Annotated in this window: 50 protein-coding genes, 6 pseudogenes and 1 riboswitch (1 of these 57 only partly in view); of the genes and pseudogenes, 31 read left to right on the top strand and 25 right to left on the bottom strand. The window is 55.0% G+C overall.

Annotation, left to right across the window (positions count from 1 at the left end; genetic code table 11):
- Window positions 1-406 precede the first annotated feature (406 nt).
- The 8 genes and pseudogenes from N7V53_RS07590 to N7V53_RS07555 all read right to left on the bottom strand — a co-directional run.
- Window positions 407-1,201 carry a hypothetical protein gene (locus tag N7V53_RS07590; RefSeq protein ID WP_279792963.1) on the bottom strand — a complete coding sequence of 265 codons (795 nt, stop codon included), beginning with the start codon at window positions 1,199-1,201 and terminating at the stop codon, window positions 407-409.
- A gap of 16 nt (window positions 1,202-1,217) precedes the next feature.
- Entirely contained in the window at window positions 1,218-2,381 is a 1,164-nt protein-coding gene (locus N7V53_RS07585; protein ID WP_279792962.1) for an MFS transporter, read from the bottom strand.
- Between the two features lie 103 nt (window positions 2,382-2,484).
- A complete protein-coding gene (locus N7V53_RS07580; protein ID WP_279792961.1) occupies window positions 2,485-3,276 on the bottom strand; it encodes a hypothetical protein in 792 nt (263 codons plus the stop codon).
- 3 nt (window positions 3,277-3,279) lie between these two features.
- Window positions 3,280-4,728, bottom strand: a complete 1,449-nt coding sequence (locus N7V53_RS07575) for a radical SAM protein (RefSeq protein WP_279792960.1) — start codon at window positions 4,726-4,728, stop codon at window positions 3,280-3,282.
- The gene (locus N7V53_RS07570; RefSeq protein WP_279792959.1) at window positions 4,728-7,394 is read right to left on the bottom strand and encodes a glycosyltransferase; all 2,667 of its coding nucleotides are present in this window, start codon (window positions 7,392-7,394) and stop codon (window positions 4,728-4,730) included. Before N7V53_RS07570 ends, N7V53_RS07575 begins: the two co-directional genes overlap by 1 nt.
- Window positions 7,395-7,419: 25 nt before the next feature.
- Window positions 7,420-7,634, bottom strand: a pseudogene (locus N7V53_RS07565) (transposase family protein); the annotation flags it as partial.
- A gap of 32 nt (window positions 7,635-7,666) precedes the next feature.
- Window positions 7,667-7,738, bottom strand: a pseudogene (locus N7V53_RS07560) (hypothetical protein); the annotation flags it as partial.
- A pseudogene (locus N7V53_RS07555) lies at window positions 7,734-7,967 on the bottom strand (type VI secretion system contractile sheath small subunit); the annotation flags it as partial. The pseudogenes N7V53_RS07560 and N7V53_RS07555, both read right to left, overlap by 5 nt.
- A 450-nt stretch (window positions 7,968-8,417) precedes the next feature.
- On the opposite strand from N7V53_RS07555, the pseudogene N7V53_RS07550 reads away from it, so the two are divergent.
- Both N7V53_RS07550 and N7V53_RS07545 read left to right on the top strand, forming a co-directional pair.
- A pseudogene (locus tag N7V53_RS07550) lies at window positions 8,418-8,554 on the top strand (JAB domain-containing protein); the annotation flags it as partial.
- A gap of 13 nt (window positions 8,555-8,567) precedes the next feature.
- Window positions 8,568-8,651: pseudogene (locus tag N7V53_RS07545) on the top strand (DUF987 family protein); the annotation flags it as partial.
- A gap of 72 nt (window positions 8,652-8,723) precedes the next feature.
- Here N7V53_RS07545 and N7V53_RS07540 read toward each other — a convergent pair.
- Window positions 8,724-10,493, bottom strand: a complete 1,770-nt coding sequence (locus N7V53_RS07540) for a sigma-54-dependent Fis family transcriptional regulator (RefSeq protein WP_279792958.1) — start codon at window positions 10,491-10,493, stop codon at window positions 8,724-8,726.
- 480 nt (window positions 10,494-10,973) lie between these two features.
- On the opposite strand from N7V53_RS07540, the gene ygeW reads away from it, so the two are divergent.
- The 5 genes from ygeW (at window position 10,974) to arcC (ending at window position 17,093) form a co-directional block, all read left to right on the top strand.
- A complete protein-coding gene (gene ygeW, locus N7V53_RS07535) occupies window positions 10,974-12,161 on the top strand; it encodes a knotted carbamoyltransferase YgeW (RefSeq protein WP_279792957.1) in 1,188 nt (395 codons plus the stop codon).
- A 58-nt stretch (window positions 12,162-12,219) separates the two neighbouring features.
- A complete protein-coding gene (gene dpaL / locus N7V53_RS07530; protein WP_279792956.1) occupies window positions 12,220-13,419 on the top strand; it encodes a diaminopropionate ammonia-lyase in 1,200 nt (399 codons plus the stop codon).
- 61 nt (window positions 13,420-13,480) lie between these two features.
- Entirely contained in the window at window positions 13,481-14,692 is a 1,212-nt protein-coding gene (locus tag N7V53_RS07525) for a YgeY family selenium metabolism-linked hydrolase (protein ID WP_279792955.1), read from the top strand.
- Window positions 14,693-14,742: 50 nt separating this feature from the next.
- Window positions 14,743-16,164: a dihydropyrimidinase gene (gene hydA / locus N7V53_RS07520; RefSeq protein ID WP_279792954.1), complete on the top strand. Its 1,422-nt coding sequence runs from the start codon at window positions 14,743-14,745 to the stop codon at window positions 16,162-16,164.
- On the top strand, window positions 16,161-17,093 hold the full coding sequence (gene arcC, locus N7V53_RS07515) for a carbamate kinase (protein WP_279792953.1): 933 nt from the start codon (window positions 16,161-16,163) through the stop codon (window positions 17,091-17,093). Before hydA ends, arcC begins: the two co-directional genes overlap by 4 nt.
- Before the next feature lie 54 nt (window positions 17,094-17,147).
- Here arcC and N7V53_RS07510 read toward each other — a convergent pair.
- A pseudogene (locus tag N7V53_RS07510) lies at window positions 17,148-17,945 on the bottom strand (XdhC family protein); the annotation flags it as partial.
- Window positions 17,946-18,357: 412 nt separating this feature from the next.
- On the opposite strand from N7V53_RS07510, the gene ygfK reads away from it, so the two are divergent.
- The 3 genes from ygfK (at window position 18,358) to N7V53_RS07495 (ending at window position 24,334) form a co-directional block, all read left to right on the top strand.
- Window positions 18,358-21,462 carry a putative selenate reductase subunit YgfK gene (ygfK, locus tag N7V53_RS07505; RefSeq protein ID WP_279792951.1) on the top strand — a complete coding sequence of 1,035 codons (3,105 nt, stop codon included), beginning with the start codon at window positions 18,358-18,360 and terminating at the stop codon, window positions 21,460-21,462.
- A complete protein-coding gene (gene ssnA, locus N7V53_RS07500) occupies window positions 21,459-22,793 on the top strand; it encodes a putative aminohydrolase SsnA (RefSeq protein WP_279792950.1) in 1,335 nt (444 codons plus the stop codon). The genes ygfK and ssnA overlap by 4 nt, the downstream gene beginning before the upstream one ends.
- 95 nt (window positions 22,794-22,888) lie before the next feature.
- Window positions 22,889-24,334 (top strand): nucleobase:cation symporter-2 family protein, encoded by a 1,446-nt coding sequence (locus N7V53_RS07495; protein ID WP_279792949.1) that lies wholly within the window; start codon window positions 22,889-22,891, stop codon window positions 24,332-24,334.
- A 23-nt stretch (window positions 24,335-24,357) separates the two neighbouring features.
- Here the strand turns inward: N7V53_RS07495 and N7V53_RS07490 are convergent, their stop codons facing one another.
- Window positions 24,358-25,809: an MFS transporter gene (locus tag N7V53_RS07490; RefSeq protein WP_279792948.1), complete on the bottom strand. Its 1,452-nt coding sequence runs from the start codon at window positions 25,807-25,809 to the stop codon at window positions 24,358-24,360.
- A gap of 103 nt (window positions 25,810-25,912) precedes the next feature.
- On the opposite strand from N7V53_RS07490, the gene N7V53_RS07485 reads away from it, so the two are divergent.
- Window positions 25,913-26,707 carry a helix-turn-helix transcriptional regulator gene (locus N7V53_RS07485; RefSeq protein WP_279792947.1) on the top strand — a complete coding sequence of 265 codons (795 nt, stop codon included), beginning with the start codon at window positions 25,913-25,915 and terminating at the stop codon, window positions 26,705-26,707.
- Between the two features lie 17 nt (window positions 26,708-26,724).
- Here N7V53_RS07485 and N7V53_RS07480 read toward each other — a convergent pair whose 3' ends face one another.
- Window positions 26,725-27,498 carry a helix-turn-helix transcriptional regulator gene (locus N7V53_RS07480; RefSeq protein WP_270221777.1) on the bottom strand — a complete coding sequence of 258 codons (774 nt, stop codon included), beginning with the start codon at window positions 27,496-27,498 and terminating at the stop codon, window positions 26,725-26,727.
- A gap of 70 nt (window positions 27,499-27,568) precedes the next feature.
- Here N7V53_RS07480 and N7V53_RS07475 point away from each other — a divergent pair, with 70 nt between their 5' ends.
- Entirely contained in the window at window positions 27,569-28,306 is a 738-nt protein-coding gene (locus tag N7V53_RS07475) for a type 1 glutamine amidotransferase (RefSeq protein ID WP_279792946.1), read from the top strand.
- On the opposite strand, the gene N7V53_RS07470 is transcribed toward N7V53_RS07475, so the two are convergent.
- On the bottom strand, window positions 28,263-29,009 hold the full coding sequence (locus N7V53_RS07470; protein ID WP_279792945.1) for a YafY family protein: 747 nt from the start codon (window positions 29,007-29,009) through the stop codon (window positions 28,263-28,265). The genes N7V53_RS07475 and N7V53_RS07470 overlap by 44 nt on opposite strands.
- A 60-nt stretch (window positions 29,010-29,069) precedes the next feature.
- Here N7V53_RS07470 and N7V53_RS07465 point away from each other — a divergent pair, with 60 nt between their 5' ends.
- The 3 genes from N7V53_RS07465 (at window position 29,070) to yajD (ending at window position 31,238) form a co-directional block, all read left to right on the top strand.
- Window positions 29,070-29,432, top strand: a complete 363-nt coding sequence (locus N7V53_RS07465; protein ID WP_279792944.1) for a VOC family protein — start codon at window positions 29,070-29,072, stop codon at window positions 29,430-29,432.
- A gap of 114 nt (window positions 29,433-29,546) precedes the next feature.
- Window positions 29,547-30,725: an alpha/beta hydrolase-fold protein gene (locus N7V53_RS07460; protein WP_279792943.1), complete on the top strand. Its 1,179-nt coding sequence runs from the start codon at window positions 29,547-29,549 to the stop codon at window positions 30,723-30,725.
- A gap of 165 nt (window positions 30,726-30,890) precedes the next feature.
- On the top strand, window positions 30,891-31,238 hold the full coding sequence (gene yajD / locus N7V53_RS07455; protein ID WP_023479696.1) for an HNH nuclease YajD: 348 nt from the start codon (window positions 30,891-30,893) through the stop codon (window positions 31,236-31,238).
- Between the two features lie 124 nt (window positions 31,239-31,362).
- Here the strand turns inward: yajD and cspA are convergent, their stop codons facing one another.
- Window positions 31,363-31,575 (bottom strand): RNA chaperone/antiterminator CspA, encoded by a 213-nt coding sequence (gene cspA, locus N7V53_RS07450; protein ID WP_042716246.1) that lies wholly within the window; start codon window positions 31,573-31,575, stop codon window positions 31,363-31,365.
- Window positions 31,576-32,001: 426 nt separating this feature from the next.
- Window positions 32,002-32,180, top strand: a riboswitch (M-box (ykoK) riboswitch).
- A gap of 55 nt (window positions 32,181-32,235) precedes the next feature.
- On the opposite strand from cspA, the gene N7V53_RS07445 reads away from it, so the two are divergent.
- From N7V53_RS07445 to N7V53_RS07435, 3 genes are all read left to right on the top strand, one after another.
- On the top strand, window positions 32,236-33,249 hold the full coding sequence (locus tag N7V53_RS07445; protein ID WP_279792942.1) for a magnesium transporter: 1,014 nt from the start codon (window positions 32,236-32,238) through the stop codon (window positions 33,247-33,249).
- 148 nt (window positions 33,250-33,397) lie between these two features.
- Window positions 33,398-33,808: an ASCH domain-containing protein gene (locus N7V53_RS07440; protein WP_279793172.1), complete on the top strand. Its 411-nt coding sequence runs from the start codon at window positions 33,398-33,400 to the stop codon at window positions 33,806-33,808.
- Between the two features lie 561 nt (window positions 33,809-34,369).
- The gene (locus N7V53_RS07435; RefSeq protein ID WP_279792941.1) at window positions 34,370-36,301 is read left to right on the top strand and encodes a methyl-accepting chemotaxis protein; all 1,932 of its coding nucleotides are present in this window, start codon (window positions 34,370-34,372) and stop codon (window positions 36,299-36,301) included.
- A gap of 87 nt (window positions 36,302-36,388) precedes the next feature.
- Here the strand turns inward: N7V53_RS07435 and N7V53_RS07430 are convergent, their stop codons facing one another.
- Complete coding sequence (locus N7V53_RS07430; RefSeq protein WP_279792940.1) at window positions 36,389-37,321, bottom strand: LysR family transcriptional regulator; 933 nt, start codon at window positions 37,319-37,321, stop codon at window positions 36,389-36,391.
- Window positions 37,322-37,413: 92 nt separating this feature from the next.
- Between N7V53_RS07430 and N7V53_RS07425 the strand changes: the two genes are divergently transcribed.
- Window positions 37,414-37,890: a GNAT family N-acetyltransferase gene (locus tag N7V53_RS07425; RefSeq protein ID WP_042716233.1), complete on the top strand. Its 477-nt coding sequence runs from the start codon at window positions 37,414-37,416 to the stop codon at window positions 37,888-37,890.
- A 162-nt stretch (window positions 37,891-38,052) separates the two neighbouring features.
- Window positions 38,053-38,496, top strand: a complete 444-nt coding sequence (locus tag N7V53_RS07420) for an SRPBCC family protein (RefSeq protein WP_279792939.1) — start codon at window positions 38,053-38,055, stop codon at window positions 38,494-38,496.
- A gap of 79 nt (window positions 38,497-38,575) precedes the next feature.
- On the opposite strand, the gene N7V53_RS07415 is transcribed toward N7V53_RS07420, so the two are convergent.
- Window positions 38,576-39,025 (bottom strand): hypothetical protein, encoded by a 450-nt coding sequence (locus N7V53_RS07415; protein WP_279792938.1) that lies wholly within the window; start codon window positions 39,023-39,025, stop codon window positions 38,576-38,578.
- Window positions 39,026-39,121: 96 nt separating this feature from the next.
- A complete protein-coding gene (locus N7V53_RS07410; RefSeq protein ID WP_279792937.1) occupies window positions 39,122-40,021 on the bottom strand; it encodes a LysR substrate-binding domain-containing protein in 900 nt (299 codons plus the stop codon).
- A gap of 153 nt (window positions 40,022-40,174) precedes the next feature.
- Here N7V53_RS07410 and N7V53_RS07405 point away from each other — a divergent pair, with 153 nt between their 5' ends.
- From N7V53_RS07405 to N7V53_RS07390, 4 genes are all read left to right on the top strand, one after another.
- A complete protein-coding gene (locus N7V53_RS07405; protein WP_279792936.1) occupies window positions 40,175-40,708 on the top strand; it encodes a sugar ABC transporter in 534 nt (177 codons plus the stop codon).
- A gap of 4 nt (window positions 40,709-40,712) precedes the next feature.
- On the top strand, window positions 40,713-41,039 hold the full coding sequence (locus tag N7V53_RS07400; RefSeq protein WP_279792935.1) for a hypothetical protein: 327 nt from the start codon (window positions 40,713-40,715) through the stop codon (window positions 41,037-41,039).
- A gap of 13 nt (window positions 41,040-41,052) precedes the next feature.
- The gene (locus N7V53_RS07395) at window positions 41,053-41,880 is read left to right on the top strand and encodes an MBL fold metallo-hydrolase (protein WP_279792934.1); all 828 of its coding nucleotides are present in this window, start codon (window positions 41,053-41,055) and stop codon (window positions 41,878-41,880) included.
- 498 nt (window positions 41,881-42,378) lie between these two features.
- Complete coding sequence (locus N7V53_RS07390) at window positions 42,379-44,619, top strand: hypothetical protein (RefSeq protein WP_279792933.1); 2,241 nt, start codon at window positions 42,379-42,381, stop codon at window positions 44,617-44,619.
- Between the two features lie 97 nt (window positions 44,620-44,716).
- Here the strand turns inward: N7V53_RS07390 and N7V53_RS07385 are convergent, their stop codons facing one another.
- Window positions 44,717-45,178, bottom strand: a complete 462-nt coding sequence (locus N7V53_RS07385; RefSeq protein WP_279792932.1) for a GNAT family N-acetyltransferase — start codon at window positions 45,176-45,178, stop codon at window positions 44,717-44,719.
- A gap of 113 nt (window positions 45,179-45,291) precedes the next feature.
- The gene (locus N7V53_RS07380) at window positions 45,292-46,308 is read right to left on the bottom strand and encodes an NADP-dependent oxidoreductase (protein ID WP_279792931.1); all 1,017 of its coding nucleotides are present in this window, start codon (window positions 46,306-46,308) and stop codon (window positions 45,292-45,294) included.
- Between the two features lie 89 nt (window positions 46,309-46,397).
- Between N7V53_RS07380 and N7V53_RS07375 the strand changes: the two genes are divergently transcribed.
- Window positions 46,398-47,300, top strand: coding sequence for a LysR family transcriptional regulator (locus N7V53_RS07375; protein ID WP_279792930.1), 903 nt, complete (start codon window positions 46,398-46,400; stop codon window positions 47,298-47,300).
- A 57-nt stretch (window positions 47,301-47,357) separates the two neighbouring features.
- Here N7V53_RS07375 and N7V53_RS07370 read toward each other — a convergent pair whose 3' ends face one another.
- Together N7V53_RS07370 and N7V53_RS07365 are read right to left on the bottom strand one after the other, a co-directional pair.
- Window positions 47,358-47,597, bottom strand: a complete 240-nt coding sequence (locus tag N7V53_RS07370; RefSeq protein ID WP_076770223.1) for a biofilm development regulator YmgB/AriR family protein — start codon at window positions 47,595-47,597, stop codon at window positions 47,358-47,360.
- Window positions 47,598-47,852: 255 nt separating this feature from the next.
- Complete coding sequence (locus tag N7V53_RS07365) at window positions 47,853-48,581, bottom strand: SDR family NAD(P)-dependent oxidoreductase (protein ID WP_279792929.1); 729 nt, start codon at window positions 48,579-48,581, stop codon at window positions 47,853-47,855.
- A gap of 99 nt (window positions 48,582-48,680) precedes the next feature.
- On the opposite strand from N7V53_RS07365, the gene N7V53_RS07360 reads away from it, so the two are divergent.
- The 3 genes from N7V53_RS07360 to N7V53_RS07350 all read left to right on the top strand — a co-directional run bounded on the left by N7V53_RS07360 (window position 48,681) and on the right by N7V53_RS07350 (window position 51,605).
- Window positions 48,681-49,064 carry a helix-turn-helix domain-containing protein gene (locus N7V53_RS07360; RefSeq protein ID WP_023479848.1) on the top strand — a complete coding sequence of 128 codons (384 nt, stop codon included), beginning with the start codon at window positions 48,681-48,683 and terminating at the stop codon, window positions 49,062-49,064.
- A gap of 506 nt (window positions 49,065-49,570) precedes the next feature.
- On the top strand, window positions 49,571-50,548 hold the full coding sequence (locus tag N7V53_RS07355) for a DUF1852 domain-containing protein (RefSeq protein WP_279792928.1): 978 nt from the start codon (window positions 49,571-49,573) through the stop codon (window positions 50,546-50,548).
- A 25-nt stretch (window positions 50,549-50,573) separates the two neighbouring features.
- Window positions 50,574-51,605: a methionine synthase gene (locus N7V53_RS07350; RefSeq protein ID WP_279792927.1), complete on the top strand. Its 1,032-nt coding sequence runs from the start codon at window positions 50,574-50,576 to the stop codon at window positions 51,603-51,605.
- Between the two features lie 141 nt (window positions 51,606-51,746).
- Here the strand turns inward: N7V53_RS07350 and N7V53_RS07345 are convergent, their stop codons facing one another.
- Window positions 51,747-52,289, bottom strand: a complete 543-nt coding sequence (locus tag N7V53_RS07345) for a heme-binding protein (protein WP_279792926.1) — start codon at window positions 52,287-52,289, stop codon at window positions 51,747-51,749.
- 6 nt (window positions 52,290-52,295) lie between these two features.
- Window positions 52,296-52,706: a hydroxyisourate hydrolase gene (gene uraH / locus N7V53_RS07340; RefSeq protein ID WP_023479884.1), complete on the bottom strand. Its 411-nt coding sequence runs from the start codon at window positions 52,704-52,706 to the stop codon at window positions 52,296-52,298.
- A gap of 135 nt (window positions 52,707-52,841) precedes the next feature.
- Between uraH and hprR the strand changes: the two genes are divergently transcribed.
- Both hprR and N7V53_RS07330 read left to right on the top strand, forming a co-directional pair.
- Entirely contained in the window at window positions 52,842-53,522 is a 681-nt protein-coding gene (hprR, locus tag N7V53_RS07335) for a response regulator transcription factor HprR (protein ID WP_279792925.1), read from the top strand.
- Window positions 53,515-54,870, top strand: coding sequence for a heavy metal sensor histidine kinase (locus tag N7V53_RS07330; protein WP_279792924.1), 1,356 nt, complete (start codon window positions 53,515-53,517; stop codon window positions 54,868-54,870). Before hprR ends, N7V53_RS07330 begins: the two co-directional genes overlap by 8 nt.
- Before the next feature lie 118 nt (window positions 54,871-54,988).
- On the opposite strand, the gene N7V53_RS07325 is transcribed toward N7V53_RS07330, so the two are convergent.
- Complete coding sequence (locus N7V53_RS07325; RefSeq protein WP_279792923.1) at window positions 54,989-55,453, bottom strand: hypothetical protein; 465 nt, start codon at window positions 55,451-55,453, stop codon at window positions 54,989-54,991.
- A 138-nt stretch (window positions 55,454-55,591) separates the two neighbouring features.
- Here N7V53_RS07325 and N7V53_RS07320 point away from each other — a divergent pair, with 138 nt between their 5' ends.
- Window positions 55,592-56,335, top strand: a complete 744-nt coding sequence (locus N7V53_RS07320) for an alpha/beta fold hydrolase (protein WP_279792922.1) — start codon at window positions 55,592-55,594, stop codon at window positions 56,333-56,335.
- Between the two features lie 57 nt (window positions 56,336-56,392).
- On the opposite strand, the gene N7V53_RS07315 is transcribed toward N7V53_RS07320, so the two are convergent.
- Window positions 56,393-56,854, bottom strand: partial view of a hypothetical protein gene (locus N7V53_RS07315; protein WP_023479756.1) — the 3' portion only. 312 nt of this gene lie beyond the right edge of the window; only the last 462 of its 774 coding nucleotides appear in the window; its start codon lies beyond the right edge, outside the window — the gene reads right to left on this strand; it ends in the stop codon at window positions 56,393-56,395.

Here is a 56,854-nt window from a genome sequence, read left to right as displayed (position 1 = left end):
TTATAACCAGTGATAAACCCTCTATTCTGGCTATGCGAAGTCAACTGATGTCTACCCATATCAAGGTGAATCAATAAACACCTGGGGGCCTTAATGGGGGCTTATCCTGTTCAATGAAAAACGAGGCCCCCAAAATTTTTTATAGTGTGCAAACTATTCATTTGCTCAGTTAGCGCTTTCACATCTCTTTCAGTGAAATAAAGCGGTAATCGAAATGCGGACCAGTCCAGTGGAAAATGGTGCAATTTCCCCGGTTCATACTGTGCATATCAATGGTTATTGCCGTTAATGCAATACTTCAGGTATTCCCGTGTTCGATCTTTGATATCGAAAATGGGGGAAACGACGGAAAAACTGCTTTCGTCGTGAAGTACCCCTTCTCTGTCAGGAGAAGGGGAATACCAGGCTAGAGGCTACCAGCAATAGTTATGTAGTCAGTATATAGCTGCGGTGCACCAGAAAAAGAGGCCAGCTCGCGCCATTCGTCGTACATCCTTTCGCTTTCCTGGTGTTCTTTAACGAACTGCAGTGATTTTTCAGTGGAAACGTCCAGCCCGGGATGGAAAGAGTTGAGCGATGCCAGGCTTTCAATCTCCAGCATTACCAGGTACTGCTCAATGCGGTTACCGCCCGTACCTTTGAGCATATGGAATTTCCACCCGGGATAATCGTCAATCCGGTGGACGTTGTTAAGGATAAAGTCATCAAAGGTCTGAGACGAAACACCTGAACGCAACGCCAGATTATGCAGACCAACGACGCGTTTGACCGGTTCCCGTCCCTCCCGACGCTGATAATTTGCTCCTTCTGCCAGGGAACTATGTTCATTTTCAGCCAGTAGCCTGTAGGTCGAGAAAATAGTGGGCAATTCACCAAATGTTGCGAAGGTCTTCCAGGTGCCGATCAGCTCCACACCTTCAGGATGGTCGCGCCAGAACGCGCGGGCCTGCTCAGTTTGCTCACCGTGTTCATCAATGTAGCGCGCGTAGCATTCGGCATTCTCCGCCTCGTACAACATCAAATATTGGTTCTGACGTTCGCCACGCAGGCCCTTAAGTAGGGTCCATCGCCAGCCGGGATAAGCTGGAATATGCACACCCTTCTCCTGTAAAAACGTTTCAAATGTCTCTTCGGTGACACCCTTTTTCAGGTTAAGGCCAACATAGTGGAGACTGAAAACTGCTGATGAAGATTGACTCATAAAAATTCCTGTTTAGTTAACGCTGACGAGAAACAAGCTGCGAACCGAATGCCACAAGAAAAAGCAGTAACAGTGCGCCGCTGAAGGTGATAGTGAGTCCGATATAGTGGGCGATAAAGCCGATAAGAGCAGGCCCGGCAAGCAGGCCGCTGTATCCGAAAAGCGTGACGGCAGGGATAGCAAAATCGGGTGAAATATCCGGCTGGTTTCCGGCTAACGTGAAGAGGATCGGGATGATGTTGGACAGTCCCGCCCCTACCAGGATAAACCCAGGCAACGCGCCCCAGCGTGTAAAGACGAGTAACACAATTCCTGCGCAGGCAATCGTACAACCGAGCAACAGCAGAGATTTGCTACCCAGAGAGCCAGCCAGCCGGTCACCGCTCAGGCGTCCAAGAGCAACAGTGATGGAATAGAGAGTGTAGCCGAAGCCCGCAAGCGAAACGCTCATCCCCCGCTCTGACGTCATGAAGACCGCCGACCAGTCCAGCATTGCGCCTTCGAGCATAAAGACAAAAAAACAGAGAACCGCGATAATCAGAACGGGAGGATGACACAATACGCGAAGCGTTTCGCATTTGCCGCCTGTTGCATCGCTCTGTTTCGGCAAAATGTAGCGGGAATAGGTCGCGAGAAGCAGAGCCAACAAAACGGAGATAGCGCAAACGGAAAGCAGAGGCGTTACATCAAGCCACAGGAAGAGACTGACACTTCCCGCCCCGACGATACTACCGATACTATAAAATCCATGGAAGCCGGACATTTTCGCCTGCCCGCTTTCCTGCTCAACAACAACGGCGTGGGCGTTCATCGCGACATCGAGCATGCCGTTAAACATGCCGAACAGCAGCAATGACATCACCATTGTACTGCGCTGGTCAAATAGCATCAGCAGCGGTAAATCAACAGCAAGTCCCAACACGCCAAGAATAATCAGGCGGCGACAGCCAAATTTTTTAATTATACTGCCGATAAATGGCATAATTAACATTGAACCAGCGGCAATGCAAAATAGCAGCAACCCCAAAGTACTATCGTTAAGATTAAGCCGTGTTTTAACAAAGGGAATCAGCGGAGCCCAGGATGACATCGCTAGCCCGGCAATAAAAAATATAGCGCGTGTAGCATTCTGCTCCCGTGACTGAATATACGCCAGGGAAGGTGTTGAATTAATATCCATAGTAAGTTAGCAACTCATCTCTGTTAATTCATTGCACGTTTTATGGCGAATGAATATGCTTCTGTATCGTGTCTGGTCCTTCAGACACGTATTCCAATAATGATTAATTAAGGTTTTCAGCTACCGAGATATAGTCGGTATAAATTTGCGGTGACCCGGAAAATGACGCCAGTTTTTTCCACTCTTCGTACATTTGTTTGGTATCCCGGTGCGCTTTGGCAAACTTAGCCGCTTCATCCGTGGCAATATCCGGTTCGGGATAAAAGACATCCAGCGCGTCCAGGCTGGCGATTTCCATCAGAACCACATATTGATCGAGCCGGTTACCGCGTTCTCCTTTTAACAGCCGGAATTTCCAGTCGGGATAATCTTCAATACGGTGATGATTATCTGCAATGAAACTTTCGAACTGCTCTGCACTGATGTTCGGGCGCAGCGCGAGATTGTGAATACCAATTACCCTCGCAACAGGGGGCTGATGCTGATAGCGGGGCCCGGGCAGAACGGTGCTTTTTTTATTCTCAGCCAGCAGGCGATAATCGGTGAACAGCGTTGGTAACTCGCTGAAGGTGCCATAGCCACGCCATTCAGCCAGCAGCGTTTCTGCCTCAGGATGTTGTAGCCAGAACTGACGGGCAAGCGCTGTCTGGTTGCCGTCGGCGGTCAGGTAGCGGTCACGCAATTCTGCACTTTCAATTTCAAACAACATCAGATATTGGCCGGCACGTTCACCGCGCAGCCCACGAAGCAGCGTCCAGCTCCAGCCCGGGTAGCAGGGAATATGCACACCTTTGTTCCGGACAAACGTTTCAAACGCCTGCGGAGTAATGCCAGCTTCAGTGTCGATGGCGATATAATAGAGGCTGAAGACCGGCGAGGTTGAAGAATGGTTCATGGTTTACTCCTGCCCGGCATCGGTTGAGGTGAATTGGGTATTAATGATCGCTTCTACAAGCGTCGTGCCTACTGGCGTCAGAGTAACTACACCCTGCTCGATAACTACCAGCTTTTTCTCCTGCAGCTTTTCCAGCGTGGTTTTGATGATGTTGTTTTTTAAAAAGCTTTTACCGCCAAAGCGTTTCGAGAATACGCTGTCATCAACCGGGATCAGCGTGGAGAGCGCCATTTTGAAAGCGTTCACTTCGCGCTGCCCGGGCGAGATGCCATGGCTTTTTTCAATCGGCAGGCGGCCCTCATCGAGGTACTGCTTATATTGTTTATAGTGGGTGATATTAATGGCTTCAGCGCGGGTGCATTTTGAACTGCCGCCCAGACCTATAGCCACCTCAGGATATTGCTTATCGAGGTCGGTAATCAGCCCCTTCCATTTTTCAGCTTCGAGGTGATTCTGGTGGAAATACATCGTCGGGTGTTCGCGATAGTTCTCTTTTAAGTATTTCTCTATCAGCTCACGCATTTGGTATTGCTTGCCCAGTCCCGGAAAGGTCATACCATTCGTCCTGATAAGCCCTTTCTTTTGCCAGAGGCTTTCGCGTTCTCCGGAAACGCCGGTGCGCGTTTTCATGAACTCTTCCATGTGTAGCTTGGTACATACCACATGCGAGAGATCAAGCGCCAGGGCGCGTTCCATATCGTATTTCACATCATCCACGGTCTGGCCCAGCATACCGTAGATAAGATCAACGCTTACCCAGTCGATGCCCTGTTCCCGAGCACAGCGAATGGTCTCTTCACACTCATCGGCGGTGTGCTGGCGGCCACTGGCGGCAATGATGGCATCGTTAAAAGACTGAGCTCCAAAGCTGATTTTGCTGAAGCCCAGCTCTTTCAGAATGCCGAGATATTCACGGTTCAGCGTTCCAGGCTCACCTTCAAAGCGAAGCGTCGCTGCGGAGAAATTGAAATGCGTGTAATAGAAGTCCATAAGTCGGCGCAACTCAGGCTCCGGGAGCAGGGAAGGCGTGCCGCCGAAAATATTGAACTCGCCAATTTCCGCCTTTGCCAGACTCGGCACTTTTTCCAGCCACATCCTGGCTTCTTTAATATTGTAATCAACCACATCCCGGAATATCCCCTCAGCCGACGCTGACTCAGGATTCAGAATAACCGTCGGGAACTGGCAGAAATGGCAGCGATACCGGCAGGTAGGAATATAAGCCCAAAGATGGATCTGTTTTGCTTCACGAATGTCCTGTTCCATATCGGAAAAAAAGGACTCGAGCGGGTAGTTTTCGATATCACCAGGAAAGACGTGGCAGCCAAATGGATCTTTGTGGACATAATCCAAAAATTCCTGGTTTTCAGGCTGTAAAAGAAAATGGTACACCGCCGGAACCGGGTAGGCAGGATCGAGATCTTTTAATGATGCAATAGCGTCACTATCCATCAAAATACCCCCCCATTGGCAAAGTAGTTATGGGCTTCACCGGACTCGCGATCTTCACAGAAATACCAGACAAAACGTTCGAAATCTTTTTCAGCTACATCTTCAAAACAGGCCGGCAGGGGCGGTGCAAAGCCAATGTCTTCCCCGACCGCGTTGCGTAAGGCAGCAAATATCTCGTGGCGGAATTCGAAGTAAAGCCGATAGGCCGGCGTTTTATAGCTATGAATAGGTTTGAAGTCGATGATGCTCATTTCGCGTTTAATGGCATGAATGCGCTGATAAAGCCGATCTGCAACTGAAGGTGAGAAAAAATCTCGTACGCACTCATTTTCTAATAAAATATGCGGATTGAGCAGTACCGGCAGAATGATATTCTTCGGAATGTAATCCTTTATTGAGTATTCCCATCCCTGTCTGGCCTGCTCTTCATTAAGATCAACAAGGGTATTTTTTTGCAGGGAAGCGTCCGGACGAACGTCTTTCATAATAATAATGCCGTCGCTGCCGTAAGCAATGCCGTTAATCACGTCATCAATGATGGTATCCACGCGGCGGCTGTTAATTTCAACAAAAGATTCTTTGGCATAAACCGGTTTGCCGCCAAAGGCAATAACTTTAATACCAAAATCCCAGTCGTCGGAAAGATGTTCGACAAAGCGACCTTTTTCCAGCTGATAAAATATTTCGATTCCGCCAATTTTTTCATAGAGTCCGCGCTCTACGGCAAAGCCCTTTCCATCCGGAAAGCCACCAAACAGCGAGAATGAAACGTCGCGGCAGCTCAGGGTTTTCTGGATTTCTCGAAACAGATTTGGCCGCTGCAGGAAAACATCGCGATTGTAGTAATAATTACAGGTGCCCAGATCGCCATCATCAGCAATCATTTTTTCTATCAGCGCATGCAACCAGTAGGGATCAACGGTGCAATCCGCATCGGCTGAGACAATATAATGCTTATTGCTTTTGCCCAACCGGGCATCGCGAGCACGTGAGCGCAGGGATGCATAATCCATACCGCATTTACGAGCCGAAGAGACACCCTGGATTTTCTCCTGAATAATATGAACATCCATAGCTGGATATTTTTCTTTGAACTGATTTATCTTCTCAACTGAATCATCACGAGAATTGTTATCTACAATAATTATTTCATACGAATCATGCGTAATTAATCTGCCATGAGTTTTTTGGTTAAACAATGATGCTAATACCTCATCAATCCTGTCACTTTCATTGTAAACAGGCAGTACTACTGAGACAAAAATGTTATCGCGCATATTTACTCCTGGTGCGGTTATATTAAGAATATCCATAACGTTGTTAGAAAGTATTCTTTTGCCAATGGCAAAATTCTTCGCGGCAATTCGATCCATTTCCGGTTTATTTGTCAGCAGTAAAAAGACTTCATTGATAAAATCCTCGTCAGGAAGACCGTCTTCACCATCTGATATTTTCATTACCGGGGCTTCGAAACCGTGCTGGCCGTAAACTTCTGTGTAGTATTCGTAGTGGGTGGAGATGTAACAGCGGTGGCTACTGATGGCTTCGCCTATCGGATTCCCATAGCTGTCGTAGTCCCATGAGGTAAGGAATGAGACCACATCGCAGGAATGATAGAGATCCTCAATTGTGATTTTGCCCTGGCTCATCGGCATAAAATTATGGTGTAGCGGGCCAAGAAACTTCACGCAGGCACCGACATCCAGCCTATGAATTAATTGTTCAAGATCTGCGGTATGCCCGGGATGTTCTTGAGTATCACCAGCAATCAGCAACCACACCGTTTTATCAATGTTATGCTCTCTGAACAGGTGGTTAAGACGCTGAATCAGCACTACGTCACGGTCCAGACGTTTCTGCGGAATGATGCGTGTTGTTCTGGCGATGACAATATCCTGTGCAGGAATACCCAGCGAAGCGCGAATATTTTTCAGGGACTGCTGAGGGGTAAAACTGTAGGTATTTTTGACGACGTGAATATTCACTTCCCGCTTGCACCAGTGTTCCAGTTTTTCTTTAAGATCGTTGTTCAGCGTGACGTAACTAATGAAGGGGGATTTCACTGGCTTAATTGCATGGTGGTACGGCGGCAAGCCGTATTTCATAATATTTTTCTCGCTGTTCCACATCAGATCGTGATCTCGCCAGATAACGAAATTCTTAAGCTGATGACGACGACCATACTGCTCTATGGCGAGATAAAGTGCTCTGGTGTAGATAATATTTTCAGGAAGCGTACCGTTTTCAACAATAACGATACAGATTTGCAATTGTTCCCACTGAAGAACGATTCTCTCCGCTAAAGCCCGTGATGATTCGTCTGCGGCTGCGATAATATTTGATTTTTCCTCAGGAGATACAGCGAGCTTTTCTCCGATCAGCACGGCATGGATTTTATCAATGAATTCGGGGGAGTAATGTGGAACAGAAGTAATATCATTGATACGTGTCAGCGTAAAAACATCTTGATAAATTTCGTGTTCATGACCGTAGGGCTTATTAAAATTGCCTTTGTCGACTTTGATATCGTAACCGAGATCAAGATAGGACTTAATACCTTTCTGCTTAAGACTTTGTGAAATTTTCAACGCTTCCACCGTAATACCCGATACGGCTACGGCATCGAAAGAAATGAACATGGCATATCTTTGCCCGTAGACATCCATAATGACTTTCTCCTCCTTCATTTATTGAATGGCTTTCTTTAATACAGTTAATAAAACTTTCGTGAAATTTTTTAGTATTTACACAACTTACTACTTTGACGATCGTGTCATGTAAAGGCATCCCGTTTTCGAAATCACCGTACAACTTCAAAAAAAGTCCAGATGAATGTGACCAAAACCTTCGATATCTTTTCAGTCTTCATTCCCCGCGATAACTGCGAAGATAATCAGAATAAAAATAATACGTTCAATCTGACTTAGTTCGGATTTATTCATGAGCGCAGCACCGCAAAGAGTTCAAGACTCACATCCCCCAGCGAACGCGGGGTATAGAAGGTGCAGCTGAGGGATTTGCCGGGAGAGCTGCTCCGGGGTGAAATCTTTCATGCTCTGGCAGGTCAGGCTGATGGTGTCTTCGCTGCCGTCATCGGCCAACGTGTTTTTAACTGTCAGGTCGCCCGCTACCAGTAATTTCAGTGGGAGCCCGGTTTTCTTGCTGGCTCCCCCTGTATGCAGGCCAGGCTTCAGATTAACAGGTGCCTTTGGCACTTCATTCTGGAAACTATCAGCCATCTCATCATCCCTCGGTTTATCGCTGCCTGCACTTTCAGACCAAAGTAATTTACGCGCTATAATAGAATAATAATCGGATTAGGATCAAATATTCAGATCTTTAATCGTTATATAGAAAACTCTTAAGAACTTTCTACTAAATGTTAATGAATAGTTGCGATGTAATGGCAGTGTAATGAACTACCCCCAGCACACAAAAAACATTTATGTCGCAGTAGTAAAAACAAACGGACAATTGTTAATAGGATGATCTTGTATTGATTTGCATCAATATCAGGAAGATTAAAATACCCATGCTTTTTTAAAGATATGGTTTTAGATCAGAAAGAGATAAGAGGGGCAGAAAGTCATAGCCTTGCTTCATGTGGGAAACACAGCAATAGCCATAAGGAACACATCAGAAACATAAGCGGTTTTATGTCCCGGCGGAGAACGTTTCATTTACTGTCAGCTGAACCCAGTAAGGCCGACAGGTTAATGACAGAACGCCTGAAACAGGCGCTGGAGGTGGTTGCTATTCGCTGCTGGACCACCTGGTGGTTGGCGGGATGGATATTGTGTCTTTTGCCGAACGTGGCTGGCTGTAAGGAATATATAACGATGAAAATCATCAGCAAACGTCAGGCGATGGCGATATACCGTCAGCATCCGCAATCCCGGTTATTTCGCTTCTGTACCGGAAAATAGAGATTGATTAAAGGTTCGATTCCTGAAGGGACATACTGATATTCTGTCCCCGACTATTTCCCTCGTTATTCACGCCCCCTCCAGCGCATACTTTTTAATTTTGCGATAGAGCGTAGCGATACCAATCCCCAGCACATCCGCCGCCTGCTTTTTATTGCCGTAACGCGAGAGCGCATCAAAGATCATCTGCCGCTCCATCTCCTCCAGCGCCGTAACGCTCTCTGCCCGCCCTTCGGCTGCTGTAACATGCGCGCCGGTTCCGTTCACGTTGTCGCTGCTCAACAGATTGGGCGGTAAAAGTGAGATATCGATGATCTCGCCGGAGGGGACGACGTTGACCAGGTACTCCATCAGGTTGCTCAGCTCGCGGATATTGCCCGGCCAGCGGTAGCGTTGCAGGAAGGACACAACCTCTGGCGCAACGCCCGGGTAGACCAGATCCAGCCGGTGCGTATGCAGATGAAGAAAGTAGTGGATCAGCAGTTCGATATCTTCCTGACGCTCGCGCAGCGGCGGTAAGCGCAGCGGGATCACATTCAGGCGATAGTAGAGATCCTCGCGGAATTTCCCCTCGGCGATAACCTGCGCGAGGTTTTGATTGGTGGCGGAGATAATACGAATATCCACCGGCACCGGGTGACAGGCACCCACCGGCTGCACTTCCCGCGACTCGATAGCGCGCAGCAGCTTCACCTGCAGGGTTAATGGCATATCGCCAATCTCATCGAGAAACAGGGTGCCATGATTTGCCGCCTGAATCAGTCCCGTTTTGCCATTGGCCGATGCGCCGGTAAACGCGCCTTTAACGTAGCCGAACAGCTCGCTCTCCAGCAGATGCTCAGGGATCGCCGCGCAGTTGATGGCGACAAAAGGTTTGACGCTGCGGTCGCTCAGTTTATGGATCGCTCTGGCGACCACCTCTTTGCCGGTGCCGCTCTCGCCAACAATCATCACGCTTGAGGGGACGGGCGCGACGCGGTGAATCAGCTTTTTCAACTGCCGCATCGGGCGGCACTCCCCGATCAGGCTCTCAATTAAAGGCTCCTCGTGGGCGGCGCTTAATTCTGCTGATGAGTGGGACTGGTGAAAGGCCATTAAAAATAACCACTGATCCTGAACCGCATGTAGCTGACCGATAATAAGCTCTTTCTTATCATCGAATGAAACGACGTGCAGCATATGGCCGTGGCGGAAATGGTCTTCAAAGGTCAGCGGGCGAAAGTGAATACTCTTGCCAATCATATTTCCTGCGGAGGCACCCATAATTTTCAGCGCCGAAGGGTTAGCGAATTTAATTTTATGATCGTGGCCGACCACCAGCACGCCCTGATCCATAAATTCAATCATGGTCAAAAAGACTTTTTGAATATTATCGTTGCTGGAGAGATCCTGAAGAAAACGCGAGACAAATATTGACGAGACGTGGCGAACATAATCTGAGAAGGCCTGGATATTGTCATTAATACGGACTTGCTGCTCATGGGTTAACGCCACCAGGCTAATCACCCCAACACACTGCCCATGATAGATAACCGGGGTGCCGATAAAGGCTTTCTCTTTGCAGTTCGCTTTGCTGTGGCAGCCGTTGCAGAAGGGATCGAAGCGCGAGTGGGTAACCACTTTTTCCTTTTTTGTCTCAACAATGTGGCGCAATAGTTGTGAACTTGTATTTAATTTACGCCCAATTTGCGTATCAAAAATTCCCGTTCCGGCGACCCTGCATAATGAATTATCAACAATTTCCACTTCCAGTTGCAGAACGCTCGCCAGCATTCCGGCGAATTTTTGTATCTTAGGTTGAATCTGCATCAAAATGGAGGGCGTGGTGGATGGAATCATAATCGTCCTTATTTATTGCTCACAAACTTTTAACAGCATCTTTCCGCTCTGCTTTCCTTAGTTGCAGGATAACACTCCCCTTCGCGTATTACGGAATAACCACACCCGACCGCTTTGTGACGAATGGTAAATATGTAATAGCTATCACACTTCGCTATCAATATGATAATTCCGCCGCGCGGTTTATCAATTTAGCGGTTATTTTCCGGTTATTTTTCCCGCATTTCCCGTTTCGCCTTTTTATCGCCACCGCATCGTCTCTTCACATGCCGCAGCGTATTGCTTCTTTTCTGCGCAACATCGCAAAAATCCGTGATATTCCTCACATATACCCCGCCCTTTACCCGCCCGCCAGCGCAGCCGGCGGGAAGTGGCACGCTTATTGTTAGGGTGCCACTACACGTTGGCCGTCGCGCGTCACACTCCCCCTGCAACCGCACCGCCACGCGTAAGCCCGTCATTCTTAATCAGGATTGCAAAATGAAAACTGTTAATGAATTAATCAAGGAGATCCGCACCCTTCACTCGCATCTGCATGAGAAAGATTTTTTGCTGACGTGGGAGCAGTCGCCGGATGAGCTGAAGCAGGTGCTTGATGTCGCCGCGGCCCTGAAGGCGCTGCGTGCAGAGAATATTGCCACCCGCGTGTTCAACAGCGGGCTGGGCATTTCGGTGTTCCGCGATAACTCCACCCGCACCCGCTTCTCCTACGCCTCGGCGCTCAATCTGCTCGGCCTCGCACAACAGGATCTTGATGAGGGCAAATCGCAAATTGCCCACGGCGAAACGGTACGCGAAACCGCCAATATGATCGCCTTCTGTGCGGATGCCATCGGAATTCGTGACGACATGTATCTCGGAGCCGGTAACGCCTGGATGCGGGAAGTGGGTGAAGCGCTGGATGACGGCCATAAACAGGGCGTGCTGCCGCAGCGTCCGGCGCTGATTAACTTACAGTGCGACATTGACCACCCGACCCAGTCGATGGCGGATCTCGCCTGGCTGCGCGAACACTTCGGCTCGCTGGAGGCGCTGAAGGGCAAAAAAATCGCCATGACCTGGGCCTACTCGCCAAGCTATGGCAAACCCCTCTCGGTGCCGCAGGGGATCATCGGCCTGATGACGCGTTTTGGAATGGATGTCACCCTCGCGCACCCCGAAGGGTACGACCTGATCCCGGATGTGATTGAAGTGGCAAAAAGCAATGCCGCAGCTTCGGGCGGCAGCTTCCGCCAGGTCAATGATATGGCAGAAGCGTTTAAGGATGCCGATATCGTCTACCCGAAATCCTGGGCGCCCTACACCGTAATGGAGCAGCGCACGGACCTGCTGCGCGCCAGCGATCATCAGGGGCTGAAAGCGCTGGAGCAGCACTGCCTGGCGCAGAACGCCCGCCATAAAGAGTGGGAGTGTACCGAGGCGCTGATGGCGACCACCCGCAACGGCGAGGCGCTCTATATGCACTGCCTGCCGGCAGATATCAGCGGCGTCTCCTGCGACGAAGGCGAAGTCGCGGCTGAGGTGTTCGAAAAATACCGCATTGCCACCTACAAAGAGGCGAGCTGGAAGCCCTACATCATCGCCTCAATGATCCTCTGTCGCAAATATGCCGAGCCGGGCCAGCTGCTGGAACAGCTGTTTACCGACGCGCAAAAACGCATTTTGTAACCGACCGGCTAGCCAGTCGGCCACTTACTGTTTCTGACATTATGGAGAAGGTTAGAACATGTCCGCTCTTCCATTGCGTATCAATATTGCCGAAAACCACTTCTTTACCGGCGAAGCCTCGCCGCGCTTCACCCGCCAGCAGGCGCAGCAGGCGCGCCAGTTCCATCAAAAACTGGTGGGCTATCAGCCCACCCCGCTCTATGCGCTGAATGCGCTGGCGACGTGCGTCGGTGTGGATACGATTCTGGTGAAAGATGAGTCGCAGCGCTTCGGCCTTAACGCCTTCAAAATGCTCGGCGGCGTTTACGCCATCGCGCAGCTGTTGTGTGAAAAATATCATCTTGATATCAACGCCTTCTCGTTTGAGCAGGTCAAAGCGATCGCCAAAGAGAAGCTCACCTTTGCCACCTGCACCGATGGCAACCACGGGCGCGGCGTCGCCTGGGCGGCGCAGCAGCTTGGGCAGAACGCCGTGATCTATATGCCAAAAGGCTCCGCGCAGGCGCGGGTCGATGCCATTTTGCGCCTCGGCGCTGAGTGTATCGTCACCGATATGAATTACGACGATACCGTGCGATTTACCCTGCAACGGGCGCAAAAAAATGGCTGGGAGGTGGTGCAGGATACCGCCTGGCCCGGCTACACAAAAATCCCCACCTGGATAATGCAGGGCTACGCCACGCTGATTGATGAAGCGATCGAACAGATGGCCGCGATGGGCACGCCCCGCCCCACTCATGTTTTCCTGCAAGCGGGCGTCGGCGCAATGGCGGCCAGCGTCCTGAACTACCTGGCAGAAACCTTTGACGCCCGGCATCTGCACAGCGTGATTATTGAGCCGGAGCGGGCCGACTGCCTCTACCGCTCTGCCGTAAAGGGGGAGATCGTCAAGGTCGGCGGCGAGATGGGGACCATTATGGCGGGTCTTGCCTGCGGCGAACCCAACCCGCTCGGCTGGACAATCCTGCGCAACTGCGCCAGCCAGTTTATCGCCTGTGAAGATGCCGTCGCCGCGCTGGGCATGCGTGTGCTCGGCCATCCGCTGGGTGACGATCCGCGCATCATCTCCGGCGAATCCGGCGCCGTTGGCGCGGGCCTGCTCGCCGCTATCCCGCTGCACCCACAGGGCGAGTCGCTGAGAAAAAGCTTACAGCTTAATCGCGACTCGGTGGTGCTGCTGATCAGCACCGAAGGCGATACCGATGCGCAGCACTACCGCGAGGTGGTGTGGGCAGGCAAGCATCCGGCGGCTGAATAATTTCCCCGGCGTCAGCGCCGCTCCCGCCAAGCGGCAAGCGTCATAACAGGAGAAGAGAGCGATGGCTAAAGCTATCCCGTTTAAACAGATTGTTGAAAAAGCACACCTCTACGAAGCGGAGATGACACGCTTCCTGCGCGATATGATCGCCATCCCCAGCGAAAGCTGTGATGAGAAGCGCGTCGTTCACCGCATCAAAGAGGAGATGGAGCGCGTCGGCTTCGACAAAGTGGAGATCGACCCGATGGGCAACGTGCTCGGCTATATCGGCCACGGCCCGCGGCTGCTCGCCATGGATGCGCATATTGATACGGTCGGCGTCGGCAATATCAAAAACTGGGGCTTTGACCCCTATCACGGGATTGAAACCGATGAGCTGATCGGCGGGCGCGGCGCCTCCGATCAGGAGGGCGGCATGGCCTCGATGGTCTATGCCGGGAAGATTATCAAAGATCTCGGCCTTGAGGATGAGTACACCCTGCTGGTGACCGGCACCGTGCAGGAGGAGGATTGCGACGGGCTTTGCTGGCAGTACATCATTGAGCAGTCCGGCATTCGCCCGGAGTTTGTCGTCAGCACTGAACCGACCGATTGCCAGATCTACCGCGGCCATCGCGGGCGCATGGAGATCCGCGTCGATGTGCATGGCGTCAGCTGTCATGGCTCCGCGCCGGAACGCGGCGATAACGCCATCTTCAAAATGGCTCCGATTCTCGGCGAGCTGGAGAAGCTGTCGCAACGTCTGGGAAATGACGATTTTCTCGGCAAAGGCACGCTCACCGTCTCGGAGATCTTCTTTACCTCACCAAGCCGCTGCGCGGTGGCGGACAGCTGCGCTATCTCTATCGATCGCAGGCTCACCTGGGGCGAAAGCTGGGAAGGCGCGCTGGAGGAGATCCGCGCGCTGCCCGCGGTGAAAAAGGCCGAAGCGGTGGTATCGATGTACAGCTACGACCGCCCGTCGTGGACCGGGCTTATCTACCCTACCGAGTGCTACTTCCCGACGTGGAAAGTGGAAGAGGATCATTTCACCGTGCGCGCGCTCTACAACGCCTATGAGGGATTGTTCGACAGCGCGCCGGTGGTTGATAAATGGACCTTCTCCACTAACGGCGTCTCGATTATGGGGCGGCACGGCATTCCGGTGATCGGTTTTGGCCCCGGTAAAGAGCCGGAAGCCCATGCGCCGAATGAGAAGACCTGGAAGTCGCACCTGGTCACCTGTGCGGCGATGTATGCCGCGATCCCGCTGAGCTGGCTGGCGAACGAGTAGTTTGTCGATGTCACGCCCGCTTGATTTGCGGCGGGCGTTCTGGAGTCTCTATGCGCGTACTGATTAAAAATGGCCTTATCGTCAACGCTGACAAGAGAGCCTGCGCGGATCTGCTTATCGATGCCGGGCGGATTAAGCAGATAGCCAGCACGATTGAGGCTGATGCCTCCTGCAAGGTGATTGATGCCGCAGGCTGTTATGTGATGCCCGGCGGCGTCGACGTTCACACCCATTTCAATATTGATACCGGGCTCGCCCGCAGCTGCGACGACTTCTTTACCGGCACCCGCGCGGCGGCCTGCGGCGGTACCACCACGGTGGTTGATCATATGGGCTTTGGCCCGCCCGGCTGCCATCTGCGCCACCAGTTGGGTGTTTACCATAACTACGCCGCCTATAAAGCGGTGATTGACTACAGCTTTCACGGCGTGATCCAGCATGTGAACCACGGCATTCTGGATGAGATCCCGATGATGGTGGAGAGCGGCATCAGCAGTTTCAAGCTCTATCTCACCTACCAGTACAAGCTGAACGATGATGAGATTTTGCAGGCGATGCGCCATCTGCATCTGGCGGGCGCGCTGACCACCGTCCACCCGGAGAACGATGCCGCCATCGCCCAGCGCCGCGCGGCGTTTCTCAATGCCGGGAAAACTGCGCCGCGCTACCACGCCCTGAGCCGTCCGCCGGAGTGCGAAGCGGAAGCGATCGCCAGAGTGATCAACCTCGCGCGGCTGGCCGGGGATGCACCGCTCTATATCGTGCACCTCTCCAATCAACTGGGGCTGGAGTACCTGCGTCTCGCCCGCGCGCAGCAGCAGCCGGTGTGGGTAGAGACCTGCCCGCAGTATCTGCTGCTCGACGAGCGCTGCTACGAACGCCAGGACGCGCTGAAGTATCTGCTCAGCCCGCCGCTGCGTAACGCCCGCCACAATGATGCGCTGTGGGGCGGCATTGCCGATGGCACGATTGATACCGTCGCCACCGATCACTGCGCCTTTTCGCTGACGCAGCGCCAGACCCTCTCCGGCGGCGATTTTAGCCGCTGCCCGAACGGGCTGCCGGGGGTGGAAAACCGCCTGCTGCTGCTCTTCTCCTACGGGGTGATGACCGGGCGCATCTCGCCCGAGCGCTTTGTGGCGCTCACCAGCGCCAACCCGGCCAAACTGTTCGGCATGTGGCCGCAAAAAGGGCTATTGGCCCCCGGCGCGGATGGCGATGTAGTGATTATCGATCCGCAGCGCACCACCACCATTCGCCACGACCGGCTGCATGACAATGCGGACTACTCGCCGTGGGAGGGGTTTATCTGCCAGGGGGCGATCCGCCAGACCCTGTCGCGCGGGCGGGTGATCTTCGATAACGGCGTATTCACCGGCGTTGCTGGCCAGGGGCGCTTTTTACGCCGCCAACCCTTTCAGCCGCTTACGCTGCCGTCAGCGGAACCGTTGCTACAAGAGAGTGTGCTATGAAGAAAAAGATTGTTCTCGCCCTCGGCGGAAATGCCCTCGGGTGCGATCTCGCCGGGCAGATGCAGGCGCTACAGCAGACTGCACAAACAATAGCGGAACTGGTCGCCCAGGGGCACCAGGTGGTGATCACCCACGGTAACGGCCCGCAGGTGGGCATGATCACCCTCGCCTTCGAGGCCGCCGCCAGAACCGAGGCGCACACGCCGATGCTGCCGATGTCGGTCTGCGTCGCCCTGAGCCAGGGCTATATTGGCTACGATCTGCAAAATACCCTGCGCGAAGCCCTGCTCGCCCGTAACCTCGATATTCCCGTCGCCACGGTGATAACCCAGGTGGAAGTGGCGGCGGGCGATCCCGCCTTCAGCCAGCCGGATAAACCGATTGGATCCTTCTTTTCCGAAGCTGAAGCGCAGGCGCTTATCCGCCAGGGTTACACCATGAAGGAGGATGCCGGGCGCGGCTACCGGCGGGTTGTCGCCTCGCCAAAACCGGTCGATATCATTGAAAAAGAGACGGTAAAAGCGCTGATGGCCGCCGATCAGGTGGTGATCACCTGCGGCGGTGGCGGTATTCCGGTGGTGCATGAGGGGCAGCATCTGCGCGGCGTCAGCGCGGTGATCGATAAAGACTGGGCCAGCGCCACCCTCGCCGCCATGATCGATGCCGATATGTTGATCATTCTTACCGCCGTGGAGAAAGTGGCGCTGCACTTCGGCAAGCCCAACCAGCAGTTGCTCGATACGCTCTCCGTCAGGGATGCGGAGCGTTTTATCGCCGAAGGCCACTTCGCCGCAGGCTCAATGCTGCCGAAGGTGGAGGCCGCCGTCGCCTTTGCCCGCTCGCGACCTGGCCGCCAGGCGCTGATCACCGAGCTACGCCAGGCGAAAGCGGGCATTGAGGGGAAAACCGGTACGCTGATTAGCCAGTAACCAGCGGCCGGGCTTGCCCGATCAACTGACCGCGATCGGCGTTTCACTCCGTTGGTGTGCGGGCGCGTTGAGGCCGAGCAGCCCGCCCGCCGCACGGTTTTTTACCTGCAGGATCTCCGCCAGCACGCTGATGGCGATCTCCTGCGGCGTCTCGGCACCAATGTCATACCCCACCGGCGCGCGCAGGCGGGCAAGCGCGCTGTCACTGACGCCCGCATCGCGCAGCTGGCGCAAAAAGGATTGCACCTTACGCCGACTCGACAGCAGCCCGAGCCAGGCAACCGGCTGGTCAATCAGCAACTCCAGCGCCTCACGATCCTGGTTATGGGTGGCGATCAGCACGTAGTCCTGCGGCTGAATCGCAAGGTTATCGATCACCTCGACAAAGTTTTGCCCATACACCAGCCGAATGGAGGGGAGGAAGGCATCAGAGGTGAGGCTCTGTAAATAGGTGTCGCCAACGGCGATATCAAACCCGAGCGGCACCGCGGCGTGCGCCATCGCGCGGTTAACATGCCCTGCGCCAACCAGCACCAGCCGGGGACGCAGGCCATGCACGCTGATATGCACGGTCATCGCGCCGCCGCAGTCCGAGCCGACCGCATTCTGCCCGCTGCGCGCCATACGGCCATGAAAGACGCGGGCGGTTTTCTCCCGCAGTGCCTCCAGCGCCTCGTTGATAACGTGACGCTCAATCACGCCGCCGCCGATGGTGCCGATGATCGTGCCGTCATCGCGAATCAACATCTGCGCAGTGTGCCGGGGGGCTGACCCACGGCTGTCAATAATCTGCGCCAGGGCAAAAGGCCGGTTCTGCTCTTCAAGCTTTGCTGCTTCTGCAAAAATCGTCATAACATCCTCAAGGTTATTTAGTCCGCGCGTGGCACGCTTTTTCACCTTTGAGTAATGCAATATTTATACTCGTCTGCCGTTTTATTTTTTAAAGCGTGAGCCGCGTCGTAAACGAGCCTGTTATTTACCTGAGGAGTCATCAGCGATAACCGCGTTAATACGCAGCGGCGGCCGGGAAATTATCACTCTGATAGTTTCTCTGCGCTTTTTGAGAAAATGAAAATCACGCCTGTCTGATAACGGCTTAATAGAGCACCCTCAACCAGCACAACTTTAGATACACCTCACACTTTCGCGCTCTTTCAATCACTTAAACCAGGAGTGGTGTGATTGTTGCTTCCTCTCTCTCCGCCGCTGCGATGAAAAATAGTGCGGCAATGTCGTTTATCTGAATAAGCCAGAGGAGAGGGTTATGGGAGATATTATGCGCCCCGTGCCGTTTGAGGCGCTACTGACGCGTATTTTTGAGGAGTATCAGAGCCAGCGGTCAATATTTGGTATTCCCGAACAGCAATTCTGTTCAACCATCCGTTCGCGGCCCATCACGGTATTTGGCGAAACCTGCGTCACCCCGCTTGGCCCGGCCGCCGGACCGCATACGCAGCTGGCGCAAAATATTATTACCGCCTGGCTGACGGGCGGGCGTTTTATCGAATTAAAAACCGTGCAGATCCTCGATCGCCTTGAGATTGAAAAACCCTGTATTGATGCCGAAGATGCCGGTTTTAATACCGAATGGTCGACGGAGTTCACCCTGGCCAAGGCCTGGGATGAGTACCTGAAAGCCTGGTTTGTGCTGCATCTGCTCGATGCGGTGTTCCCGCAGACGCCGAGAACAGAAGAGAAATCCTTTATTTTCAATATGAGCGTCGGTTACAACCTCGACGGCATCAAGCAAGCGCCGATGCAGACCTTTATCGCCCGCATGATGGACTCCTCAGCGGAGCCAAAATTTCACCTCTATCGCACCACCCTGCATCACTGCCTGAATAACGCCGATTTTCTTGCCCGCCTGCCGCATCACGCCCGCTCGGCCAGGCTGCAATCGCTCTCTGAGCGCATTCCCGCCACGCTGGTACAGGGGGTGACGCTCTCCACCATGCATGGCTGCCCGCCGGATGAGATTGAAGCCATCTGCCGCTATATGCTGGTGGAGAAGCGCCTCAACACCTTCGTCAAACTCAACCCAACCCTGCTGGGCTACGGACGCGTACGCGAGATCCTCGACCGCTGCGGCTTTGAGGAGATCGTGCTCAATGAGGAGTCCTTCGCCCACGACTTACAGTTTGCCCCGGCGGTGGCGATGCTGACGCGACTAATGGCGCTGGCGGCCGGGCAACAGCGCGGCTTCGGCGTCAAGCTGACCAACACCCTCGGTACGGTCAATACCCGCGGCGTGTTGCCGGGCGGCGAGATGTATATGTCCGGGCGCGCCCTCTTCCCGCTCGCCATCAATGTTGCCGCCCGGCTGTCGCGCGCCTTCGACGGCAAGCTGCCCATCTCCTACTCCGGCGGGGCCAGCCAGCTCACCATCCGCGATATCTTCGAGACCGGCATTCGCCCCATCACGCTGGCAACGGATCTGCTGAAACCGGGCGGCTATCTGCGCCTCACCGCCTGCCTGCGCGAGCTGGAGCAGGCGCAGGGTTGGGAGATGACCTCCATTGACGTTGCGCGCCTCGACGCACTGGCTGAACGCGCCATCACCATGGAGTACACGCAGAAAGCGTGGAAGCCGGACGACCGCATCGACGTCGCCCGCCCGCTGCCCGCCACCGACTGTTATGTTGCGCCGTGCGTCAGCGCCTGTGCCATCAAGCAGGATATCCCCGAGTATATTCGCCTGCTCGGCGAGGGGCGCTACGCCGATGCGCTGGCGCTGATTTACCAGCGTAACGCGCTCCCGGCGATGACGGGGCATATCTGCGATCACCAGTGTCAGTACAACTGCACCCGTCTCGATTATGAGAGTGCGGTGAATATTCGTGAACTGAAGAAGGTGGCGCTGGAAAAGGGGTGGGAAGAGTACCGACGCCGCTGGCATAAACCGGCGGGCTCCGGCTCGCGTCATCCGGTAGCGGTGATCGGTGCCGGGCCTGCCGGGCTGGCCGTCGGCTACTTTCTCGCCCGCGCCGGACATCCGGTCACGCTGTTTGAGCGCGAAGCGAGCGCCGGCGGCGTGGTGAAAAACATCATTCCGCCGTTTCGTATCCCGGCAGAGCTGATTGAGCACGATATTGATTTCGTGGTGCAGCACGGCGTGAAGATCGTTTACGGCTGCGACCCAAACCTGACCGTTGCGCAGTTGCAAAAGCAGGGTTTTCACTACGTGCTGGTAGCGACCGGCGCGGATAAGAGCCGCGCAGTGGCGCTGGGCGGTGATAACCCGAATATTCACGCCTCGCTGGCGTTTCTGCGCGCCTTTCATCGCGGCGAGCCTTTGCAGCCCGGTAAACATGTGGCGATTATCGGCGCGGGCAACACGGCGATGGATTGCGCCCGCGCGGCGCTACGCATACCGGGCGTTGAGCGGGCAACCGTGGTTTACCGCCGCTCGCGCAAAGAGATGCCCGCCTGGCGCGAAGAGTATCAGGAGGCGCGTCGTGCAGGTGTGGAGTTTGCGTGGCTGAGCAACCCGGAGCAGTTTGCGCCAGACGGCACGCTGACCCTGCGCGTGATGCAACTGGGCGAGGCCGATGCCGCAGGGCGTCGCCAGCCGCAGGCCACAGAGAAAACGCGCACTATGCAGGTCGATAGCGTCATTACCGCCATCGGCGAGCAGCAGAATAACGCGGCGCTGGCGGCATTCGGCCTGCCAGTTGATGAACAGGGGCGCGTGGCGGTCAATATTGAGGGTGAAACGCGCCTCGCCAACGTCTTTTTAATTGGCGATGTGCAAAATGGCCCGGCGTCGATTGTTGCCGCCATCGGCAATGCCCGGCGGGCAGCGGAGGCGATCCTCACACGCGAAAGCCTCGCCAGCCATCAGCAGAACAAATACTGGAGCAACGTCGACCCGGCGGAGATTTACCGGCGCAAAGGCGACATCGCCACGGCGCAGGTAGATAAGGCGGATCGCGAAGCGTTTGTCGCCCAGGAGGCGAGCCGCTGCCTGGCCTGCAACTACATTTGCAGCAAATGCGTCGATGTCTGCCCGAACCGGGCGAATATCTCACTGCCGATCCCCGGCTTCAACAACCGTTTCCAGACCCTGCATCTGGATGCCTGGTGCAACGAGTGCGGCAACTGCGCGCAGTTCTGCCCGTGGCAGGGGAAGCCCTATCAGGACAAAGTGACCCTCTTCAGCCTCGAAGAGGATTTCCTCAATAGCCACAACCCCGGCTTTTTCATCGACAACCAGCGCGTGCATATCCGCCAGCATGACCAGCAGTGGCAGCTCGATATCGATGCGGACGGCCATTTCGGCCAGGTGCCGCCACAACTGGAGGCGATGTGCCGCATTATCGGCCACGTTCACCAGCACCATCACTATCTGCTTAGCGAGGTAGAACAATGAGTCTCACCATCCTGAAAAATGCCACCGCCGCGCAGCTCTTCCCGGCGAAAGTGTGGCAGCAGGTCGATATCGCGATTAAAGATGATCTGATCCTCGCGGTCGACAGCGGGCTGGAGCAGCGCTATATAGGCGCGCAGGTGATTGAGATGCAGGGCCGGCTGGTGATGCCCGGCCTGGTCTGCGCCCATAACCACTTCTACTCCGGTCTGTCGCGCGGGATCCAGGCGAAAATCGCCCCCAGCCCCGATTTTATCTCGACGCTGAAAAACCTCTGGTGGCGGCTCGACCGGGCCATCGACGCCGAGTCGCTCTACTACAGCGCGCTGATTTGTGCGCTGGAAGCAGTGCGCAGCGGCTGCACGGCGGTTATCGATCATCACGCTTCGCCGGGGTATATCGCCGGTTCGCTCAGCCAGCTGCGCCGCGCTTTTCTCACCGTCGGGCTGCGCGGTATGACCTGCTTTGAGACCACCGATCGCAACGAGGGGCTGCGCGAGGTGTGTAAAGGCGTGGAGGAGAATATTCGCTTTGCCAAAGAGATCGACGCCGCGCGGCAAAAAGAGCAGGAGCCTTACCTGGTCGAGGCCTGTATTGGCGCGCATGCGCCCTTCACTGTGCCGCACGAAGGGTTGGTGATGCTCAGCGAGGCGCGGAAAGCGACCGGGCGCGGGCTGCATATTCATGTCGCCGAGGATAGGTATGATGTCGCCCATAGCCATCACCACTACGGAAAAGATCCGCTGGAGCGGCTGGCAGAGTATGACCTGCTTGATGAGAAAACCCTTGTCGCCCACGGGCTCTATCTCTCCGACATCGACATCTCGCTGCTCAATGCCCATGACGGTTTTCTGATCCATAACGCCCGCTCAAACATGAACAACCACGTCGGCTATAACCACCGGCTGGCGCAGTTCCGCCACTTTGCGCTCGGCACCGATGGCATCGGCTCCGATATGTTTGAAGAGATAAAGTTCGCCTTCTTCAAGCACCGCGATGCGGGCGGCGCGCTGTGGCCCGACAGCTTCGCCCGCGCGCTCTATAACGGCAACGAGGTGCTGAACCGCAACTTCAACGCCCGCTTTGGCCGTATCGAAGCGGGGTATAAAGCGGATTTAACCATCTGCGACTATCTGCCGCCGACGCCGCTGATTGATGCGAACATCGCCGGGCATCTGGCGTTTGGCCTCAGTTCCAACAGCGTGCACAGCGTGATGGTGAACGGCAGGATGATTTATCAGGATCGCCGTTTCACCCTCGACTGCGCGCCGCTGTTTGCCGAAGCGCAGGCGGTGGCGAAACGGCTATGGGCGAAGATGGACGCCCTGAACTGACCCCGCCTGCCGGTCCGGCAGAGCAAACCGGGCTGGCAGGCGCTACACGGTAGGGTTGGGTGAATCGCCCGGCCAGCACAGGAGAGAAAAAGCTCATGAAAGAGAGTGCTATGTCGGCTTCGGCCGCGTCCGTTGATGAGGTTCTGCCGGTAACGCAGATGTTTTTTTATGGCCTGCAACATGTGCTGGTGATGTATGCCGGTGCGGTGGCGGTGCCGCTAGTGGTGGGCAACGCGGTCGGGCTGCCTGCGGAACAGATTATTTTGCTTATCAGCGCCGATCTGTTTATTTGCGGCGGCGCGACGCTGATGCAGTCGCTGGGGGTGACGCAGTGGCTCGGCTGTCGGCTGCCGCTGATTCAGGGCTGCACCTTCGCAGCACTCATCCCGATGGTGCTGATTGGTAAGGAGTATGGCCTCGGCGGCATCTCCGGGGCGGTGATTATCTCGGGGATCTTTATCCTCTGCTGCGCACCGTGGATCAGTAAGCTGATCCGCTTTTTCCCCAAAGTGGTGATGGGCAGTATCGTCACGCTTATTGGCTTATCGATTCTGCCTGTCGCCGGTGGCTGGGTCGGCGGCGGCGCAAGCGATATGCACGGCTTTGGCGACCTGATTTCACTCCTGATGGCCGCCGTGACGCTGGTGGTGATCCTCAATATCTACACCTTTGCTTCCGGGGTGATTAAAAACACCTCGGTGCTGATTGGGCTGGTGGTCGGCACGCTGCTGTGGAGCGTATTTAAACCGCTCGATTTTCAGCTGGTGCAGGCGACGCCCTGGCTGCATCTGCCGCAGGCGCTGCCATTTGCGAAACCGGAGTTTCACCTGCTGCCCGTCGCCCTGCTGTCGATGGTAATGGTGGTGGTGATGGTAGAGACCATGTCGTCGATGATGGCGACCGGCGATATTGTCGGTAAAAATGTCGATGCGCGGATGCTGCGTAACGGCCTTAACACCTGCGGGCTGGCGACAACGATCTGCGGTTTATTCAACCTCTTTCCCTACGCCGCCTTTGCGCAAAACGTCGGGCTTATCGGCCTGACCGGTGTGCGCAGCCGTTTTGTCGTTGCCATGTCGGGGGTGATTTTGATGCTGATGGGGCTGTTTGCCAAACTGGCGGCGCTGGTGGTGTTAATCCCCAAACCGGTGCTGGGCGGCGCGGGGATTGTGATGTTCGGCATGGTCGCCGTTTCGGGCATTCGCACCCTCGGGCAGGTCGATTATCGCAACAACAATAACGGCATGGTGGTGGCGCTGACGCTCGGGCTGGGGATGATGCCGGTGCTGGTGCCGACGCTGTTTACCCAGTTTCCGCCAACGGTGCAGCTGTTTCTGCACAGCGGCATCACCATCGGCACGCTGACGGCGATTGTCGCCAACCTGACCCTCAACGGCAGCGCGCCGTTTAAATTCTCCCATCATGCTCCCTCCCCCGATCCGCTGCCGCCGAGCGCCGCCGCGCGCAATGTGGCGGTGCGCACCGTGAGAATGTGGCTGCTGCTGCGCAAAGTGCAAAAAGAGCGGCAGGAGAAAGCGTGATGTACCCGCCCCGGCGGGCTGCCCTACACCGCCCGCCGCTGTGTTGCCAGCGCCAGTAACAGCAGGCAGATGGCGACCGAGGTTGCCAGGTTGCAGAGCATGCCCGCGACAAACGCCGACGCGTACTGCCCCGCCTGCGCCACTGGCCCGGCATCGCTAAGGGCGTTGTTGAACAGCATCGCCACCACCGCAACGCCCAGCGCGGCACCGACCTGCTGGACGGTGGAGATGATGCCGGATGCCATGCCGGATTGCGCTTCGTCAACGTAGCCAAGCACCAGATTGAGTAGCGGCGTCATGATCGCCCCCTGCCCGGCCCCGACAACCACCAGCACTGGGATCAGGGTAACGGGGTTCAACTGTGGGCCCGCCATCGCCACCTGCGCAATCAGCGCGGCAATAAACAGCGCGTAGATCAGCGCCCCGCCGATAATCGCCCGGATCCCCCAGCGCGCCACCAGCCTCGGTGCGGCGAGCGACGCCAGCACAAAACCGACGCTACAGGGGGCAAAAATCAGCCCCGCCTGAAGTGGGTCCAGTCCAAACCCTTTTTGCACCAGCAGGGCAAAGCAGAGAAAGAAGGAGCTGGAGGTGGAGTAGACCAGCAGCACCAGCACCACACCGAGTGCGACATGGCGTTGCGCCAGCAGGCGCATATCTACCAGCGGCCATAAGCCTGCAATCCGACGCCGCTCCTGCTGGCGATAAAAGAGCACTAACAGCACCGCTGCCGCGCTCAGTGAGCAGAGCGTCCATGCGGGCCAGCCCTGCGTTGGCCCTTCGATCAACGGCACCAGTAACAGTGCGAGCGCGGTGCTAATTAGCAGCACGCCGCGCCCGTCGAGCAGCGGTTTTTGCGGCGCGTAAGATTCGGGAATAGCGCGCGCGGCAACGATGGCAATCACGCCAACCGGGATGTTAATCAGAAAGATGGTGCGCCAGCCCAGGCCAAAGAGATTGGCGTGAATCAACGCACCACCCAACACTTGCCCGGCAATTGCCGCCAGTCCGAGGGTCATGCCGAGCAGGCCAAACGCGCGGCGTCGGTCGTTACCGTCAAAGTTAACGCGAATCGAGGCGTAGACCTGCGGGAAGAGCAGCGCCGCCGCGAGCCCCTGCAATACGCGGGCGGCAATCAGCGTCTCGCTGCTTGTTGCCAGGCCACAAAGCGCCGAGGCGAGGGTAAAGCCAGCCATACCGAGGATAAAGAGGCGACGGCGACCAAAGCGGTCGCCGAACCGACCGCCGGTGATCAGCAGCACGCCGAAGGCCAGCTCGTAGCCTGCGACGATAAAACTGATTTGCGCGAAGCTGGCACCCAGCCCGCTCTGAATACTCGGGATAGCGACGTTAACCACAAAGAGATCGAAAATGGTGACAAAGCCTGCCAGCAGCAGTACGGCTAAGCCTGCCCACGGCGGCGCGGCGACGGTTAAGCGATCGCAGGAGATCGCAGCAGAGGGGGTAGATTTCATAGCGCATTTCCATTATCAGCGGAGTGTGCGACGATTCTCCCTGCTTCATTAAGCCGTTACAATTTAACCATTTATACTATTACTTTTAGCAACGAGAGCCGAGATGCGAACTCTGGAACGAACCCGCCCCGATCTGGCAGCCTTTTTACGCGCGCACCGCCAGCGCCTGTCGCCCGCCGATGTCGGCCTGCCGAGCGGTAACCGACGCCGCACGCCGGGGCTGCGGCGCGAAGAGGTGGCTGCGCTCGCCGGGGTCGGTTTAACCTGGTACACCTGGCTTGAACAGGGGCGCGATATTGGCGTCTCGGCGCAGCTTCTCGACAACCTCGCGCGGGTGCTGAAACTGGATGCGGCCGAGCGCCGTCATCTCTTTATGCTCACCCACGCGCGCCCACCCGCCGAACCGGGCAAAACCTGGTGCGTACTGCCGCCGCTGGTGCGCCGCCTGATGCACGATCTCCCCCACCCCGCCTTTGTGCTCAACCTGCGCTGGGATGTGCTGGGCTTTAATGCCCCGGCTGACGCGCTTTTCGGCTTCAGTCGCCACGCGCCCGAGCGGCGTAACCTGCTCTGGCTGCTGTTCACCGATCCGCTGCTGCAGGAACGTTTTGTCGCCTGGCATGAGCAGGCTCCGCTAATGCTGTCGAGCTTTCGCCGCGACTTCGCCCGCGCCAGCCAGAGCACCGATATTGTCGAACTGGTGGATGAGCTGGAGCGCGTGTCGCCAGAGTTTAGCGGCTGGTGGCGACAGCATGATGTTCACGCCCCGTGCAACGGCGTGCGTCATTTGTGGATGGATGAGCATTCCGTGCCGTTCGAGCACACCACGTTAATTATCGACGAAGATCGCCACCTGCGGCTGGTAGTCTATGCCCAACAACAGCCAGCAGCTGAGTAGAGGCTAACGGGAAGACATTAAGGTAAAAATTCGTGGGGCGTAGCGCCGAGAATCGCCCGGAAGGCTGCGGTGAAAGCGGCGGGACAGGAAAAGCCGAGCTGGTAAGCGACCTGCTTCACCGGAATGCCGTTAGAGAGCAGATCCAGCGAGGCGCAGATGCGTGCCCGCTGCTTCCAGCTTCTGAAACTGAAACCGGTGTCGCGGATAAACTGGCGCGAAAAGGTGCGTTCCGACATCGCCGCAATATGCGCCAGTTCACTTAACGACGCCTCCCAGCGCTGCCCAATCAGTAACTGGTTAGCGGCGCGGGCGAGGCGCTCATCCTGCGGCAGGGGAAGCTCAGCGGCAAGCTGCTCTGTCTCGCTGAGGATCTCCAGCAACAGCAGCGCCATTCTCCGCTGGCTTGGCGCTTTGTACTCATGGCTGAACAGCCCCGCAATCAGCTCTTTCACCAGTGGCGTCGCGCCAATCACATGTACCAGTTCGCTCTTGGTGAAGTTGCTGCATTCGGCGATCAGCGAGCGGCTGAAGTAGAGGGTGCGCAGGTCGGTTTCTGAAAGCAGCGTATAGCTATGCTCCTGCAACGGCGGCAGCCATAACGCGCGCTGCGGCGGGATCACCCAGCGGCGCTCGCCGGTCTCCACTAGCAACACGCCGCGGGTGGCAAACAGCAACTGCCCTTCCAGATGGTAATGGGGCGGATCGACCTCTCCGCGTCGATAACCTCTGGCAAGGTTTGACCAGCCAATAGCCTCATCATGTCTTGGCGCTTTATCTATGCTGTTTGGCATTTGAGATTCAAAACCTGCATTTATGATTGGCCGGGTTATATCACCCCATCGCAATCTGGAGCAAACATCAATGCGGATTCATTTTATCGTTCATGAGAGTTTTGAAGCGCCCGGCGCGTATGAAAGCTGGGCGCAGCAGCGCGGTTACCAGGTTAGCCACTCCCGCGTCTATGCGGGCGATGCGCTTCCGGCCACGGCTGACGGCTTTGACCTGCTCATTATTATGGGCGGCCCTCAGGATCCGCATACCACCCAGGCAGAGTGTCCCCATTTTGATGCCCGCGCCGAGCAGGCCCTTATCGCTTTGGCGATCGCGGGCGGAAAAGCGGTGATCGGCATCTGCCTCGGGTCGCAATTAATCGGCGAGGCGCTGGGCGCTGCTTTTGCACACAGCCCTGAGAAGGAGATCGGTAAATTCCCCATTACGCTCACGGCGGCGGGCAAAAGTCATCCGCTGTTTGCCCATTTCCCTGAAACGCTGGCGGTCGGGCACTGGCATAACGATATGCCGGGCCTGACGGCCGATGCGCAGGTGCTCGCCTTCAGTGAAGGGTGCCCGCGGCAGATTGTCGCCTACAGCGATCGCGTGTTCGGCTTCCAGTGCCATATGGAGTTAACGCCTGAGGTGGTCGAGCGGCTTATCGCCCACTCCGAGGCGGATCTGAGCCGCGCCGCACAGTTCCGTTTTGTCGAAACGGCTGAAGCGCTGCGCGCCCATGATTACCGCGAGATGAACGATATCCTGTGCCAGTTTCTCGATAAGCTTACGGCGTACTATCAAGACGCAACACAGGCGCTGCGCCACTGATCTCATCAAGCGTATCGCGGCCCGCCTCGCGCCACATGCGCAGCAGGCGCTGGCGCGAGTGGGGAGCGGCGCACTCAAGCAGTTGCACACTCTCAATCTGCGCGACGGCGAAGTGGCGAAAATCGCCGCGGGTTTCACACCATGCGGCGAGCAGCAGATCGCGGGATAAGTAGCCGAGGGCGAAAGGCCAGATCACGCGCTCGCTCGTTTTTCCCTGGCGGTCGGTATAGCGAATGCTCACTTTCAACTGTCGCCGAATGGCGGCACGCAGCCCGGCAACGTGCTCGCTTTCAATCGCCGTTTCCGCTCTTCCCACCAGCAGCGTGGCGTGTTCGAACAGCGATTGCATCGGCGGCGGAATGATCTGCATGATTTTGCCTGCCACCTCGCTTGCCGCCTTGCCAATCTCCGCATCGCCATAGGTCGCCACCCAGCGCAGGCCGAGCGCCAGCGCATCCAGCTGCTCCGGGGTAAACATAAGCGGCGGCAGAAGATAGCCCGGAGCGAGCAAATAACCGGTGCCCGCTTCGCCCTGGATATCCGCTCCCTGCGCACGCAGCGAGGCGATATCGCGGTAGAGCGTGCGCAGGCTGATGGAAAGCTCCTCCGCCAGGCTTGCACCGCTTACCGGATAGCGGTGGCGGGCAAGGATTTGCAAAAGCGCGAGCAATCTTGCGGCACGTGTCGGTCCTGATGCTGACATGTTTTGTCACTCCTCCCTGCGATAGTCATCTCCCCATTACCTTGAGGAGAGAAGTGCCCAATGATACCGAATTTATTCATCCTGTATGTTTCCGACCCACAGCGCAGCAGCGATTTTTACCAGACGCTGTTTCAGCAAGCACCCGATGTGGTGCTGCCCACCTGGGCAGCGTTCTCCTTCACCAACGGACTTAACCTCGGATTATGGTCCACCCGCGCCGCGGATTTTCTCTCCGGCGGCGAAGGCAACCGCATGGAGATAAGTTTTATGGTGCAGGATAGCGCGGCGGTTGATGCGCTTTACCAGCAGTGGCTGGCGCTGGGCGTTGAGATCGAGCAGCCGCCTGCGCAGGCGGTTTTCGGCCGGACCTTTGTCGCCCGCGATCCGGACGGCCATCGCATCCGGGTTTGTATTCCGGATTAAGCGGGCTGTTCGCAGCCCCGGGAGATGGTATTGTTTTTATCCCTTAGCGGATGTTTGCCGGGCTTATCGCCTGATGCCCGGTTAACCCTCCTATAACGATAAAAAGGAACAACAATGCAACGAAACCTCGCCTGCCTGACACTCGCTATTTCCGCCCTGCTCGGTGCGTCGACGCTACCCGCGTTGGCTGCGCCGCTTCCGGCCCCGCCGGATCAATCGGTGCCGGTCAGTAACTACATTACGCAGGTTAACGCCGATAAGAGCGTCACCTTCCGCCTTTTCGCGCCGGGCGCAAAGCGGGTCTCGGTAGTCACCGGCTCCAGCCCGGACAGCTATGTCTCGCATGATATGCAAAAAGATGAGCGCGGCGTCTGGTCGTGGAAAAGCGAGGTGCTGGCCCCTAATCTGTATGAGTACTACTTCGATGTGGACGGTTTCCGCTCGGTCGATACCGGCAGCCGTTTTCAGAAACCGCAGCGCCAGGTAAACACCAGCTTGATTCTGGTGCCGGGCTCGCTGCTTGACGATCACGCAGTGGCGCATGGCGATCTGCGGACGGTTACCTACCACGCGAAAGCGCTGGGTGCCGAGCGCCGGATGTATGTCTGGACGCCGCCGGGTTATGACGGCAAAGGCGAGCCGCTGCCGGTGCTCTACTTCTATCATGGCTTTGGCGATACCGGCCTGTCGGCGATTGACCAGGGCCGCCTGCCGCAGATCATGGATAATCTGCTGGCGGAGGGAAAAATCAAACCGATGCTGGTGGTGGTGCCGGATACGGAGACGGATATTACTGAGGCGATCCCGGAGAACTTCCCGCCGAAAGAGCGGCGTAAGGAGTTCTATCCGCTGAATGCGCAGGCCGCTGACCGTGAACTGATGCAGGACATTATTCCGCTGATTGATAGCCGCTTTAACGTGCGCAAAGATGCCGACGGGCGCGCGCTGGCGGGCTTATCGCAGGGCGGATTCCAGGCGCTCTACTCCGGTATGCACCATCTTGAGCACTTTGGCTGGCTGGCGACCTTCAGCGGCGTGACCACCGCAACGGTGCCGGATAGCGGAATTACCCGCCAGCTCGATAATGCCCAGGCGGTGAATAAGCAGTTGCATAACTTCACCGTGGTGGTTGGCGAAAAAGACTCCGTTACCGGCAAGGATATCGCCGGTCTGAAAACGGAGCTGGAGAGCAAGGGCGTCCATTTCGACTACAAAATGTACCCGGGCCTCAATCATGAGATGGATGTCTGGCGCCCGGCCTACGCCGAGTTTGTGCAGAAAGTGTTTAAGTAACGGCAAGCGCCTTCTCATCCCCCGGGAAGGCGCTAATCTGCCCCTGCTGCTTGCCTGAGATTTTTGCTATCGCGCGCCGGGGAAGAGAATAGGTTGAACTCGCAGGCCAGGCAGGCTAGCCTGCGTCAACAAATACCCTCTTCTAAAAAACAGGTAATGTCGGTAATGGCTTTAATCCCTAAAAACTACGCGCGGCTGGAAAGCGGCTATCGTGAAAAAGCACTTAAAATCTATCCGTGGGTATGCGGGCGTTGCTCGCGGGAGTTTGTTTACTCAAACCTGCGTGAATTGACGGTTCATCATATCGATCACGATCACACCAATAACCCGGAAGATGGCAGCAACTGGGAGCTGTTGTGTCTGTTTTGCCACGATCATGAGCACTCGAAATACACCGAAGCGGATCAGTATGGCACGAATGTGATTGCGGGAGAGGATGCGCAAAAAGATGTCGGCGCGGCGACCTACAACCCGTTTGCGGATTTAAAGTCGATGCTGGGCAAGAAGAAGTAAGGTTGCGTGAAATTCAGGCAATAAAAAACCCGCTCGTGGCGGGTTTTTTTCATTATCAGTTGCGCTTACTGCTCAGGCTATCGCCGTCATCGCGGTTGTAAGGCTTGCTGATAATCAGCGCGGCTTACAGGGCAGTAACGTTGCCAGCTGCAGGGCCTTTAGCGCCGTTTTCGATGGTGAAGGAAACTTTCTGACCTTCATCCAGGGTTTTGTAGTTGTCGCTCTGGATTGCAGAGAAGTGTACGAATACATCTTTGCTGCCGTCGTCCGGAGTGATAAAGCCAAAACCTTTATCAGAGTTGAACCATTTTACTAAACCAGTCATTTTATTAGACATAGATAATTCCTTAATAGATGAGCCACTTAGCGCGGCGATAATGGCCTGTAATTAGAGAGTATCTTATTTGGCACTTAGGAGGAGGCTCACGAAGAAGGGTATCTTTGGATAACTCTTGAACTGAGGACTGCTTTACTAAAACTGCTTTCATAAGGTCTGTCTTCCAAACCGATGGCGCTATTAAGACACAGCAAATTTCTTTTGGCAACGTTTAAGTTTAATTATTTTAACCGCTTACACACCTGGACGGCTGCCTGCAGAAGCCGGAAGGCTTGAGTGGCGCGGCTTCAGCCGCTTAAGCCAAACGGCAAACTTTTTGTATTTATCGTCTCATTCAGGAACGTTTTTGCGAACTTAAACGCTCCCTCAATCATCTGCACGTTCACATTATCCCCCCTTAAATATAGGGGTATACTCCCGCCCGCAGTTCGATCTTGTTATGGCGAGGCTCCTGAGCAAAAACAAGTTACCGCCCTGATGGTGTCGAGAGAGACCACACAGGGAAATACAGGCATCCATCGAATCAAGGTGTTGCCAAGGTAACTTCCGGCGTGTTTATCGCGGATACGTTGCTCAGTGCTAAAACCGGGACGTAGGGATCTTCTTCTATATCTTCCTGTTTTGTTCGCCCTGTAAGCAGTTTTCTATAGGGAACGTTGTATGTCACATATTTATACTCACGGCGCACACTATTCAGAGGCGCATCAGGCTGGCGATAAGCTTGCCCACTATATGTCTGCCGACTTTATTGCACTCTCTGACGATTTGACCGTTGAAGAGGGTCGCTCGACATTTCTGCAACAGATTAGCGATGACTATTTTCCGACATACGTCTTTATCGTATGCGGTGCGATGCTGCGCGGCGCTCTGCCCATCAGAGCGCTGTTGCAGGAGGAGAATGTCGCGAAGCCCATCACCTCTTTAATGACCAGCGATCTGGTTCACGCCGCGCCTGATGATACGCGCCATGAAACCGCCCGGCTGATCGAAAGCCGGGGGATGACGCTGATCCCGGTAACCGAGCACGGCAGGCTGGTCGGTTGTCTGGCAGAAAAAGAGATTGCGCACCTGCTCGCCGATGAAGCGACAGAGGATGCCCAGCGCCAGGGTGCAACCTTGCCGCTGGAAAAGTCGTATCTGGAGATAAGCCCGGTCGGATTATGGAAAAAACGCGCGCTCTGGCTGTTACTGCTGTTTGTCGCAGAAGCCTATACCAGCAGCGTGATCCAGCACTTTGAAGAGGCGCTGGAATCGGCGATTGCGCTGGCGTTCTTCATTCCGCTGCTGATCGGTACGGGGGGCAATAGCGGAACGCAAATCACCTCTACGCTGGTGCGTGCGATGGCGCTGGGCGAAGTGAGGATGGCCGACATGGGCCGGGTGATCCGTAAAGAGATGACTACCGCGCTGATGATTGCCGTCACCCTTGCCGCTGCCGGATGCCTGCGCGCATGGATGATGGGCATCGGCCCGGAGATCACCTTAATTGTCAGCCTGACGCTGCTCTGCATTACGCTCTGGAGCGCGGTAGTCTCCTCCGTGATCCCGATGGTGATTAAACGCGTCGGTATCGATCCGGCGGTGGTCTCCGCGCCGTTTATTGCCACGCTGATAGACGGCACCGGCCTGATTATCTACTTCAAAATTGCGCAATATTTTCTTGGGCTGAACTGAAATAACTTCATTCTTCTCTCTTTCCGGAACGCGCTGGCTTAATCCGTCGGCGCGTTCCCTGCCCCCTCCCCTCAATTTTCGGCGCATTCATTGCGCATCAAGACGTGCTATCGTCAACCGTTAACAGACTGTTAAAAAAGGTTTTATGATGAGCACCCTCGAACAATTAAAAGCAAAGTACCCCGGCGCGCAGGCGTGGCAGATCGGCGACAGCCCGGCGCTGGCTGATGAGCTGGCAACATTAGTCGCCAGCGGCATCAAAACCGCCTCCTGCGGTTCATTCGCTTGCTGGCAGGCAGAAGATCCCGCGCCCAAACTGGGCAGTTACAATATTATTCTTAACGGCCAGGATGAGCCGGTGTGCGTGATCCGCATCATCTCGCTGCGCCTGACGCGCTTTTGTGATGTCACCGAAGCGTTTGCCCGTAAAGAGGGTGAAGGCGACTTAAGCCTCGACTACTGGCGCAAAGAGCATCAGCGCTTTTTCAGCGCAGCCGGGATCTTCTCTGAAGAGATGGAGCTGGTGGCGGAAGAGTTTGAAGTTATTGAGCGTGTTTAAAAGACGCCGCATCGCGCGGCGTTTACTTCAATTACTGCTATAAAACCTGGCCCACATCCTATAACCACATTAATAACGGGTTAATAATCAATTGTGGCTAATATAGAAATTAATTTAGTAACTATTATTAAATAGCATTACTTTGCGTAAGCTTATTTTCTAATTGCGACTCATTATCATAAATATAATCACCAGCCGACTTATTATTCAATTATTAAAACCCGGAAAATAAAATTAAAGGGATGATTATCGGCGAGAGAAATGAAAACTTTATGCTTTTTGCCAAATAAAAATAAACCATTAAGCGAAGTGAACACTTTCGGTCAATTCTTACCAGGCAATAAATACAACTCATTGATTTAAATTCATATTAATTATAAATTTTAATTAGAAAATTTAAACAATTTACTTCATGGACAATTCACCATGCGTATCTATAATTCCTTTGTCGCCAGCTTTCTTTAAATTAAAACCTCCTGAATCCAGGGGGTTAATTTTTATCATGAGCGCATTAACCATTTTATTGATGCCATTTAAAACATTACAATCACCAGGGTAAAAATGAAAAGCCTATTAAATAAAATTAACCTCTCCACGAAGTTTATGGTGCTGGGTATCATTTCACTTCTCCTCTTTGCACTGCCGACTGCTTTATTTGTTAATGAAAGCAGCCAAAAAGTGCAGGCCAAACAGGTTGAACTGAAAGCGATTCCGGTTGAGAAAAAGCTGTTAAAGCTGCTTAACCTGATTCAGCGCCACCGCGCCGAATCCGCTATTGCTGTTACGCAAGGCAACCCGGCTTACCCGCCGCGCATTGCGCTGCGCGATCAGATCAACGTGCTGGCTGATGAGATCAGAAAAGATATCGTGGCTGAAAACCCGGATGCGCACCCTTTACAACAGCTCGACAAGGTTAATCAACAGTGGCAGGCGCTGCAAAACCAGATCGACAGCCGCAGCCTGACCGCGCCGGAAAGCCTGGTCTCCCATGCCGCGCTTATCCGCAGCCTGCTGGACTTCAATATCGACGTGCTTGATTTTTATGGCCTGTCGCTGGATCCCGATTTAGATACTTCGCAACTGATTACGGCGGCGCTCTTTCACCTGCCTGAGCTGACCGAAACTCTGGGCCAAATCCGTGCCAGCGGTACCTCACTGCTGGCGAAGAAAGATGGCATCAGCGAGACCGACAACGCCCGCATGGAGTTTCAGATTGGCAACGGCGAAAAAGCGCTGCAGTTGTTTGACGTCGGCATGAAGAAATACCTGAGCACTAATGAAGAGATCCGCAATCTGTTTGGCCGCAAAACGGAAGGTGCTATTCAGGGCGCGACGCAGGCACTCTCTACGGCCCGCGAGATCTTTATTACCCATTCGCGCCCGGCGATGGCACCGACGGAGTATGTGGCGATCTTTACCGAAGCCATCAACAACTTCACCGTGCTGGGTAACGGCATGAGCGATGAGCTCTCGCAGCAGTTAACGAAGCAGATTTCAGCGCAGCGTAGCGCACAGATCACCCTGCTGGCGGTGCTGATCTTCAGCGCGCTGTTGGGTATTGCCCTGACGGTGATGATTATTCGCTCGATTACCGGCCCGGTTAATGAAGCGGCGCGCATCGCGCAGGAAGTGGCAACCGGCGACCTCACCTCCCGTATTGCCGTCACCGGCAGTAATGAGATGAGCGCGCTGTTGCAGTCCCTGATGAAGATGAGCGAACACCTCTCATCGCTGGTAAATGATATTAAGAACAACGCCGTGACCATTGCGACCTCCTCTGAAGAGATCGCCAGCGGCAACAGCGATCTCTCCTCACGCACAGAAGAGCAGGCCGCTTCGCTGGCGCAGACTGCCGCCAGTATGGAGCAACTCGCCTCGATTATTCAGCAGAATGCGGACAACACCCGCCATGCCGCGTCGATGGCAGGCTCGGCAACCAGTGCCGCGCTGCTCGGCGGTGAAGCGATGGAGTCCGTGCTGGCCTCGATGCATAAGATCAGCAACAGCGCCGGTCAGATTGAAGAGATCATCGCGGTGATTGATGGCATCGCCTTCCAGACCAATATCCTGGCGCTGAACGCCGCGGTTGAAGCGGCCCGCGCGGGCGAGCACGGTAAAGGGTTTGCCGTTGTCGCCTCCGAGGTGAGAGCCCTGGCGCAGCGTTCCGCTGTGGCGGCGAAAGAGATTAAAGAGCTGATTGAAAACTCGGTGAGCGACGCGCAGTCGGGCATTAAGATGGCGGAAAACGCCGGTGACAAAGTGAAGCAGAGCGTCAGCGCAATCGAGCAGACCTCAATGCTGATTAACGAAGTCTCCGCCTCTTCTGCCGAGCAGAGCTCCGGGGTGTCGCAGATTAATATCGCGGTAAGCCAGATGGATCAGGTGACGCAACAGAACGCCGGGCTGGTTCAGCAGTCAGCCTCTTCGGCAGACGATCTCGCCGAGCGCGCGGCGCGCCTGCGCCAGCTGGTTGCCGTCTTCAAAACGCAGTAACCCTCTGCTGCTCAGAATGAACCCGTTCTGAGCAGTCGACCCTGATGCCGCCCGGATCGTCAGGCGGCGTCCTCTCCTGCCCCATTTTCACCGCCCGCTTTTCATCTCCTGCGCCAGGATTTGCAGCGTCGCCTGCAACCAGCTTGTCGCGCCTCGCTTGCCGCTGCGCTTATGGGAGTATATCTTCACTTCAAACGGCGCGATGTCGAAAGGTAAGGCAAAGAGCGTGATATCCACGGCGGGCATCACTTTCTCAGCGGCAAAACGCGGGATCGCCATCAGTAAGTCGCTTTGGGCGACGATAAAAGGCGCGCTCAGCATCGACGGCGTTTTGATTGCTATCTGCCGCGTATACCCCATCTGCTCAAGCTGTAGATCAATCACTCCCTGCTTCTCATTCCACGGCGTCACCACAAGATGCCGCGCTGCAAGATAATCCTCAAGCGTCAGTGCGGATCGGCTCTTGTTGCTGATAACGACATACTCATCCCTGAACCAGTCGATCTCATCCAGTTCCGGATGGCGAACCTCATCCGGCGTACTGAAGCCCAGCGCCAGGTCGACCTCTCCCGCCAGTAATTCAGTGAGCGCCGGGCTGTGCGGAAGATAGATCAGGTCAAAGCCGAGGCCGGGCGCGTCGTGTTGCAGTTTCTCCATCAGCGCGGGGAAGATGCAAAACGCGGTGAAGTCGGTGATGGCGATCTGCAAACGCTCCGTCGTGGTAGCGGGTGAGAACTCCGGCTGCGGCGTCAGCTCCTGATTGAGAAATTTCAGCGCCGAGGCGATCGCGGGTGCAAGCTGGGTGGCATAGACGCTGGGGCACATCCGGTGTCCTTCCCGGTAAAAGAGCGGATCGTTGAGCGTGGATCGCAGCCGTGAGAGCGCATGGCTCAGCGCCGAGGTGCTCATCGCCAGCTCATCCGCCGCAAGGCGCACCGAGCGGTAACGGTATACGGCATCAAAAACCGGCAGCAGATTGAGATCAAGACGCCGCAGCGCCGGATGCATAATATTCATCATGGTGTGATTTCATTGCACTTAATTCTTCAGACGATACCCCTTATGCTTAGCGCCAGCAATCTCACCTCTTGACCAAACGAACAGGAAAACCGATGAGCCTCACTATTCGCCCGGCCTGCCCGGAAGACGCATCCGCTATTTACGACATGATTTATGAACTGGCCGTGTATGAAAAAGCACCGCAAGAGGTGGTCACCACCCCGGATGAGATCCGCGAGACGCTCTTTGGCGCGGGCAGCAATACCGAAGCGTTAATCTGTGAAATTGCGGGTAAAACCGTCGGTTATGCCGTCTTCTTCACCAGCTACTCCACCTGGCTCGGCCGCAACGGTATCTATATGGAGGATCTCTATATCTCCCCGGATTATCGCGGCCAGGGTGCGGGCAGAGCGATGCTGAAACAGATCGCGCAATATGCCGTGCAGCGCCGCTGCGGCCGCCTTGAGTGGAGCGTGCTCGACTGGAACCAGCCGGCCATTGATTTTTACCTGAGCATCGGCGCGCTGCCGCAGTCTGAATGGGTACGCTACCGTCTTGATGGCGACGCGCTGCTGAAGTTTGCTGAATAAACGGCGCACACCGCAGCAGTGTGGGGGGCTAAACGCCTCACTCCGCTGCGGTGATTTTTGTGGTAACAGCAACAAACAGCGACAGGTGGTTTGACCTGGTGAGCGGCGCTGGATTATAGGTATAGCGGGTACTATTAATTTCCTGAATCTAACGAGAAAAAAATGAGCACAGATAACGTCTGGAATCACGCCTATACGCTCACCATCGACAGCAACCCTAAAGCGATCTGGCAGGCATTTACCGACACAGCGAACTGGAAGCGCTGGAATCCAGGCGTGAAAGCCATTCACGCCGAGGGGCCGTTTGTGACAGGAACATGGTTCACAATGGTGCTGCCGGACGGTGACAACATCCGCAGCCAGCTAGTAGATGTTTGCGATGAAAAATACTTTATTGATGAGACCTGGGTGGATCAAACCCGCGTCGTTGTGGAACACCGCATTGAACCCTTAAGCAGCGGTCAGAGCCGGGTTGTCTATGCCATCAGCACAGAAGGCCCGGACGCGCAGGCTTTCGGCGAAGGCATCAGCGCCGACTTCCCTGAGGTAATTGCAGGGCTGGCGAAATACCTGGCTGAAACCGAACCAAACATTGCAAAGCAATAATCTGTCGGGCCACTTAAACGGCAACCAGCAAGCCAAGCGGGCGTAATGCCCGCCAGGAACAGAGACAGCAGATATTTATTCAGAGAGAAGAAGAGGAGATTTCTTTTACTTCTGCCTGTGGATTCGCTTCTTTAACCGCGCGTAAAAAATCAGCGAAATTATGGTTGAAGAGGGTAATGTTGTGATAAAAACTGACCTGTTTTTCCGCGCCATCGCTCTGCCATGTCACCACCCAGTTTCGTCTGTTATTGACTCTCATGTAGCCCGGCTTAACCCGTACTATTTTTGCAAGCGGAACTTTGAGCTTCACCGTTTCCTTAATCTGATAAAAAAACGCATCGTCGTAGTAATAGAGCGTGCGAGATGCGAATAAACCGAACAATGACGGTGGCGTGGAAATTTTCTTTAGCCCGTTGCTCTCCGTAATGATTTTTTTCGGATGACGTAATGATTTATAGAAGGATCTCATTAGCCTCCAAAACAGAGCGACGGGAACAATTAACATAAAAAAAGCAAAAATTTGCTGCATATACTTCTCCAGGACTTCGGTGGTACAAACCTTCTCAGAACATATAAAGTGCATTTAATACCAATAAAACAACAAACGTAACGCCACAGTTCACTTTCAATCGCTGCTGCCGAGCGTATTCATTTCCGCCAGCAACCAGCCTTCAAAACGCTCCAGCGCGGCTTCATTGATTCCCGTCTCCGTCGGTTTGACTAAACAGAATCTTTTGCTCAGGCTTTCTGATGCAGGCCACGGTGAAACAAGCGTGCCGCACCGCAACTCATTCTCGATATACATACGTGGAACCAACGCGACGCCCTGCCCCGCCATAACGGCCGCGATGGCCATTTCATGCAGATCGTAGCGTGCGCCCTGCGCCGGGTTATCGAGGTCTATTCCGCTCTCCTGCGCATAGCGATGCCATGCATCGGGATTCTGTCGTCGATGAATGCGCGGAAGTGCGTTTAACTGCTGATTGACGTCATCATGAGTCAAAAGTGCAGGATGGCAAACAGGCAGCAGATTTTCCTGAAACAGAAATTGCATACGCATACCTGCCCACGCGGAGTGTTCAAAATGAATAACGGCGTCAAAACCGCTGCCCGGCAAAATAAATGGATCCGTTCGGGCGGCGATATTTAAAGTGATATCCGGAAACAATGCGTTAAAGCTGTTCAGGCGGGGGATCAGCCAGCGGCTGGAAAAGGTCGGCAGGACAGCGATATCCAGGCTTTGACTCCCTTGCGGCATTCCCATTATGTATTGCGTATCCCTTTCCAGCCGATCGAGGGTTTCACGCACGTGATGTGCGTAGCGCACGCCAAGCGGATTAAGCTTTACCCGGCTTCCCACACGGTCAAAGAGTTTACAGTTCAGCAGCGCTTCAAGGCGCGCAATCTGGCGGCTAATCGCCCCTTCCGTTAACGATAGCTCCTCTGCCGCCCGGGCAAAATTTCCGTGCCGCGCTGCGGCATCAAAAGCCTGAAGCGATGCACTGCTGGGTATTTTTCTGCGCATAGAAGAGGCTCCTTGCTCTCACCTTCAATGACTAAATGTCACTGATGCATGACATAGTATCGATTTTAAGCGGTTAAACCAGCTTGTAACATGATGAAAAATCATTGAGCAAACCTGTTTGCTTGCGTTTATGACTCATGTGGAGATGGGCTGATGTTCTATACCGTGGAGTGCTCGTATACCGATGCTGAAAGCGAGGCTGAATGGAATGCGTTTTACAGCCAGCAAAAGCTACCCGCATTAATATCTGTTACTGGCTTTACCACCTCTCAACGCTTTCGTGCTCTCCAATCTGGCTGCCCGGCTTATCTTGCCATTCACACTGTCGATGATGCGGATGTGCTCAGCAGTGAGGAGTATCGTTTAAAAGGAGGCGGTAATTTTTCCCGTTGGCAGGCCTGCATTACTGACTGGCACCGTAACCTCTATACCGGTGACGGCCTTGCGCCAGCCCTCGCTTCCAATGAAATTTTGCTATTGAGCGCAACACCAATCGGCTTTTTAGAATCAGAACTGGGATATCAAGGCCTGGAAATGGCCGCGGTGGCGCTGGATAAAAGCCCTGCCCGGCGCGTTGCCTACGTTTTGCCTGCTGAAGTTGCTTCGCCGTTTACGGATATGCCCGGTGTCTGGCTCTACGGGGCTCTTACATCGCAGTTGCAGAGCACTGAAAAAGGGACGCCATAACGTCATGCCTAATCTGACTTTTTATATTTCTGAAAATCATGCTGACAAGTTTCAAAACCTTGATGCGTTAACCAACAGATGCAGCGCCCTCTGCTGTGACATCCTCGGCGCAGAACGTAAAAATGTGCATATCATTTTTATCGATGTAAAGCCGGGCTGCGGGCAACCGGTGTATGCCGAGCTATTTTACCGTCTCACTCCATTACGAACCCATGAAGTGATGGAGAAGTTTATGCGTGAAGTGGATCTTGCCACGCAACAGGCCTCTGGTCTGACGGCCCGTATACGCTGCTTTGGATCGCCAGCAGAACACCTTTTCGCCCGCAACTGACCCCGAGGTCGTGATGAACCACGCTTTTCCGTTCCGCCAGATTGGCGATTTCCAGATAACCGCGTTGAGTGACGGCACAATGTCAGCCAGTCTGGAGCTGTTATCAGGCATAGCAACAGCTGATGCAGACGTTATTCAAAGCAGTGCCGGAATTGATAAGCCCGGCGATATCCATATCAACTGTTACCTTATTCGCGGCCGGGGGCGGGTTATTCTGGTTGACGCAGGCGCAGGCGCGCCGGGGCAACTCACTGCCAATCTTGCCGCAGCGGGCGTCAGCCCTGACGACGTCGATACCATTTTATTAACGCACTGCCATCCGGATCATATTGGCGGCCTGCTCGACGCTGATAAAGAGCCGCTTTTTAAACGTGCTGAAATTATTCTGCATCCTCTCGAAGCGCAGCACTGGCGGGATGATAAAAAACGCGAAATGGCGAATGAGCGCGGGCAGCGTAATTTTTTGCTGGCGCGGCATACCTTAGAGGCTTATGCCCCGAATATCCGTTTTTTCAACGGCGAGAAAATAGCTGAAGGCATTCTGCCTGTATGGTTACCGGGCCATACTCCCGGGCATAGCGGTTTTCGCATCGATTCCGGGAGGGAATGCTTATTAATATGGGGCGATATTGTCCATTACCCGCATATTCAGTCAGCACAACCGGCTGTTTCTATTCTGTTCGACGTCGATCCCGCGCAGGCCGAGGAAACCCGGAAAAAAATAATGGAACAAGCGGTCAGCGAAAAACTGCTCATTGCAGGCATGCATTTAAATCAGGCAGGGTTTGCCCGCATTCTCCGGGATGGGAGTGGATACCGTATTGATTACGCTGAAAAATAAGTAGATTGCCTGGCTGGCGGACAGGGACGTTATGCCGCTGCGCCAGGCATTTATCTTCTCCTTCCTCACCCTCTGAATCTAACGAGGGATAAAAATTCGCTACCCATTCTCTTTTTTATCACTCCCTTTCTCGACCTTTTCGCAAAAAGCTATCACGAGACAGCCTTATGAATGCCCGCCCTTTCAGTGACAAATTCAACGTCACTTCGGTGAGCTAACGTTGCCATTTTTTGTATCGCGCGCACGGTTCCGTTGGCGCGTTTCTGCCTCTCTCAAGCGTTAACACCCGCTTCGTTTACCTTTCTCCATTAACAAAAAATATATTAATTTTTCTTATGCTTTAAAGAACGGAGCGCGATTTCCTTAGTACGAACCACTACAAAAATGCAACTGATTTAAAAGTAAAAATCGCTATTGAAAAGCCTGAATTGTCGGCGTACAGTAAAAACACTGTATATAAATACAGTATCAAACATCACTTAAAGGACATCACATATCATGGCTACTAATGAAAACAGCACCGCCATTACGGAAGTCGCCTCCTTTGCAGCGCTGCGTGCACGTAAGCCTGCAACCGAGGGTGAACGTGTTTTTCTGACCTCATGGAATGCGCGGTCAGCCTCCGATCGCTCCATCAATTATGGCGACGGATGGTTTATCGGGAACCTTGTGGCGGGCAGTGACGATGGCGGTTTTATCGCCAGCAACGGTGGGGCATACCACTGGCGACGCGATGCGGATATTGACGCACTCACCGTTCACGATTTCGGTGCTGTACCGGGCGGCACCGTTGACTGTGCTCCTGCCGTCAAAGCGATGTACGAATTTATGAACGGTACCTTTGCGCGTGGCGCAACCAACAATCTCTCCAGCAAAGTTGGCGTCCGTTTCGGTGCAGGCACCTATCTGATTAAGCCGCTCGACATGCGCCGTTACGGCAACAAGATCGCTGCCGACGACGCTGAACTGCGTTATAACCCAAGCGGTTACTTTGCCGCAGGTGACTTTGTCCTGCGCGGTGTGACCACCAGTTTCGGCAAACAGATTGCGACCCGCATTGTCTCCGATAAATCGAATTCAGCCGTGCTGGCGCTGAACCACCGCTATTTCTCCATTTACGGCATTGAGTGGGAGGGGCAGCAAACCGTCGAGCAGGATAAAAAGAGTAACCTGCTGATTGGCGCCACGCTTGGAGTGTTCAACGATACCGCCTCCAACAAGCAGCCGTTTCTGACCAACGAATGCGTGGGCGGCACCTTTGCTAACGTCTCCTACTTCAAGGCCAGCAATACCGGCGAGGCGACGATTTACTATCTCGACAGCCTCGACAGTAAATTTAACCAGATCTACTGCAGCAAGGTGGCGGGGCCGGTGATCAAAGTGGGCTGGAGTAACCGCCCAGCAGGCTCCTGGGATCACTCCACGGCGATTGAGCTTTCTGAATTCAACTTCCAGTACTGCTATGCCCCGGCAATCTGGATCCCGCGTCACGGCCAGGGGCTGATCCGCAACGGCTGGATCGAGCACAGCGCGGTGCCGATGGATATCAACAACGGCCAGTGGCTGATTGAGGCGCTGAGCATTGAATCATCCACGTATGACGCCGTGTTCTTCAACTCACGCGTGGTGATGTCGCAATGGTCAAACCCAACCGGCGTCAATTATGACCGCACCACCGCGCCTGGCAGCGATAAGTGGTTCAGCTACCCGAAAAACCCGGACGGCAGTGCGATCACTGCGATGGTTTCCGGCTATGAAATGGGCATGTCGCTGTTTCAAAATAACATTACCTATCTGGACAATCCGCTACGCGCTAAGTGGTTGAGCGGCATACTGCGCGGCACCATCGACAGCAAAAAACTGTGGCTGAATATCGGTTCGTTCCAGATGCCACAAACGGGCACCCACTGGAAGATTGAGGTCGATTGCCGCAGCACTTACGGCAGCCTGGGAGGAAGCGGCCCAATGCCGGTAAATAACGATCGCTCGGCGGGAACGTTGCATATTCACGTTGCGCGCGGTGCCGCGGATGTTCCGGCCGTGACCTACTGGATGGAGGGTGCGCCGGGCATTACCGAGGTGAAGTATATTGCTCAGGAGTTCAACAAGCTGCTACCGGGCTTGTGGATCAAACTTCCGGCGACCATTGGCGAGTATGCGGTGCACGTTCGCGGCACCGGCGAAACCAGCCAGGAGAGAGGGGAATGGGCCCTCTTTACGCCGGATGGTCAGGTGCAGGCTGAAGCACCGAACGGCGTGGACGCCGAACCCCGCGCCTCGATGCACAACGGTAAGGCGGGCTTCGGTGCGCAAAGTGATGTCGCGGCAATCAGCACCCGTTCGCAGGCCTCATCCAGCGTACCGGTTGAGCAATCCAAACCGCGCCAGTGGATGCGGGTAAATATCAACGGCATTGAGTATGCGATGCCTTACTACGCCTTTACGCCACAGATTAAGACCCAGCCGGCGGCAACCGTTTCTGTTGCCACAGGCGCTACGCTGAGCCTGACCGTGGACGCCAATGATGCCGCCAGCTATCAGTGGCAGAAATCCACCAACGGCACCAGCTGGAGCAATATCTCCGGTGCGAACAAGGCGACATACAGTAAGGATGCTGTCGCCGCAGGCGATGCAGGACAGTATCGCTGCGTGATCAAAGGGCAAGTTGCCGAGGCGGACTCCTCCGTGACGACCAACCAGGTGACAACTAAAACTTCAGTAGTGACCGTAACGGCCTGATACGGCTGATTAAACCGAAGGAAAGGCAGTAGGTAAAAATCCACGCGCTTGCGTGGATTTTCTTTGCCTTCGGCTAACTCACCGGCTCCTGCTCGCCTTATAAATTCTTACTCATATTGATGCCGGTCACGCCAAAGCCGATGGCCTCATAAACATGGCGCGCCCGGGCGTTATCACCCGCCACGCGAAGGCGGATCTGCTCAACGCCCTTCGCCCGCATCTCATCCTCAAAAGCTCGCAGTGCGCCTTTGCCAAGGCCCTGCCCCTGGCAAGCGTCGAAGATATGAAAATCATAAATAAAAACGGTTTGCATCGAAGCATCGGGTTTATACCAGAGATAGCCGACATGCTTCTCGCCCTCCGCCAGCAGGCAGAGCAGAACGTGGCCCGGCGTATTAACGCCTTCCGGGAGATCGTCTGCGATCTCCTGCGTGGCTCTGGCCTGCGCCTCTGCCTCAGAAAGGCGATAGTTTGCGGCAATCTCTCGCGCATAGTCCGCAATGAAATAGTCCAGATAAGCCGGGTATTCATCCTCACGCATGGGGCGCAATGTAATCATCGGTATTCCTTTTATTAAAGCGGGATGCGCATCGCCGCCCTGAGTTATCGGCGTTCACAATAAAGCGCCCGGTGAACGCTGTCAGCATAAAAGCGCTGGCAATATGAATCGCCTCACTTGACGCGCAGCACAATTTTGCCCTGAATACCGCCCTGCGAAGCGCGCTGATGCGCGGCGGCAGCGTCACGAAGAGGATAAATGCTGTCCGTCACGACGCGCACTTCACCGCTTGCCAGCAGTTGGCCTGCTTGCTGAAGCTGCTGACCGCTGGAGCGAACCTGGGTCGAAGAGACCGTGATCCCCCGACGCGCAGCCTCTTGTTGCCCGGCAAAGCCGAGCGGATTGACCAGATAGAGCGCTCCGCCGGTTTTGATGAGCGGGAGAAAGCGTTCCATATTCACGCCACCCACGGCATCCACCACCAGATCGACCGGCTGCGCGACCGTTTCTGCGGCATGCCGGGTGTAATCTATAAACTCGCTCGTCCCCAGTTCTCGCAGCAGCGCTTCATGTTTACCGGAAGCGACGGCAATCACCTGCGCGCCCCGCCAGCGGGCAAGTTGTACAGCAAAGTGCCCCACACCGCCGCCAGCGCCGTTAACCAGCACCGTTTTGCCCTTCAGCGAAACAGGAATATGTGGAAAAGGCTGGAAAGGGTTAGCTGCATGATGGCCGGGATCGATCAGGAACTGCCAGGCCGTCAGCAGTGACATCGGGGCGGCGGCGGCCTGCAAATAATCAATGCCCTGCGGCATTAACGCCAGTTCGTCGGTAGGCACCGCGATGTACTCGGCATAGGCTCCGCTGCCTTTCATCAGATCCTGCGGAAATCTCACCATGGAAAAAACATCATCACCCGCGCGAAAACCGTGTGCACCCTCACCCATAGCCTCGACAACACCGGCGATATCGGTTCCGGGAATAAGCGGAAAAACAGGGTTGGGCTGCCATTGCGGCGGTAACGTGCGGTAGCCATCGCGCAGATAGAGATCGGGCGGGTTAATGCTCGCCGCCTGCACCCGCACCAGCACCTCGCCAGCACCCGGCACTGGACGCGGCGCATCTTCATAACGCAACACTTCCGGCCCGCCAAATTCATGCAGTTGCACGGCTTTCATCATTGTACTCATCTTATTTCCTCTGCCTGGTATTCAGTAGCAGCAGAATATGACAGCGACTTCAGGTTGATAATGGGCCTGACTTTCGCTTTACTTGTGCCATGAAAGAACAAATCGGTTTTGAAAGCCTGACGGGGCTGATCGCTTTCGCACGCGCCGGATCCCTTGGCAGCTATACCGCTGCCGCGCGTGCTCTGTCGGTTTCGCCTTCGGCAGTCAGTAAAAGTATTCAGCGGCTGGAGCAGCATCTGGGGCTGGTGCTTTTTACGCGCACCACGCGCTCGCTGGCTTTAACGCCGGAAGGGCGCGATCTGCATGAGCGGGTCCTGCGGCTGTTACAGGATGCGCAAGAGATTGAGCAGGCGGCGAAGAGAGCCCGCGCTGAACCCAGCGGCACCGTGCGGGTTGCCGCCTCGCTGCCGGTCGGACTGCATATGCTCGCGCCCCTGCTGGCGCAATTTCGCCAGCGTCAGCCAGAAGTGCGCATCGATCTGCGCCTGGGCGACGAACGGGTGAATGTAATAGATGAAGGGATTGATGTCGCGCTGCGCATTGGTGATCTGCCCGATTCGCGGCTGTTGTCGCGCCGCCTTTCGCCCTACCGTCTCTGTTGTTACGCCTCGCCTGACTACCTGAGCAAACACGGCATGCCGCAGCATCCGGACGAACTGGTGGATCATGAGACGGTGAACCTGCGCTATAAAAGCAGCGGGCAGCTGTTTCGCTGGCCGTTTAACGTGGGAGAGCGAGAAGTCGAGTTAGTGCTCCCCGCTGCGATTGTCGTTGACGCCAGCGAAGGCGTGTTGACTACAGTAGCAGCGGGCGCAGGCATTGGAATGGCAGCAAGTTTTATGGCGGCGTCATGGGTTGAACGGGGCGCGCTTGTCCCTGTGCTGGCAGATTTTGCCGTTGAAAAGCACAATCTCACCGTGCTGTGGCCTGAGAGCCGCCGCGCGAATCCCGCCGTGCGTGCCTTTCTGGATCTATTATTTGCGCAGTTATAAACGCAGGTTTTTGAGAAGCATCCGCGCCTCAGGCAGAGCAGAGGCGCGGGTAAAACATTAAACGTCCAGCGTGCGAAGCACTACCAGTTCAAGGGCGTTACGCAGGACATCTTTACGGATCACATCCGTTTCAGTCTCTACGCGGGCGATCAGCGCCAGCATGATGTCTTTATTCGCCACGGTCGCTTTCACGGCCTGAAGCTCGCGTGTCACTTCATCAATGATCTCTTTTTCCGCCTCAAAGACCGAAAAAACTGACTGAAGGGTCTGCGGGAGTGTTGCGGTCGGATTATTCATTTTTATCACTCATTAAATGGGCCCGGATTACGCATGGTTGGGCCGGCAGCCTGGTAGCGAGGTAAGTTGTACAACTTACCCATGCAAACTTGTACAAGTTGCTACTATAGTGCCACTCATTCAGAACTGCAATGTCACTTCTGAAATAATTCACCACGCAATGAGTTGTTATGAGGCGTCTTTCTTTCGCTATGCGCGAAAAGCACGCACCCGGCTGCCGCTAGTGCCAGCGCCGGGTGATATCAAAAGCCCTGCTTATGCAGACATGCCGCCATCAATCACCAGTTCGGCTCCGCTGACGTAACTGCTTTCGTCCGAGGCGAGAAACAGCGCCGCAGATGCCACTTCGTCGGGATGTCCCAGCCGCTTCGCCGGAATCTGCGCGCTCAGCGTCTGCCTGACGTCATCACTCGCCTGGCTGAACATCGGCGTATCCGTGGGCCCCGGGCTAAGGGTGTTGACCCGGATGCCGCGCGGAGCCAGCTCGCTGGTCCAGGTTCGCGCATAAGATCGCACTGCGGCTTTACTGGCCGCATAAGTGCCATACCCGGAAACCGCCATGCTGCCGGCAATCGAGCCAAGCAGCACGATGGTGCCGCCCTCACCCATCTGCGTGATGGCCTGCTGCACGGTGAGCACCATTGCGCGCACGTTCAGGCCAAAGGCGCGATCGATATGCTCTTCCGTGCTCTCTTCAAGGCTCGCCGGTTCGGAAACCCCTGACGAATAGACAAGAATGTCGAGCTTTCCTGCCCTGGTATGAATGGTGTCAAACAACTGGGTACGATCCTGGGTATTAGTGATATCGCCCGCAATCGCTTCAACGTTACCGCCAATAAGCGTCACCGCTTCTGCCAGCTGCGTTTCGCGTCGACCGGTGATGAAAACATGCGCGCCCTCTTGCGCAAACCGCTGAGCAATCGCAAGGCCGATACCGCTGTTACCGCCGGTTACCAGGGCGGTCTTACCTTCAAGTTTCAACATGGCTACTCCAGAACGTGGGATGGACGCCTGATGATACATTTCGTATATTTACCGTCAATTACGCACCTGATATACACCAGATATAGAGAAGGTAACCTTATGTCGACCGATATCCCTGCCCTGCTGGCTGAAATCAACAGCACACGCCCGATCCTTGAACAGGTCGCCAACAAATGGTCGGTGTTGATTCTCACCGTGCTGTGCAGCGAACCCTCGCGCTTTAACGCCATTAAAAGGCGGCTCGATCCTATCACCCATAAAGCCCTGACCGAGGCGCTGCGCCGCCTTGAGCGCAACGGGCTGGTTAACCGCCGTGTTATCGCCTCATCACCCGTGGCGGTCGAATACTCCATCACGCCGCTGGGCCGCTCTTTACAGGATCCTTTTGTGGCGCTGGTAAGCTGGGCAAGGCAGTACGGAGTGGCAATTGAGCAGGCACAGGAGGTTTACGACGCGCGGCGCGCCACGGAAGAAGAGGTGTAAATTTTCCCGCGTAAACGGCGGGTGTAGGGTTTAAGAAGGGAAGTAAAGCAGATAACAACTCAAAGAAGATCCGCTTTGAGCGAAAAGCGGATATCGACCGCTGTCCGATTACCGTCAGACAGTCGCCATTAAGCGGCACAGGGTAGCGAAAAGTCTTAAGGTTTCTGTATCATCCGCAGCCGCATAAAACATGCCCAGAGTGCTAATCAGATTATGTTCGACATGAATAGAACTCAACGTCTGGCCTGCACTGCACCCGATCATGAAAGGGATTCATATTACCGTGAGATATGGTCACTTCCTCTTGCTCCGCGTTTCTGGCAAAACTATAGCGGAACTGTAACGGTAACACTTCAGGTTGCACATACATTGGCAGCGCTCGCTCCCCTCCGGTCACGTACTCCTGTACGCTCCGGGGATCCGCTTACTTGCCGCCTTTGCACAACTCGAATTATGTAGAGTACAGAGGCGATAAAATTTTATATCAGACGTCGGATGCGGTTTCTATGACTACACAATTTACCTTCACGATTAAGAGCGGGCGTTTTGACGAACATTATAACCCCTCCGAAAGTACGCGCATTACCACTAACTTTGCCAATCTGGCAAGAGGTGAGAACCGCCAGCAGAATCTGCGTAATACTCTGGCGATGATCAACAATCGTTTTAACAGCTTAGCCTGCTGGGATAATCCTGAAGGCGATCGTTATGCCGTTGAACTGGATATTATTTCTGTGACGATGAATATCGACGGCAGTGGTAACACCTTTCCGGCAATAGAAATATTAAACACCACGATCATCGATAAAAAAACCGATCGACGCATCGCAGGAATTACCGGTAATAATTTCTCCTCATACGTGCGCGATTATGACTTTAGCGTGCGTCTGTTGGATCACAATAAAAACCAGTCAGCATTCACTATTCCGGATGATTTTGGCGAACTGCACGGCAATATTTTTAAGCATTTTGTCCGCTCCGATGAATACAAAAATGCATTTAAAAAACCACCGGTGATCTGCCTGAGTGTGTCCAATAAAAACGCCTATTATCGCACCGGCAATCAGCACCCTGTTTTAGGATTCGAATACCAGCAGGATGGCACATCACTGACTGAAACCTATTTCAAAAAAATGGGCCTGCAGGTCAGGTACTTCATGCCCTCAGGTAGCGTTGCGCCGTTCGCCTTCTTTTTTATTGGCGATCTGCTGAGTGATTACAGCAATCTGGAACTTATTAGTACTATCAGCACCATGGAGACGTTCCAGAAGATTTATCGCCCGGAGATTTACAACGCAAATGCCGCAGCGGGCCTGCATTATCAGCCCGACCTGAATAATCAGGATCACTCATTAACCAAAATTATTTACGATCGCGAAGAGCGTAGCCAGCTGGCGATTGAGCAGGGGAAGTTTACGGAAAAACATTTTATCGAACCCTACAGGGATATTCTTGAGCAATGGTCTGCCCGCTACCCGCTTTGATTTATTAAATATAAGGTCACCTGCTATGAAAACATTGCTCCCCACTTCTACCGCCGGTAGCTTGCCTAAACCATCCTGGCTGGCCCAGCCTGAGACGCTCTGGTCGCCGTGGAAACTGCAGGACGCAGAACTTATCGCCGGGAAACAGGATGCGCTGCGCTTGTCCCTCGACGAACAGTTACGGGCCGGAATTGATATTGTCAGCGACGGCGAGCAAACCCGTCAGCACTTTGTCACCACTTTTATCGAACATCTGAGCGGCGTCGATTTCGAGAAACGCGAAACCGTCAGAATTCGTAACCGTTACGATGCCAGCGTCCCGACCGTTGTGGGTGCCGTCGAGCGTCAGAAACCGGTATTTGTTGAAGATGCCCGCTATTTACGTCAGTTGACGAAGCAGCCAATCAAATGGGCTCTACCGGGGCCAATGACCATGATCGATACGCTTTACGATAATCACTATAAAAGCCGTGAAAAGCTCGCCTGGGAGTTCGCTAAAATTCTCAATCAAGAAGCCCGTGAATTAGAGGCGGCAGGTGTGGATATTATCCAGTTTGACGAGCCGGCGTTTAATGTCTTTTTCGATGAGGTCAACGACTGGGGTATTGCCGCTCTGGAAAGAGCTATCGAAGGGCTTAAGTGCGAAACCGCCGTGCACATCTGCTATGGCTACGGGATCAAAGCCAACACCGACTGGAAAAAGACGCTGGGTTCAGAATGGCGTCAGTACGAACAGGCGTTCCCGAAACTGCAAACCTCAGGTATCGATATTATCTCGCTGGAGTGCCATAACTCCCATGTACCGATGGATCTCCTTGAACTGATCCGTGGCAAAAAAGTGATGGTCGGGGCCATTGATGTGGCGACCAGCGCGATTGAAACCCCAGAGGAGGTTGCTGAGACGCTGCGTAAGGCGCTGCAGTTCGTCGATGCCGATAAGCTCTATCCCTGCACCAACTGCGGAATGGCTCCGTTGTCGCGTCAGGTCGCCACCGGCAAGCTTAATGCTTTAAGCGCAGGCGCGGATATTATTCGCCGCGAGATTCTGAATAAATAAATCTGACGCACGACGAAAATAATAAACCTGTCTGGCGACCGGGACGTTCGCCAGACATTTAATCAGTATGTAAAAACCACAGTTAGTTTCCTGCTTGCGGCGGCTAAATCAGCCATCAGCCGATCCGGCCATCAGACTACTTCAACGGCTCTGAATTTTTCCTGTCCCCTCATCTGAGACTGTTTTATTCGTTGCCATTGCAGCACTGAGATCGGGAAGCTTATTGATCGCTTCCAGCCCACAACGTTCGTCGGATTCAGCGCCACCGGTGCCCGCCATGCCGATGGCCCCGATCCACTGACCGTGATACTTCACCGGCACGCCGCCGCCGAGCAGCAATAGCTCATTTACCGTATTGAGGTTGGCGGTCTCTGACGAGGCCTGCGCTTGCTTCGCAAACTGCCGGGTCGGCGTTTTGGTCGAGAGCGCCGTAAACGCCTTGCGCCAGGCGGCCTGCGTATTGTGCGGCCCGATGTTGTCATCGCGCATCAGCGTTACCAGGTTGCCGCCGCGATCGACCACCGCCACCACGCCCTGGCGATGCATGTCATGACAAACCGATAACGCTTCGGTCGCCAGCTGCGTAGCGAGCGCCTGCGTCATGTCATAAACGGTGGCGGGCGTTGCAGCCAGCGTCGTCGCGGGGCCTGCCGCCAGCAGCAGCGCGAGCATAAGACGTTTCATCAGCCCTTAGCTCCCGCGGTAGGTGGAGTAGCCGTACTGGCTCAGCAGCAGCGGAACGTGATAGGTGGTCTTTGTATTATCGATATGGAACTCGACCGGAATTTCCGGGAAGAAGCTCGGCTGTTTCTGGTCAGCAAAGTATTTACCGGTTTTGAAAATCACCCGATAGTCGCCCGCGGCAAACGGCTTTTCCGGCCACAGAGCACTGATGCGCCCGTCCTGATTGGTGCTGGCGGTGTTAAGCACCGTCCAGTTATCCCCCTGCTTCTGCTCAAGCGTCACCGCAACATTGGCGGCCGGCAGCCCGGTTTGCTGATTCAGCACATGGACGCTCAGCGGGTTTTTATCGGCCGCAAAGGTGAGAGCGGGCGCGGCAAGCAGTGCAGCCAGGGTTAACGCAGCGATAGACTTTTTCATGTTGGATTCTCCTGTGTTGATGACCCGGCATTTATACCTGCCCGCTTGCCGCAATTGCCTGTCAGAAAGATGACCATATTGTCATCTGGCGTTGAAAGGCTGGGGCGGCTCAAAATTTCGTGGCACACTGCGCCGATGAAACTGTTACTGATTGAAGACAACCTGAAAGCCAGCGCCTGGGTGCGCAAAGGGCTTGAAGAGGCGGGCTATATCGTCGATTACGCAGCGGACGGGCGCGATGGCCTGCATCTGGCGCTGGCGCATTCGTATAGCCTGGTGATCCTCGATATTATGCTGCCGGGCATGGATGGCTGGCAGGTGCTGAAAACCCTGCGTACCGCAAGCCAGATGCCGGTGATCTGCCTTACCGCCCGCGACTCGGTAGAGGATCGGGTTAAAGGGCTGGAGCTGGGTGCGAACGATTACCTGGTCAAACCCTTCTCCTTTGCGGAACTGCTCGCGCGCGTCAAGAATCAGCTTCGTCAACACCAGCCGCACAGCACGACGCTGCGCGTCGCCGATCTGGTGATGGATTCAGCGCGTTTTCAGGTGACACGAGATGGCATGCCCATCGCGCTGACACGCAAGGAGTTTATGCTGCTGTGGCTGCTCGCCAGCCGTCACGGTGAGATCCTGCCGCGCACGCTGCTGGCGAGCGAGATTTGGGGCGTCAATTTCGACAGTGAAACCAACATTGTTGATGTCGCCATTCGCCGCCTGCGCCGCAAAGTCGACGATCCATTTGCGCAAAAGCTGATCGCCACCGTCCGGGGCATGGGGTACTGCCTGTCCGTGCAGGAGCCAGGCGATGCATAGCCCCTCCCTGACACTCAGGCTGACGGCGATTTTTACGCTGATTATGGCGCTGGCCTGCGGAGGCATCAGCCTGATCCTCTACAGCGCCCTGCGCAGCGAGCTGGTGTGGCGCGACGATCAGACGCTGATCAACCGCGCCGCGCAACTGCGCCAGCTGCTGGAAGATGGCGCTCAGCCGGAGTCGCTGCCGCTCTACTTCAACCGCATGGTCGATATTCGCCAGGATATTCTCAGCATCCGCCCGCAGCAGGCGCAAAACGTCACCATTAACCATACCGGCATCGCGTTGCCCGACATCGCACCGACCCCGGTTAACACCCCGCCCAACGCGCAGCAGCTGCACCGCTGGCGCAGCGCGGATGATATGGATGCCTCGGCGCTCAGCCTGCAAGCTAACTCCCCGCGCGGGCCGGTCACCGTCACGCTTGCCCGCGTAGCGCGTGAGCGGGCAATGATGCTTGAGCGCTACCGCCAGCAAAGCATTCTGGTGTCACTGGCGGCCATTCTGCTCTGCGCCGCCCTCAGCCCGCTGCTGATTCGCCGTGGCCTGCGCTCCATTGGCCGTTTAAGCCAGATTGTGGCCGAGACCGCCAGCGACCGCTTAAATCAGCCGGTGCCGTTGCAGGCGATCCCGCAGGAGCTGTTACCCCTTGGCAATGCGCTTAACGCCATGCGCCAGAGCCTGTCGACGGACTTTATCCGCCTCACCCAGTTTGCCGACGATCTGGCCCATGAGATCCGCACCCCGATCAATGTCCTGTTAGGCCAGAATCAGGTGGCGCTGAGCCATCAGCGTTCCGTTGCCGAGTACCAGGCGCTGCTTGAAGGGAATATTGAGGAGTTGGAAGCGCTGTCGCGGCTGACGGAAAACATTCTCTTTCTTGCGCGCGCCACGCATCACAATATCAAACTCAATCAGGAAACCTTCTCGCTCAGTGAGTCGCTGGAGATGGTGATCGATTTCCTCGAACCGCTGGCAGAAGAGCGTGAAATGGTTATCGAGCTGAATGCGCAGGGCAGCCTCACCGCCGATAAGATGCTGTTTCAGCGGGCGATAACTAACCTGCTGACCAACGCCATTCGCTATGCGCCGGGAAAAGGGACGATTGCCGTCAGCACGGCTTATCGCGGTAACGCTGTTGAAATTGAAGTGGCGAACGACGGGGAGCCGCTTGCCGAACCGGAAAAAGCGTTCGAGCGCTTCTGGCGGGGAGATAATGTCCGCCACACCGCCGGCAGCGGGCTGGGGTTATCGCTGGTGAGCGCCATCGCCGCGCTACACGGCGGCAGCGCCTGTTATCGCCACGCGCAGGGCAAGAATATTTTCGGCCTGCGTTTGCCTTCCTGACACGCCGCCGATCGGGATTAAGCGGCGTAAAGCAGCGCCGCGCCATATGAGTCGTTCAAAAAACTGGTGAGCAGAAGGTTACGGCTGATTAAGCGGGAATAATAGCAATGCAAATGCATTACTTATCACGATAGCGGGTCGAGCGGCTCTCCTTCTTCGCCGAATGGATCCAGCAGCGGCCATAGAGGGTTGACGCGTAGTGGCGACCGCGATCGTCAGTAATCTGGCAGCGGCACGCGAAAGGTTCGACGGTGGCAGCGCCTGCAATTAACGCCGCGTCTTTAATTTGCGGCCTGAAGTCGAGAGTAATGCTGACATGACTTACCCACTCATGCGGGATACGCTGTTTGTTCAACAGATTTGTCAGCATATTCGTGTAATGGCGCACCAGAAAGTTCATCAGCTTATCGCTAGCCTCAGGCTGAGGTAAGGGAAACGAAAGCTCAATAGTCGTCCCCCCATCCCTGATCGCAAAGTGCTTAAGCAGTCCCAGAGACCAGTAGCCATGAAAATCATTATTGCGGCTCACAAAGCTCGAATTGAGCGCGTTAGCGATGCCCTGAAGCTCACGTCGTCTTGCCATCATTACTCCCTGTTTGCAGATCCATGGCCTCGCCAATATTAGGGGTTGCGCGCCTGTTGTTGTCCTTCAAAGGATTATCCATGTTAGAACATAGCGTTAATCATTGATTGAACAAATGCTCAAATTACAGGAATCGCTATGCCATATACATCAGCAACGCCGCGGCTCTTTTACCGCACGCAGGGAGAAGGCCCGTTAGTCATCATGCTTCATGGTTTGCTGATGGATAGCAGATGCTGGGTGGATAACGGCTTCATCTCCGCGTTAAGCCCCCATTTTCAGGTGGTATGTCCGGATCTGCCCGGCCACGGGGCGAGCGATAAACCCGCGAACCAGGCTGCCTACACGCAACAGAGCCAGGCGTTAGCCATCGTCAATCTGATGGATGAGCTGGGTTATGAAAAAGCGCATATTATCGGCTACTCTGCCGGGGCCTGGCTGGCAATGGAGCTGGTCAATGCTCACCCGGAGCGCCTGCACTCGGTGGTATTGGGGGGATGGGATTGTGAGGCTGGCCTGCCTGAAACGCCTGTTGGCAAACTGACGTTTGAGATGTTTATCACTTATGCCCGGCAGGTCGCGCCGGAACTCACCGCCTCGCTCACCCCTGAGGATGAAAAAGGGGCTGAACGCTTTTTTAATGAACTGAGAAAACATGCTCAGGACGCGGAGGCCTTTTTCCCCTGCCCTGTTCCCCTGCGGTTTTGGGCGGGCGTTGACGACCCCTATCACGCCTCCATGGCGGCGTTAGCCACGCGCTATGCCGTACCGCTTTTCGCCGGTAAAGGCGATCACCTGAGTGAAGTTAATCATCCAGAGGCTGCCACGCTCAGTGCGATCCTCAACTTTGTCCGCAACCCTCACGCGCCCGGGCGGGCATGATCTGTTTAGCGGGGAGCAGCCACAGCAGGCCTGCTCCCCTTTGTCGCTGTCACGCTTTTAATTCGTCACTGCGGTTTTCATTGCCGGGCGCTGCGGCAGTAGCCAGAGAAACGCCATAATAATCAGCGCCAGCGTCAGTGAGGCGCTATAGCGGCTCAATGCAAGACCACCAGCGGCGACAGGTTTATCGAGGAAATCACCGACTACCGCACCCAGGGGGCGAGTGAGAATAAACGCGGCCCAGAAGAGTGCGGTGCGCGACAGCGAGGTAAAGCGGCTGGCAGCCCAGATAATCGCCAGCGCGCCGACAAAAAGCAGGATCCCGCCGTCATAGCCCAGCCCTTCGCTGTCTGCGGTCCAGTCACCCAGCGCGGTGCCGAGAGTCTGTGAAAACATAATGGTGACCCAGTAAAAGCTCTCCGTGACGCCGTTGTTCACCGAACTGACAGCGATGGTGCCGCAGGTCAGACGCCAGACAAGCAGCGAAAGCAGCAGCAATGAACTCAGCAGCAGTGTGCC

The organism is Kosakonia sp. HypNH10 (assembly GCF_029850615.1).
Taxonomy (GTDB): Bacteria; Pseudomonadota; Gammaproteobacteria; order Enterobacterales; family Enterobacteriaceae; genus Kosakonia; species Kosakonia cowanii.
This window is presented reverse-complemented; position numbering and strand designations above follow the sequence as displayed.

Excerpts from the sequence above, each read along its gene's own strand:
- hydA (WP_279792954.1), top strand. The coding sequence starts at position 14,743 with ATGCGCGTACTGATTAAAAATGGCCTTATCGTCAACGCTGACAAGAGA.
- N7V53_RS07465 (WP_279792944.1), top strand. The coding sequence starts at position 29,070 with ATGATACCGAATTTATTCATCCTGTATGTTTCCGACCCACAGCGCAGC.
- N7V53_RS07345 (WP_279792926.1), bottom strand. The coding sequence starts at position 52,289 with ATGAAACGTCTTATGCTCGCGCTGCTGCTGGCGGCAGGCCCCGCGACG.
- N7V53_RS07525 (WP_279792955.1), top strand. The coding sequence starts at position 13,481 with ATGGCTAAAGCTATCCCGTTTAAACAGATTGTTGAAAAAGCACACCTC.
- N7V53_RS07325 (WP_279792923.1), bottom strand. The coding sequence starts at position 55,453 with ATGGCAAGACGACGTGAGCTTCAGGGCATCGCTAACGCGCTCAATTCG.
- cspA (WP_042716246.1), bottom strand. The coding sequence starts at position 31,575 with ATGTCTAATAAAATGACTGGTTTAGTAAAATGGTTCAACTCTGATAAA.
- N7V53_RS07475 (WP_279792946.1), top strand. The coding sequence starts at position 27,569 with ATGCGGATTCATTTTATCGTTCATGAGAGTTTTGAAGCGCCCGGCGCG.
- N7V53_RS07350 (WP_279792927.1), top strand. The coding sequence starts at position 50,574 with ATGAAAACATTGCTCCCCACTTCTACCGCCGGTAGCTTGCCTAAACCA.
- dpaL (WP_279792956.1), top strand. The coding sequence starts at position 12,220 with ATGTCCGCTCTTCCATTGCGTATCAATATTGCCGAAAACCACTTCTTT.
- N7V53_RS07410 (WP_279792937.1), bottom strand. The coding sequence starts at position 40,021 with ATGCGCAGAAAAATACCCAGCAGTGCATCGCTTCAGGCTTTTGATGCC.
- N7V53_RS07375 (WP_279792930.1), top strand. The coding sequence starts at position 46,398 with ATGAAAGAACAAATCGGTTTTGAAAGCCTGACGGGGCTGATCGCTTTC.
- N7V53_RS07420 (WP_279792939.1), top strand. The coding sequence starts at position 38,053 with ATGAGCACAGATAACGTCTGGAATCACGCCTATACGCTCACCATCGAC.
- N7V53_RS07575 (WP_279792960.1), bottom strand. The coding sequence starts at position 4,728 with ATGGATAGTGACGCTATTGCATCATTAAAAGATCTCGATCCTGCCTAC.
- N7V53_RS07485 (WP_279792947.1), top strand. The coding sequence starts at position 25,913 with ATGCGAACTCTGGAACGAACCCGCCCCGATCTGGCAGCCTTTTTACGC.
- yajD (WP_023479696.1), top strand. The coding sequence starts at position 30,891 with ATGGCTTTAATCCCTAAAAACTACGCGCGGCTGGAAAGCGGCTATCGT.
- N7V53_RS07425 (WP_042716233.1), top strand. The coding sequence starts at position 37,414 with ATGAGCCTCACTATTCGCCCGGCCTGCCCGGAAGACGCATCCGCTATT.
- N7V53_RS07370 (WP_076770223.1), bottom strand. The coding sequence starts at position 47,597 with ATGAATAATCCGACCGCAACACTCCCGCAGACCCTTCAGTCAGTTTTT.
- N7V53_RS07435 (WP_279792941.1), top strand. The coding sequence starts at position 34,370 with ATGAAAAGCCTATTAAATAAAATTAACCTCTCCACGAAGTTTATGGTG.
- N7V53_RS07585 (WP_279792962.1), bottom strand. The coding sequence starts at position 2,381 with ATGGATATTAATTCAACACCTTCCCTGGCGTATATTCAGTCACGGGAG.
- N7V53_RS07495 (WP_279792949.1), top strand. The coding sequence starts at position 22,889 with ATGAAAGAGAGTGCTATGTCGGCTTCGGCCGCGTCCGTTGATGAGGTT.
- N7V53_RS07445 (WP_279792942.1), top strand. The coding sequence starts at position 32,236 with ATGTCACATATTTATACTCACGGCGCACACTATTCAGAGGCGCATCAG.
- N7V53_RS07365 (WP_279792929.1), bottom strand. The coding sequence starts at position 48,581 with ATGTTGAAACTTGAAGGTAAGACCGCCCTGGTAACCGGCGGTAACAGC.
- N7V53_RS07540 (WP_279792958.1), bottom strand. The coding sequence starts at position 10,493 with ATGATTCCATCCACCACGCCCTCCATTTTGATGCAGATTCAACCTAAG.
- N7V53_RS07355 (WP_279792928.1), top strand. The coding sequence starts at position 49,571 with ATGACTACACAATTTACCTTCACGATTAAGAGCGGGCGTTTTGACGAA.
- ssnA (WP_279792950.1), top strand. The coding sequence starts at position 21,459 with ATGAGTCTCACCATCCTGAAAAATGCCACCGCCGCGCAGCTCTTCCCG.
- N7V53_RS07330 (WP_279792924.1), top strand. The coding sequence starts at position 53,515 with ATGCATAGCCCCTCCCTGACACTCAGGCTGACGGCGATTTTTACGCTG.
- N7V53_RS07405 (WP_279792936.1), top strand. The coding sequence starts at position 40,175 with ATGTTCTATACCGTGGAGTGCTCGTATACCGATGCTGAAAGCGAGGCT.
- uraH (WP_023479884.1), bottom strand. The coding sequence starts at position 52,706 with ATGAAAAAGTCTATCGCTGCGTTAACCCTGGCTGCACTGCTTGCCGCG.
- N7V53_RS07590 (WP_279792963.1), bottom strand. The coding sequence starts at position 1,201 with ATGAGTCAATCTTCATCAGCAGTTTTCAGTCTCCACTATGTTGGCCTT.
- N7V53_RS07440 (WP_279793172.1), top strand. The coding sequence starts at position 33,398 with ATGAGCACCCTCGAACAATTAAAAGCAAAGTACCCCGGCGCGCAGGCG.
- N7V53_RS07395 (WP_279792934.1), top strand. The coding sequence starts at position 41,053 with ATGAACCACGCTTTTCCGTTCCGCCAGATTGGCGATTTCCAGATAACC.
- ygeW (WP_279792957.1), top strand. The coding sequence starts at position 10,974 with ATGAAAACTGTTAATGAATTAATCAAGGAGATCCGCACCCTTCACTCG.
- N7V53_RS07490 (WP_279792948.1), bottom strand. The coding sequence starts at position 25,809 with ATGAAATCTACCCCCTCTGCTGCGATCTCCTGCGATCGCTTAACCGTC.
- N7V53_RS07390 (WP_279792933.1), top strand. The coding sequence starts at position 42,379 with ATGGCTACTAATGAAAACAGCACCGCCATTACGGAAGTCGCCTCCTTT.
- N7V53_RS07320 (WP_279792922.1), top strand. The coding sequence starts at position 55,592 with ATGCCATATACATCAGCAACGCCGCGGCTCTTTTACCGCACGCAGGGA.
- N7V53_RS07460 (WP_279792943.1), top strand. The coding sequence starts at position 29,547 with ATGCAACGAAACCTCGCCTGCCTGACACTCGCTATTTCCGCCCTGCTC.
- N7V53_RS07380 (WP_279792931.1), bottom strand. The coding sequence starts at position 46,308 with ATGAGTACAATGATGAAAGCCGTGCAACTGCATGAATTTGGCGGGCCG.
- N7V53_RS07570 (WP_279792959.1), bottom strand. The coding sequence starts at position 7,394 with ATGGATGTCTACGGGCAAAGATATGCCATGTTCATTTCTTTCGATGCC.
- N7V53_RS07415 (WP_279792938.1), bottom strand. The coding sequence starts at position 39,025 with ATGCAGCAAATTTTTGCTTTTTTTATGTTAATTGTTCCCGTCGCTCTG.
- N7V53_RS07385 (WP_279792932.1), bottom strand. The coding sequence starts at position 45,178 with ATGATTACATTGCGCCCCATGCGTGAGGATGAATACCCGGCTTATCTG.
- N7V53_RS07480 (WP_270221777.1), bottom strand. The coding sequence starts at position 27,498 with ATGCCAAACAGCATAGATAAAGCGCCAAGACATGATGAGGCTATTGGC.
- N7V53_RS07470 (WP_279792945.1), bottom strand. The coding sequence starts at position 29,009 with ATGTCAGCATCAGGACCGACACGTGCCGCAAGATTGCTCGCGCTTTTG.
- ygfK (WP_279792951.1), top strand. The coding sequence starts at position 18,358 with ATGGGAGATATTATGCGCCCCGTGCCGTTTGAGGCGCTACTGACGCGT.
- N7V53_RS07580 (WP_279792961.1), bottom strand. The coding sequence starts at position 3,276 with ATGAACCATTCTTCAACCTCGCCGGTCTTCAGCCTCTATTATATCGCC.
- N7V53_RS07400 (WP_279792935.1), top strand. The coding sequence starts at position 40,713 with ATGCCTAATCTGACTTTTTATATTTCTGAAAATCATGCTGACAAGTTT.
- hprR (WP_279792925.1), top strand. The coding sequence starts at position 52,842 with ATGAAACTGTTACTGATTGAAGACAACCTGAAAGCCAGCGCCTGGGTG.
- N7V53_RS07430 (WP_279792940.1), bottom strand. The coding sequence starts at position 37,321 with ATGATGAATATTATGCATCCGGCGCTGCGGCGTCTTGATCTCAATCTG.
- N7V53_RS07360 (WP_023479848.1), top strand. The coding sequence starts at position 48,681 with ATGTCGACCGATATCCCTGCCCTGCTGGCTGAAATCAACAGCACACGC.
- arcC (WP_279792953.1), top strand. The coding sequence starts at position 16,161 with ATGAAGAAAAAGATTGTTCTCGCCCTCGGCGGAAATGCCCTCGGGTGC.